The sequence below is a fragment of the Amycolatopsis balhimycina FH 1894 genome (assembly GCF_000384295.1).
GTDB lineage: Bacteria > Actinomycetota > Actinomycetes > Mycobacteriales > Pseudonocardiaceae > Amycolatopsis > Amycolatopsis balhimycina.
This window is the reverse complement of record NZ_KB913037.1, coordinates 3,163-60,833: the sequence shown is the minus strand read 5'-3', so window position 1 is coordinate 60,833 and position 57,671 is coordinate 3,163. Positions and strand designations below refer to the sequence as shown.

Genomic DNA, 57,671 nt, shown 5'->3' with positions numbered 1-57,671 from the left:
CTCGGACATGCCGGGGCCGTCCCACCAGGCCACCGTGAGGTCGGTGCGGCCGTCGCCCTCGGTCGCCACGACGGACACCGGCGTGGCCGGCTCCATCGGCGACACCATGTACGCGCCGGCGGCCTCGAACGTGCCGGTGTGGAACCACTCCGCCGGAACCCGGCCGAGGTTGTTCACGTTGGCCGTGGCGCTGAACCGGTCCTCCCGGCGGGCCGAGCGCTCGGCGCGCCGGATGAAGTACCGCAGCAGCGGGACGGGCGCCTTGAGGATGCTGGGGTCGGGGGCCGAGACCCGGCCGTCCTGGTCGCTCAGCGCGGCCAGCAGCCGCTGGTAGATCTCTTCCCACGAGTCGACGGCCGCCACGTCCAGGGACAGGACGAGCGACAGGTTGCCGGTGGACCGGATCTCGGGGTGGAACGGGCGCAGGTCCAGCGGAAACCGGATCGGCGCGGTGGGCCGGCCGGAGAACGCGGTCACGGCGGCGGCCAGCTTGGCGCTCAACGCCGGGAAGTTCCCGTCGACCGTCCGCCGCCGCCACAGCTGCCGGCGGATGTCCGCGCGCGGCGGGATCCCGAGCAAGGACGGCACCTTGGTGGCCGCCTCGGCTTGGCCGGCCTGGCTGTAGAACGGGTTGTCGAGGTCCAGCACGGTCCCGGTCGACCGCGCGCCGGCCGGTTCCTCCCCGCGCAGGGCGCGGAACACGTCTCGCGCCCAGAGGATCAGCCCGCGCCCGTCCATCACCACGTGGCTCGCCCGCAGCACCACGGTCGGCTCGGGACCGTCGAGCAGCAGCACCTCGCAGTTCGCGCCGGAGCGGTTGGGCAGCGGCGAGCGCAGTTCGGGCGCGGCGCAGGGGTCCGCGACGCCGGAGACCACCTTGACGGCCGGGTCGGCACCCCCGTCGACCCAGCGGCGACCACGGCGGACGAGCCGGGCGCCCGGGCACGCCTCGGAAGCGACGGCCACCGCGCGGCGCAGGCTCTCGGTGTCCAGCCGGCCGGCGCCTTCGACACAGAAGTTCGTGACCGGTGACATCTTCGCCGGGAAGCCGAGGAACCACTGCTCGATCGGGCACACCAGCCGCGTGAAGGCGGCGTCTTCCGGTAGACGATCGGTCATCGCCGTGCTCCGTCCCGCTTCAGTCGACAACTCCGGGTCGAAGTCTGCATCCCGGAATCAGCCGGTCACAACAAATCGGCGCACTTCTAGGAGAAGTCCCGGAAGCAGCCACGCGCGGGGCCGGACCGCCGCTGTCTAGGGATTTCTCGCCCGAGCCGCGACCTACCCTTCCGAAGTGGACATCTCAGAAACCGAAGCCGCACTCTGGATCCGCCGCTTCGCCGGCACGCCGGACGCGACGGCCCGGCTGGTCTGCTTCCCGCACGCGGGTGGCGCGGCGAGCTTCTTCCAGCCGGTGGCGCGCGCCCTGGCGCCCGCTGCGGACGTGATCTCGCTGCAGTACCCGGGACGGCAGGACCGGCGCCGGGAACCGGTCATCCGGTCCGTCGACGAGTACGCCGCGCGGCTGACCGCCGTGCTGGGCGGCCTGCCGCCGATGCCGACCGTCTACTTCGGACACAGCATGGGCGCGATCCTCGCCTTCGAGGTGGCGCACCGCCTGGCGGCAGCGGGTGGCGGCGCACCGGCGTCGCTGGTCGCGTCCGGCCGCCGCGGCCCGGCGACCGTCCGCGAGGAGTTCGTGCACCTGCTCGGCGACGACGGCATCATCGCCGAGGTCCAGGAGCTCGGCGGCACCGACACGGCGTTGCTGGACGACGAGGAGATCCGCCGGATGGCGCTGCCCGCCATCCGGGGCGACTTCACCGCCATCGAAACCTACAGCTGCCCGCCGGACCGGCTGGTGCCCTGCCCGGTCACCGTCTTCATCGGCGACACCGATCCCAAGGTGACGGCCGAAGAGGCCCGGATGTGGGGGCAGCACACCACCGGCGCCTTCGCCATGCACGTCTACCGCGGCGGCCACTTCTTCCTGGTGGAGCACTCGGCGGACGTGCTGGCGCGCTTGCGGGCCGAGCTGGCCCGGGTCGCCGCCACCCACGCCGTCCGGGCCTGACCCACGCCGGGCCCGGCGACCGCCCATCACCGCAACGAGGAGGTATCCGCTGTGTCGGCCAGGAAAGCGACGTTGATCGGCGGGCCCGCCGGCCTGCCCGCGAACGATCGGACCCGCGAGGTGACCACCGGGCTCGAGGAGAAGCTGAAGATCCCGCACGGAGCGGGCTACGAGCACTTCAGCCACGACGGCGAGTTTTCGGTGGTGGACGGGGCCGAGGCCGCCGTCTTCCGCTGGTGCGGCAGCACCCGCGTCGCCGAGTGAAACCCGGGGCGAGCCGGTCCTCCCTTCACCGGCTCGCCCGGATCGCCACCGGAGAGCACGCGCTTACGCACCCCAACGGAAAAGCCGTGGCGGTGCCCCTTCGCCAGGGGCACCGCCACGGCTTTTCCGTTGGGGATGTCCGTCAGGTCACCACGCCGGGCACGACCCGGGGCGGCCAGCAGTCGGCGGCGAGCAGACCCATCGAGTAGGCCCGGGAAACCAGGGCCGGCCGGTTCGACACCCGGAGCTTCCGCAGCATCGAGCCGACGTGGTACTCCACGCCCTGGCGGCTCAGGTACAGGCGGCTGGCCAGCTGCACGGTGGACGCACCGGCCGCCACCCCTTCCAGGATCCGCCCGTCGAGCTCGGTCAGCAGCGCCTTCCGGGCGCGTGACCGGCGGCGGCCCTGCTCGGGGACCTCGGCTTCCTCGGCGATGACGCCGTCCGGGGAGACCAGCACGACGATCGACGACAGCTCGTCGGTCTCGCCGCGCACCGCCACCGCGGTCAGCTCACCGGAGAACAGGTTGTCGGGCCCGTACATGCCGAGCACGCGCTCGGCGAAGCGATTGTGGCCGCGTTTCACCAGCCCGGCGAAGTGCCGGTCCAGCACGGCCTGGGTACCCGGGTGCAGCAGCTCGTAGAGCCCGCGCCCGCACACGTCGGCGGAGCTCCGGCCGAACTGCTCGAAGAACTCGTCGTTGGCCGCCACCACGGTCAGGTCCGGCAGCAGGCTGGCCATGCAGGTCTTGGTGTCGGCACCATCGGACGGGTTCGGCATCGCGGCGAGACCGGAACCTGGTACCGCAGTCGCACTTTCCATCATCACCATCACCGACTTTCCGGCAGTACCAGAGTGGGACCGCCCTCAACCTGACTCGCGGCAGCGGTTTCCCGGCCTCCGCGCCCGGCTCGATCTCAGCCGGATTGTCTTCCTGCGGGCAGCGCCGCAGAAGGTCCTGTTTCGAGTCAATCGATGTCCGCCGCGCGGCGGCACCACCCGGGGCACCCGTCAGCGCGCGCACCCGTTCGACCCGGCGGTCTTGGCGCCGTCGTCACGGCCGATCGGCGGACTGGAGCCGTACGCGCCGACGACGGTGGTTTCCCGGGGGAACCGGATCGCGTCCACGGTCGGCATGGTCATGGTCTCGGCAGGCAAGATCGGCTCCTTCCTCGATCACGTTCCCGGCTCGTGTGGCGATCGCGCCCGGAGGGCGTCCAGAACGCCAGGGCTTGCCGGCACGACACCAGGTCGGCGTCACCGGGGTCGCTACCGATCGGCGAGCCTCCACCGGTACCGGGCACCTCGCCACCGTGGCGGCCGGCCCAAAACTGATAGCGGGGCCGGCGTCGCACGTGACGGCGATCTTCTCGGCTTTCGCCTTGTTGATCGCGTGATTTGGACGTTACTTGGGTTCGTATGGCTTTGGCAAGACTTCGTGTGACTAAGGGCGCGATTTACTGACCATATCAACGTTTTCCCCAGTAAACTGGCCACAGACCCGCACGCCCGGGGTCGAACCCACGAAAACCGACATCAAAACAACACAGCGCGTTGGCCTTGTTCCCGTGAACCGTTACGCTGGGCAACAGGCCAATCCGGCACCACTGCACCGACCACCGCGGGCTCCGCACCACCAAAGGCGATGACGATGTACGCAGAAGAACGGCAGCGTGTGTTCCTGGACCGGGCACGTGCCAACGGTCGCGTCGACGTGGCCGAACTGGCCGCCGAGTTCTCGGTCACCACCGAAACCGTCCGCCGCGACCTCACCGTACTCGAACGACACGGCCTGCTCCGCCGCGTCCACGGCGGCGCCATCCCCGTCGAGCGCCTCGGGTTCGAACCCGCCCTCGCCACCCGCAACACCCTCATGGCCACCGAAAAAGACCGCATCGCCAAAGCCGCCATCACCGAAATCCCCGAAGAAGGCGCCATCCTCCTCGACGCCGGCAGCACCACCGCCCGCCTCGCCGAACACCTCCCCGCCGACCGCGAACTCACCGTCGTCACCAACTCCATCACCATCGCCACGACCCTCTCCACCCGCCCCAACATCACCCTCATGCTCGTCGGCGGACGACTCCGCGGCCGCACCCTCGCCCTCGTCGACTCCTGGGCCCTCCAAGCCCTCCGAGACACCTTCGTCGAAGTCGCCTTCATCGCCACCAACGGACTATCCCTCGAACGCGGCCTCACCACCCCCGACACCGCCGAAGCCATGGTCAAACAAGCCTCCATCAACTGCGCCCGCCGCACCGTCCTCCTCGCCGACCACACCAAAGTCGGCAACGACCACTTCGCCCGCTTCGCCGAACTATCCGACATCGACACCTTCATCACCGACGACGGCATCGACAAACACGTAGCCCGAGACCTCGCCGGAGCCGGACCGCGCATGGTCATCGCCTGAGCGCGCCGCCGGGAACAGCCTGTCTCCTCGCAGCGGGCGCCGGGTCGCGCCCGGGCGGCGTCATGCCCGCCCGCGCACAAGCCGGCGCCCTTACGCATGGGCACGTTCGTCCGGCGCCGGTGCCCGAAAGCACCCACGACGAAGCCGCGGTCCCGCCCGGGGGTGGGCGAAACCGCGGCGACGTACCGCGTGGGAGTCCGGTGAGCCGTCCGGACAGTGACCAGAACGGCTCACCGGAAATCCGAGGGCCGGCAGGGCGCGCACCCGGGGTCCTCAGTGGACACCGCAGGCGCGCGGCGGCCCGGCCGGCCAGGGGGTCACCTGCCGGGCCACCGGCGTCAGCCGGCCGACTGCTCGGCCGAGTCGAGATCGCGCGCCAGCAGCTCGGCGATCTCCGCCACCGCGCTCTCCGCGCCTTCGCCCTCGGCCGTGATCAGCACTTCTTCGCCGCCGCGGACGCCGAGGGCCATCACCCCGAGGATGCTGGCGGCGTCCACCAGCTTGTCCTCGCTGCGGCCGATCTTCACCGGCACCGGCTGCCTGGCCGCCGCTTCGACGAGCAGCTTGGCCGGCCGCGCATGCAGCCCGACAGGCGACCCGATTACCACTGTTTTACTGGACATTCCGGTATTCCCATCTGGTTTGAAAGCGCGTTGCCCGGGCGGCGGCCGCTCAACCGCCGGACTTGGCGGCGAACTCCGCCGCGACCCGGCGGGCCTTCGGCGCGTCGGGCGCGGACAGCACCTCGCGGGCCAGGACTTCGCACTGCTCGAGCGTGTAGTCGGTCAAGGCGGCGCGGACCGCGGGGACCGCGGACACCGACATCGACAGGCTGGTGATGCCGAGGCCGGCGAACACCGGGGCCAGCCCCGGGTCGCTGGCCGCCTCGCCGCAGATGCCGGCGGCCTTGCCCGCCTCCTTGGCCGCCGCCGCGACGTTTGCCACGAGCGCCAGCAACGCCGGCTGCCAGGGGTCCAGCAGCTCCCCCAGTTCACCCAGCATCCGGTCCGCGGCGTAGGTGTACTGCGACAGGTCGTTGGTGCCGATGCTGACGAAGTCGACCTCCGCCAGGATGTCCGCCGCCCGGATCGCCGCGGCCGGCACCTCGATCATGACGCCGGCCCGGCCGATGCCGTGCTCGCGGGTCAGGTCGCGGAACGCCGCGGCCTCCGCCGGCGTGGCGATCATCGGAGCCATCACCCGCACGTCCGCGTCGTGGTCGGCGGCCGCCAGGCTGATCGCCCGCAGCTGCGCAGTGAGCAGCTCCGGGTGGCGGACGCCGACGCGGTAGCCGCGCACGCCGAGGGCCGGGTTGGGCTCGTCTTCGGTGTTGGCGAACGGGATGTACTTGTCGGCTCCGGCGTCCAGCGTCCGGATGACCACCGGACGGCCGGCGAACCCGCGCAGCACCTCGCCGTAGGCCGCCCGCTGTTCCTCGACCGACGGGGCCTCCGTGCGGTCCAGGAACAGGAACTCGGTGCGGAAGAGCCCGACCCCTTCGGCGTCGGCGGCGGCTTCGGCCGAGGCGCCGCCGACGCTGCCGACGTTGAGCAGGAGCTTGACCGGGTGGCCGTCGGCGGTGGCGCCGGGACCGCTGTGCCGGGCGAGCTTTTCCTTCAGCGCGTCGGACTCGGCCCGGACCTGGCGAACGTGGTCGTCGGTCGGGTCCACGACCACCGTGCCGCGCCCGCCGTCGACCGCGACCCGCTGCCCGGCCTCGAGGCCCGCGGCGCCGGCGCAGCCGACCACCGCGGGGATCCCGAGCGCCCGGGCGACGATCGCCGTGTGACTCGTCGGGCCCCCCTTCTCGGTGACGATGCCGAGCACCTTCGCCGGGTCGAGCAGGACCGTGTCGGCCGGCGCGATGTCCTGGCCCACCAGGACGAACACCCCGTCGACGTCGGGAATGCCGGGTGGCTCCAGCCCCAGCGCGGCGGCGATCGCCCGGTCCCGGATGTCGATCAGGTCGGCCGCCCGCTCCCCGACGTAGCCGCCGATGCTCTCCAGCGCGGCGACGTGCTTGCCGAAGGCGTCGGAAATCGCCCACGCCGCCGGCCGCCCGTTGTCCACCGAGGCGCGGATGCCCGCCGTCAGTGAGGCGTCCTTGGCCATCATGATCTGGGTGTCCATGATGGACTTCGCCTCGCCGCTGACCGAGGCCGCGCGCTTCTCCAGGTCCGCCACCGCCGCGTCGAGCGCTTCGGTGGCGGCCGCCAGTTCGGCTTCCGGCTCTGCCGGGGCGTCCCAGTGCTCCGGCAGCACCGGGGGCGGGGTCAGCCGCACCACCGGGCCGGCGGCCGCACCGGGGCTCGCCGGGTTGCCGCGCAGTTCCTCAACCAACTCTGGTCGCCTCCTTCTCGCCCGCCCCGCTCACGCGGCGTCGGACGTGCCCGGCTCGATGGTCACCTTGATGGCCTCGCCACTGCTGACGATGTCGATCGCGCGGCGCACCTCCGACAGCGGCAGGTGGTGGGTGATCAGGTCGTCGACCGGGACCCGGCCCGAGGAGATCAGCTCGAGCGCCTGGCGGTTGTGGTCGGGGCTCGACCCGTTGGCGCCGTAGATGGTCAGCTCGCGGTAATGCACGAGGTTGGAATCGCACGCGATGATCGGGTTGTCCTTCGGCAGGCCGCCGAAGAAGCTGATCCGGCCGCGGCGCGCGGTCATCTTGAGCGCGTCCTCCTGGGCCTTGCCCGCGGCCGCCGCCGTGATGACCACGTCGGCGCCGTCGCCACCGGTGAGCTCGAGGACCTTCTCCACCGGGTCGACTTCGGCGCCGCAGATCGCGGCGTCCGGCTTGACCAGCTCCGCCGCCATGTCCAGCCGGCCGCGGTTCAGTTCGACCAGGTACACCGCGGCCGCGCCCTTGGCGCGGGCGAGCCGCACGTGCAGGCAGCCGATCGGACCGGCGCCGACGACCACGACGACGTCGCCTCGGCCGACCTGCGCGAAGCTCTGCCCGTTGAGGACGCACGCCAGCGGTTCGGCGACCGAGGCCTCGGCATAGCTGACGCCGTCGGGAATCCGGTTGACACCGTCGACCTTGAGCACCTGCTTCGGCACGATCATGTACTCCGCGAACCCGCCGTCGAAGTGGTAGCCCATCGACAGCTGGTTGGGACAGACCTGCTGCAGGCCCTTGCGGCACTGCTTGCACTCGCCGCACGGGATCGCCGCGATCACCTGGACGCGGTCGCCGGAGTTCCAGCCGGAGACGTTCGCGCCGGTCTCGACGACCTCGCCGGCGATCTCGTGGCCGATCACCCGCGGCGGGTCGATGTGGTGGTGCCCGTGCTTGAAGATCTTCAGATCCGTGCCGCACGTGGAGGTGTTGTGCACCCGGATCTTGATCTCGTCCGGGCCTGGGTTCGGCTCGTCGGCCTCTTCGACCCGCAGATCGCCTGGCGCGTAGAAACGTGCCACCTTCATTCGGAGAACTCCTCGTCCATCTGATTCAACAGTCGCAAGATCGTCTCGACGTCCGGCGCCTCCCGCAGCTGCCGTGCCTGCTCGCCGTCCATCAGGATCCGGGCCAGCGAGGACAAGATGCCGACCTGCTCCGACCCCTGGGCGGCGATGCCGACGCACAGCCGCACGTCGTTGCCGTCCCAGTCGACCCCGCCGGGGAACTGGAGGATCGCCAGCTTGGTCCGCTTCACGAACCGGCGGGACTCGTCGGTGCCGTGCGGGATGGCGACGTTTTCGCCGAGGTAGGTCGACACCGAGCGTTCGCGCTCGTGCATCGCGTCGAGGTAGTCCGGCTCCACCGCCCCCAGCTCCAGGAGCTTGCGGCCGACCTGCGTGATCGCGTCGGCCTGGCCGGTGGCGGTGCAGCCGATGAGGACGGACTCGGCGCCGAGGATGGCAGCGTCAGTCGGCAAGGGAACCGCCGTCCCGGATCGCCGTCTCGACCTGGTCGAACACCGGGTCGCCCAGGAAGCTCTGGAACCCGAGGATCACGGCCGAGGCGTTGGCCTTGCGGGCCCGTTTGACCAGGGTGCTCTGGCACAGCACGACCTGCGCGTCACCCGGGATGTCGTTGACCGGCGTGTGCTCGACCTTGACCGAGTAGGGCTTCAGCCGCTTGGCGAGCTGGGACGCGACCATCACGCTACTGCCCATGCCGGCGTCACAGGCGATGATGACCTTTTTGACTTCTTTGCCTTCGATGCTGCTCACAACCGCACTTCCTTCCTTCGATCGACGATGATCGCCAAGCCTGACCGTCAAGTGACGGCTCCACCATTCGCCACGGCCAGTTCACGTTCCTCCTTGCGGGCGTCCCGGCCGAACTTCAGCAGGGCCGCGGCGACGACGAACGACACGATCGCGGCGACGAGCACGCCGGCGATGACCCCGACGTAACCGCCCTTCGGCGTCACCGCGAGGACCGCGATGATGCTGCCCGGCGACGGCGTCGCCGTCAGGCCCGCGCCGAAGATGCTGAACGTCGCGACACCGGCGGCGCCACCGGCGACCGCGGCCAGGATCAGGCGCGGAGTGGCCAGGACGTACGGGAAGTAGATCTCGTGGATCCCACCGAAGAACTGGATGATGATCGCGCCGGGCGCGGTGGCCCGTGCGCTGCGTGCGCCGAAGAACGTCAGCGCCAGCAGGATGCCGAAACCGGGGCCGGGGTTCGGCTCGATGAGGAACTCGATGGCCTTGCCGTCGCGCAGAGCGTCGGCGACGCCCAGGGGGCTGAGTACACCGTGGTTGATGGCGTTGTTGAGGAACAGCACCTTCGCGGGCTCGACGATGATCGAGACCAGCGGGAGCAGGTGCGCGTCGATCAGGACCTGTACGCCGTGGCCGAGGCCCTTGGTGATGCCCTGCACGACCGGGCCGATGCCCAGCAGGCCGAGCACCGCCATGGCGCCACCGATGATGCCGGCGCTGAAGTTGTCGACGAGCATCTTGAAGCCCGGGGCGGTTTTGCTGCCGACCTTGTCGTCCCACAGCTTGATCAGGAAGCCACCAAGCGGGCCGACGATCATCGCGCCGAGGAACATCGGGATTGAGGCGCCGACCGCGATCCCGACCGTCGCGACCGCACCGACGACCGCGCCGCGCTGGCCGTGGACCAAGCGGCCGCCGGTGTAGCCGATCAGGACCGGCAGCAGGAAGTTGATCATCGGATCGACGAGCTCGGCGATGTGCGCGTTGGGCGCCCACCCGCTCGGGATGAACAGGGCGGTGATCAGGCCCCAGGCGATGAACGCGCCGATGTTCGGCATGACCATGCTGGCGAGCTGACCGCCGAAGCGCTGGACCGAGACCCGCGCGCGCTCCGCCCTCGACGGAGTTTCTTCGTCGATCTCCGTAGTGGTAGTCATCGTTGGCTTCCTCTTCCGAAAAGGTGATTTGAGGGTTCGCCATCAACCGATGGCGGATACCGGAGCGAACTGGCTCTCGCTGCGCCGCAACGCTATTCGCGAACCTTCTCGTCCCAGCCGGGATGCGGTTCCACCCGCACTCGACGCGCCTCCACGTCTTGAGGCCCCGGCATCGTGCTGCCCGGGAGCGACACCGCGGCCGCACCCCAGGCGACGGCTGTGGCCAGCGCCTGCGGGCCACTCCCCCCTGCCGCCAGGAAACCGGCGAGCATCGCGTCGCCGGCACCGACCGAACTCCGCGGTTCGGCCGATGCGTTGGCGCACCAGATCCCCGCGTCTTCGACCAGCACGGCGCCTTTGCTGCCGAGACTGGCCAAAACCTTTCCCGCGCCGAGAAAACGCAGCTCCTGCGCGGCGTCCACGATGTCCCGCACCGTGTCGAGCCGCCGGTCGACAGCTTCCTCGAGCTCGTCGAGGTTCGGCTTGACCAGCGCCGGCCCGGCCTTCACCGACGTCCGGAACGCCGGGCCGCTGGTGTCGACGACGACCCGGACCCCGGTGGGGGCGAGCCGTTCGATCAGCGCCGCGTAGAAGTCCTCACCGACGCCGGGCGGCAGGCTTCCCGCCACCACCACCCAGCGCGCGTCGGCCACGTTGGCCAGCAGGACGTCGCACACCGTCTCGATCTCCTGTGCCGACAGGCGCGGGCCGATCTCGTTCAGCTTCGTCACCGTGGCGTCCGGTTCCACGATGCTGATGTTGCTGCGCACCGGCTTTTCGGTGCGGACCCTGACCACGTCGATGTCGCAGTCCTCAAGGAGACTGATCAGCTGATCGCCTTCGGCACCGCCGGCGGGAACCACCGCACGAGCCTTGTGTCCGTTGCGGACCAGCGCCCGGGCGACGTTGATGCCTTTGCCGCCGGGCTGGAGGGTGGCGCCGGTGGCCCGGTGCAGATCGCCCCGGGTGAGCCGAGCCACCTCGACCGTGCGGTCGACGCTCGGGTTCGCCGTCAGGGTCACGAACACTTCAGTACACCTCCACCGAGAACCACTTTGGTTTGAGTGATGTTGCCTGTGTTCGTCTGCGTTTGCAACCCCCAATCGTGACGGAGGTCGCAACCGTTGCCGAGCACCTACCCTTGCCCGCGGACCCGCAGTGCTGGACCCGTCGCACGGCCGATCGGTCAGCCGCCGGACGGAGGCGAGAAAACCAACATAAATCAACATGGACGACAGCGAACCGAGTCACGCAACGTGCTCGATCGGCACACTCGCCGCGCCCTCGCCGGCGTACGCCCACCTGGTCCCGACCCGGTGGCGGCCCAGCCAAGGGGCATCGAACTGGCAGTGGGCTGGATTCCGGAGCTTCCGCAGCGAGTTCACGCCACGGTGCCCGACCGGCGCAGCGCCCGGGACCGCCACCCAAAGACCGGGAAATCCCTCGACTTCCGGCCTGGTCCCTTGCCGGGCAGGGCCCCGCGGAGACGGGGGCGAATCGGGTAGCACTGCCGAAACGGGGCGGCAAGATCGAGGGCCGCGCCGTGACTTCCGGCGGGCCGCCCGGCGGCGAACTGTGGCCGGCGTATGGGTTCACATCCAAACCCAAGCCGGAATCGGCCTCGGCCGCCCCGGAACCGGGCACGAACAGGGCGATTCCCCAGCGACGACCGTCGCCCACCGCCTGGGCCAGGCGGCCGCACTTCTAGACATTTCCACGTGGCCGCGCCCCTACGCTCACGCCATGGCGAGCCAACTACTGGCGTCCTCCGACCTGCTCACGCACGTGGGCGAACATACCCGTCCCGAGGACGCAATCCTGCGCAAGTTGCGTGAAGAAACGGCGTCGCTGCCGACAGCTGCGGCGATGAGGGTGTCCGCCGAGGAGGGCCGGTTGCTCGCGCTGCTGGTCAAGCTCACGCGGGCGCGGACGGTGGTGGAGGTCGGTACCTTCACCGGATACAGCTCGTTGTGCATGGCCCGGGCCCTTCCCCGCCACGGCCTGCTGATCACGTGCGACATCACCGCCCGGTGGCCGGCGCTCGGCAGGCCGCACTGGCGGCGTGCCGGGGTGGCGGACCGGATCGACCTGCGGATCGCGCCGGCGACCGCGGTACTCGACGCGCTGTTCGCCGAGTACGGCCCAGGTACGATCGACCTGATCTTCATCGACGCCGACAAGGCGGGCGCCGCCGCCTATTACGAGGCCGCACTGACGCTGCTGTCGCCCGACGGCCTCATCGTCGTCGCCGGCACCCTGTCCCCCGACGACGGCCCGGACGACCAGGACCCGGACACGGTGGGCCTCCGCGAGTTCAACCGCCTCGTCCGGGACGACCCGCGGGTGGAGATGTCGCTGCTGCCGATCGCCGACGGCATCACCTTGATCCGCAAGGCGGACTGAAGGACCAGGAGGGCCGCCGCGGGAAACCCGCGGCGGCCTTCCGCATCCCGGGCTTCAAAGGACCCGGATAGCGTGGTACGTTCTGGGCTCTTTTCGATGTCAACGGATAGTGACTGTCCAGCCTGTCGGGGCTCCTTGTCGGAGCCGTAGGTCACTGCGCGTAGCAGCTGGATCTGCTGTCATCTCGGTCGTCGATCACGGCGGCGCGCGGAGGTATGGCTGCGGCTTTACCCGCAGGATATGACGAATCTGGTCCCTTCAGGGGCAGACAATGCGCTGTGGTGGACGCTGCGCCGGCCGTTTCGAACGTTCACCGACCGAACGCGGGGCGCACCCGAGACAAGACACGGCCTGGGCAAGCTGCTGGACTGGCTCCAGAGCCAGCCCGGTGAATCGTGGCAGGACCGGTGGCCGGCCAGTGGCGCCGACGCAGCGGGCTCGACTGGACCAATCTGCCCCGGCGAGAACGAGCTGATCTGACTGGCCGCCGGCACCGCGAAGAGCTCTGTAGTCCACGGCCGACGCCGTGAAGATCTCCTCGACGGGACTCATGATGCGACTCCAGGGCTGGTGTCCGCCATGCGCGGGGCCGCCCACGTGTTGTCCAAACGAAGGTCGGGGAGCGGTTGGACGCCCCTTGCGCCGGGAGATTCAGTGCGCCGGACCGCCGGTGTTGATGGTCAGCGGATCGCCGGAGCATAGTGAGCACGGCCGGGCCGCCCCCGGACTCGATTCCTTCGCCGCGAGAGGGGTAATGTCATGCCGAATCCTTTCGAGGACCCAGACGCCGGTTACCTCGTTTTGGTCAATGCCGAGGGGCAACATTCGCTCTGGCCCGTTTTCGCCGATGTCCCCGACGGATGGGAAAGCGTTTTCGGGGAGGCCGGCAGGCAGGAATGCCTCGACTACATCGAGAAGAACTGGACCGACATGCGTCCGAAAAGCCTCATCGAGGCGATGGAAAAAACAGCGCCGACGTCATGAGCGATGACCTTGCCGGATACCGGAGCCTGGGTGAGGCGTTCGCCGCGCGCGCCGCCGCGTATCCCGGACGCACCGCGCTGACCTGCTTCCGGGGCTCCACCGCGCCGGAACACGAGACCATCGGATATCGGGAGCTGGCCCGGCGGAGCCAGGCGCGCGCGGCGGAGCTGGCCCGGCGGCTGCCGCCCGGCGAGCGGGTGCTCATCGCCCTGCCGACGAGTCCGGAGTTCGTCGAGATCTACCTCGCCTGCCTGTTCGCGGGGCTGATCGCCGTGCCCTCACCGCTGCCGGGCAGCTCGGCGAGTGCCGGTGAACGCCTCGCCGCGATCGCCGCCGATTGCTCGCCGGGTCTGATCGTCACCACCGGTTCCGCGCTGGCGGAGGTCACCGCGCACCTGCGCACGCACGGCCTGGCACGGCCGGCTGTCGATGCGGTGGGCCCCGCGAGCACCGAGCCGTCCTCTTGGCCGGCCACGCCCGTGCGGCCGGTCGACCGTCAGACGGACGCGGTGCTGCAGTACAGCTCCGGCTCCACCGGATCACCGAACGGGGTGATCCTCACCCATGGCGCCGTACTGGCCAACCTCGGGGCCCTGTGCACGCACCTGCGCCTCGGCCCGGAAGACCGGTTCGGCGGCTGGCTGCCGCTGCACCACGACATGGGCCTGTTCACCCAGCTCACCGCGGGGCTGCTGTGCGGCGCGCCCGTAGTCCTGATGCAGCCGACGACGTTCGTCCGGCGGCCGGTCGAGTGGTTCCGCATGCTGGACCGGTTCCGCATCACCTACACGGGTGGCCCCAATTTCGCGTACGACCTCTGCACGCGCGCCATCACCGACGAGATGATGGCCGGCCTCGACCTTTCGCCGGTGCGCTACTTCGTCAACGGCGCCGAGCCGATCCATGCCGCCACGGTCGAGGCGTTCATGGATCGGTTCGCCCCGATCGGGGTCGGCCCGCACACCCACAGCCCCGGCTATGGCCTGGCCGAGAGCACGGCGTACGTCGCCTGCGTACCCGGCGGCGTCCGGCCGACCGTGCTCACGGTCGACGCGCGGAGCCTGGAATCGGCGGAGCGTCCCGAACTGCGCCCGGCCGACGGCGACGGCATCGGCAGGCAGGTGATGGGAGTGGGCCGGCCGCTTGCCTTCGACGCGCGGATCGTCGATCAGCGGACCCACGAACCGCTTCCCGACGGCCGGGTGGGCGAAATCTGGTTGCGCGGTGACAGCATCGGCCGCGGCTACTGGGGCAAGCCGGAGCTGAGCGCGCGTGTCTTCGACGCCGGGCTGGCCGACGCCGAAGGCGGGGGCGGCTGGCTGCGCACCGGCGATCTGGGTGCCTTCGCCGACCGCGAGCTGTTCGTCACCGGCCGCCTCAAGGAGCTGCTGATCGTCCACGGCCGCAACCTGTCCCCCCATGACGTCGAGCGCGAAGCCCGTGCCGCGCACCACGCCCTCGTCGGCCAGGTCGGCGCCGCCTTCGGGATCGGGGCGCCGGACGAGCGGGTCGTGCTGGTGCACGAGGTCCGTCCGGAGACCCCGAAAACCGAGCTGCCCGCGGTGATCACGGCCGTCACCCGCAGGCTCAACCGGTCGTTCGGCGTCCCGCTGCGCAACATCGTGCTCGTCCGGCGCGGCACCGTGCGCCGCACCACCAGCGGGAAGATCAGGCGCACCGCCATGCGGGACCGGTTCCTCGCCGGCGACATGCACGTACTCCACGCCGAGCTCGAGCCAGGCCTGCGCACCGCGCCGACGGGACAGCACACGTGACGTCCACCCGTGCCGGCACGGAGATCGAGGCCGCCCTGGACGCTGCCTTGGCCGACGTCGCCGCTCACGGCCCCGGCGGGACGGAGGACAGCCGGATCGCCGAACTGGACGCCACCGAGGAGTTCCCGGCTCCCTTCACCGACCGGCTGGATGCCTTCGGCCTGCCTGCGTACTACGTCCCCGCCGAATGGGGTGGCGAGGCCGAGGACCACGAGGTGCTGCTGCGCCTGTGGCGCACGGTGGCCAGGCGCGACCTGAGCACCGTGGTCGCGCACGGCAAGACCTACCTCGGAGCCGCCTCCGTCTGGATCGCGGGCGACGCCGAGCAGGCCGCCACCACCGCGACCGGGATCCTGACGGGCGCCCAGGTCGCCTGGGCGCTCTCCGAGCCGGACCACGGCAGCGATCTGCTCAACGGGACGGTGACCGCGACCGCGCGGGACCGCGGCTACCGGCTCGACGGGGTGAAGTGGCCCATCAACAACGCCACCAGGGCCCGGTACCTGACCGTACTGGCCCGTACCGGCGAGGCGGGCACCGGACGCGGGCAGAGCCTTTTCCTCGTGGACAAATCCGCGCTCGCTCCCGGCACGTGGCGAACATTGCCCAAGGAACCCACGCACGGCATCCGCGGCGTCGACATCTCCGGGATCGCCTTCCTCGACGCGACGCTGCCCTCCGGTGCGTTGCTGGGCGCGGAGGGCACCGGGATCGAAACCGTGCTGCGTGCGCTCCAGCTCACCCGGACCCTGTGCGCGGCCCTGTCGCTCGGCGCGGGCGAGCACGCACTGCGGCTCGCCGCGATCTTCGCCGCGGAGCGGATCATCCAGCGCCGCCCGCTGCTGGATCGCGCCCGCCCGCGGGCCACCCTCGGCCGGTGTTCCGCGCTGCTGGCCGCCGCGGAGGCGGCGGCCATGGTCGGCAGCCGCGCCATTCACGCCATGACCGGCGAGATGAGCGTGGTCTCCGCCGTGGTCAAGGCCGTGGCGCCCGCCCTGGTCGACTCGGTGATCGGCGAGCTGGCCGAGCTGCTGGGCGCGCGGTCCTTCCTCACCGGCGTATACGCGCACGGCGCGTTCCAGAAGGTCGGGCGGGATCACCAGATCGTCTCGGTGTTCGACGGCAGCACGCCGGTGAACCGCGCCGCGCTGGTGCAGCAGTTCCCGCGCCTGGCGAGGGAGTTCGCCGCCGGCACCGTGGACGCGGATGGGCTGGCGAAGGCGGCGGCGGTCGGGTGTCCCCCTGGCCCGCTCGACCGCGGCGCGCTCACGCTGCTGTCCCGGCAGGGATGCTCGGTGGTGCAGTCCCTTCCCGCCCTGGCCCGCTCGATCGCCGCCGGGACCGCTCCGGACGGGCTCGCGGCACACGCCACCGCCTTCGCCGCCACCACCGGGGACGTCCACGAACTGATGGCCGCGGTGACTCCGGCCGCCCGTCCGCCGATGGCCGCGTACGAGCTCGCCGGCGCGTACGAACTCTGCTACGCGGGCGCCGCGTGCCTGCACACGTGGTCGGCCGAGCGGCACCGGCACGGTGGGGAACCGCTGTGGGAGGACGGTCTTTGGGTCCGAGCCGCGCTCCGCGCACTGCGGGCCAGGCTCGCCGTCACGCTGCGGATCCCGGTGCCCGCCCCGGAAAGGGGAGACGATCGGATCGACGACGCGATCGCGGTACACGTGGCCGAGGCCGCCCGTACCGGTGCCCCGGTCACCCCGTTCGGCGCACCGGCACTCCGGGCCCCGGCGGGCCGGACATGAGCGCGGCCGAGCTGGACGCGCTGTTGGGGGACGCCTGGGACGACCGGAACCCGGTGGGGCACGCGGCGGTCCTCGCCGCCGACGAGCGCCAGGAGATGCTCGCCGAGGGCGAGCGGGTGCTGGACCGGTATGGCCTGAACGCCGAGTTCGTTCCGGTGGCCTACGGAGGCCGGTGGGAACGCGCCGACCGGCTCGCCGAAATCCTGCGCACGGTGTGGCGGCGAGACCCGTGCCTCGGCCTCGGCTACGGCTTCAGCTCCCTCATCGCGTCCGTCAACATCTGGACCGCCGGCAACGAGGACCAGCGGCGCCGCACGGCCGGCCTGTTGCTGGCGAACGGCCGGGTCGCCGCCGCCTTCCACGAACTGGCACACGGCAACGACTTCGCGCACGCCGAATGCGTCGCCCGGCCCGGCGGCGGGGGCTGGCTGCTTTCCGGCCGCAAGGAGATCGTGACGAACCTGCGGCGAGCTGAGGCGATGGTGCTGTTCGCCCGTACCGGATCGGCACCGGGGAGCCGTAGTCACAGCCAGTTCCTCGTCCTGCGGGGCGACCGGCCGATCACGGGGCTGCGGGACCTGCCGCGCTTCCCCAGCTCCGGCATGCGGGGCGTGCAGCTCGGCGGCGTGGCGTTCGACCGCAGCCCCATTCCGGGCGATGCCCTGATCGGCTCCCCCGGCCAGGGCATCGAGGTGGCGTTGCGCTCCTACCAGGTCACCCGATCGGTGGCAGGCGCGATGTTCGCCGGGCCGTTGGAAACCGCGCTGCGGCTGGCCATCCGGTGCGCCCTCGAGCGCCACCTCTACGGCGGCACGGCCGCCGACCTGCCGTACGTGCGTGCAGTGATCGCCCGTGCCTACGCCGACCTGCTCGCCGTGGACGCGTTCTCGGCCGTGATCCTGCGCTCGCTGCACCTGGAGCCGGAGACCATGGCCGTCTACGCCCCGGCCGCGAAGTACCTGACCGCGCGGATCGCGCTGGACGCGTTCGAGGACCTGCGCGCGGTGCTGGGCGCCCGGTCCTACCTCCGGCGGGGCCCGTACGCGATGTTCCAGAAGCTGGCCAGGGACGTCACGCCTGCCACTTTCGCCCACGTGTCGCTCGCGGCCGCGCTGGTGACGTTGCTTCCACAACTCCCCCGGCTGGCCAGGAAATCGTGGCTGGCCGACCCGTCCACCGCGCCGTCGCTGTTCGACGTCGGCGGCGACCTGCCCGCGCTCTCCCTCGACCGGCTGAGCGCAGGCATGCCCAAGCACGACGGCATCATCGGCGCGCTCACCGAGATGGCGGCTGCCGGGTCACGGCCCGGCTCGGATCCCGTGCGGCGCTTCACGGTGCGCTGTGAGCAGGAGCTGCGAAAGCTGCGGGACGGGTGCGCCGCGCTCGGGCCCGCGGACATCACGATCGACGCGTCGCCCGCCGCGTTCGCCCTGGCCGACCGGTACACCGCGGTCCTCGCCGCCGCCTCCGTCCTCGCGGTGTGGTGGCACGGCGGCGAACGCCACGGCGATGCCGCGGTGCTGGGCGTGCTGGACCGGCTGACCGAGCGGATGGGCGGCCCGGCGGTGCTCACCCCGGCCGAACGCGACGACGTGGAGCAGCGTCTGTTCGACTGCGCCGTCGCGCACAGCCTCGACGGCCGTCCGCTGGGACTGTCCGCGCTTGGCGTCCCGGACCGGGCCCGGAGCCGGGGATAGGCGACGAGGGCCGGAGCGGCGTCGAATACCGGCCGAAAGCACGGCTGTCAGGCGCTCTCCTGTACTTTCGGCCGGTTCGCCCCCGCGCCCGCGCTTCCTACTCTGAGCCGCATGACTTCAGCGGATCGACCAGCGGGAATGATGGTCAACGTCGGGCTCGGCGCCGTGTTCACCGCGGGGATCGTCTTCACGGCGTACATGCTCATGGACAGCTGGGGCGGCGCGTCCTGGGTGTTCGGTTCGGTCGTCTCGGTGGTGGTGTGCGCGCTGGCCCTCCTGCGCGAACGGCAGAAGACGCTGATCGCCGGAGCGGGCGTGGCCGTCACCGCCGTCGCCGTCGTGGTGTCCATCGTCACCGGCCACTCCATGCCCCAGGAACCCGCGCCCATCACGGCGCTGGCCATGGCGGTGCTCGTCGGCTCCGCACTCCGGACGCTCCCCCTCGGGCCGGCCACCGGCATTGCCCTCGGCGGCGTCCTGGTGACCATCGGCGCCTGGGTCGACGGGCGGACCGCGGTGACGTACCTGGCCACGATGGGCATGGCCGGCGCCCTTGTGCTGGGACTGTCGCTGCGGGCCGTCGACCGCGCCTCACGGGCCAACGGCCCGGCGCGGCGCTCCTCCTGGTCGTCCGGTTCGCCCCAGCGGTAACCGTGCGCGAAGACCCGCACAGCACCGAATCCGCCCGGCCCGCCGACCCGCGAGCCGCCCCCGTCGTGCCGTCCGGCGGTCCGCTGAGCGGCACGGCCGCCGGACGGCGATTTGGTAATCTGACCGACGTGACCATTCCGGACCGCTGGGTCAAGGTCGCTTCCGACGCCGGGCTCGGCATCCTCTTCCTCGGCGCGATCGTCCTCCAAGCCTTCGCCCTCGCGAGGAGCTGGGGTGGCGCGTCCTGGGTTCCGGGCGCCATCGCCGCCGCGGTGGTGTGCGGGCTCGCGGTCGCGCGCCGCCGGGAGCGGACCTGGACCGCGGTCGCGGGCCTGGCGGTCGCGGCACTCGCGGTTCTGCTCGGAATGCTGTTCGCCGGCCGTCTTCCCGCCGAACCGGGGCCTGCCACGGCGCTCGGCCTCGCGGTGCTCATCGGCTCGGCGGTCAGGACGCTGGCGCCGGTCCGGGCCGGTCTCATCGTGGGCGCCGGGCTGGTGGTGATCGCCGCTCAGCTCGCCGCCGGGCCGACGTCGGCCGTACCCGCCATCGCCGCCGCGACCTGGCTGGCGGGGCTCGCGGCCGGGCTTGCGCTGCGGCTGCTCGACGCCAAAGCACGGGCGGCCGCCGACCGGGTGCGCCGGGCCGAACGGCTGGAGCTCGCCAGGGAACTGCACGACATCGTGGCCCACCACATCACCGGGATGCTGATCCAGTCGCAGGCCGCCCAGGTCGTCGCGCGGCGAAACCCGGAAAAGGTTTCGGAGTCGCTGACCGAGATCGAGGCCGCGGGCTCCGACGCCATGATCGCGATGCGCCGCGTCGTCGAACTGTTGCGTGACACCGAGGACGTGGCCCCCGCATCGCCGGGACCGGAGGGGCTGAGTGCGCTGGTCGAGCGGTTCGGCAAACAGTGTGCGCAGGTCCGGCTGAGCGTTCCCGACGACGAGCCGGACTGGCCGCCCGAGGTGACCAGCACCGTGTACCGGATTGTCCAGGAGGCGCTGACGAACGTGCTGCGGCACGCCCCCCACGCCCGTTCGGTCGACGTGACCGTCGGCCGCGACACCGAGGGCGTCACCGTCGAGGTCGTCGACGACGCCCCGCCGGGCTCCGCCCGCCCCCATCACCGCGGGGGGTACGGTCTGATCGGGATGCGCGAACGGGTGGAGACGCTCGGCGGCTCGCTGTCCGCCGGTCCCCGGCCGTCGGGGGCCGGCTGGTCCGTGCGGACCACGCTGCCCATCCCCACCAGGGAGCCCCGATGACCATCAAGGTCCTGCTCGCCGACGACCAGGCGATGATCCGCGCCGGCCTGCGGCTGCTCCTGGAGGACCAGCCCGACATCGAAGTCGTCGGGGAAGCCGAGGACGGTGCCGAGGCGATCGCCATGGCCAGGCGGCTGCGGCCGGACGTGTGCCTGGTGGACATCAGGATGCCCAAGCTCGACGGCATCCAGGTCGCCCGCGCCTTGGCGGGTCCCGGGACGGCCGATCCGATGCGGGTTGTCGTGGTCACCACGTTCGATCTCGACGAGTACGTCTACGGGGCTCTGCGCGGTGGCGCGGTCGGATTCGTCCTCAAGGATGCCGGGCCCACCCTGCTCATCGAGGCGGTGCGCGCCGCCCATGACGGCGAGGCGCTGGTCTCCCCTTCGGTCACGCTCCGGCTGTTGAAGCACCTGAACAGCACCGGCGACGTGTCGCACGCCGTACCGGCGCAGGAGATGTCGCTGTCCGAACGGGAGATCGAGGTCGTGCGGACCGTCGCGCGGGGTCTCACCAACCGGGAGATCGCCGCCGAGCTGTTCATCTCCCTCAGCACGGTCAAGAGCCACATCTCCGGCATCCAGACCAAGCTCGGGGTGCGCAACCGGGTCGGGATCGCCGCGTGGGCCTGGGAAAACCGCATCGTCCACAGTGCCACGTGACGACGCGCCTCAAGCCATGGTTGCAGACCTCAGGTAGCCGGCCGGAATAGCCACCGAACTTTCCCCCGCGGTGGCCGCCGCCGGTTTTGACGAGCGTTTCCGGTATCGCGACGATTCCATTCCGTCCACGCGACACGCACGGAATCGATCCTGACTTCCGTGTGATCAATTACTTCTCCGAAAAGAAGCGTGCGCATCGCCGCGGGCGCCATACCGCACCGGCCGAGAAAAGTGCCCAAACAGGCTCTCAGGACCGCAGCGCGGCCGCCAGCGCGCGCACCGTGGGGTTGAGGTAGAGCGCACGCGGATGCAGTGGCGGCAGCCCGCGCTCGCGCATGGCCGCCGCGATCCGCATGGCGAGCAGTGAATTCCCGCCCAGTTCCCAAAAACTGTCGGTCGCGCCGACGGCGGAGCCGAGCACCTGCCGCCACACCGCCAGCAGCTCACCGGTGAGGTCGTCCCCGGCCGGAGGTTCGTCCTCGGCCCCGGGTTCCGGCGCGGCGGGCCCGGGGAGCGCGGCGAGGTCCACTTTCCCGTTGGCGGTCATCGGAAGCGCGGGCAGCGCGGTGACGGTCGCCGGCACCATGTGGTCCGGCAGGATACGGCCGATCCGTTCCCGCACCGCCGCCGTGGTCCCCTCCGAGAGCACGACATACGCGTCGAGCCGGTCGGTGGCGGCGGCCGCCGCGTCGGCCCGGTGCAGCGTGACCGCGGCCGCCACCACCCCGGCGCATTCCACCAGCACGGACCGGATCTCGTCCAGCTCGATGCGGAACCCGCGCAGCTTGACCTGGTTGTCGAGGCGGCCGAGGTGCTCCAGCACGCCGTCCGGCCGCAGCCGTCCGCGGTCACCGGTGCGATACATCCGCCCGGCGCCGAAGGGATCGCGCGGGAACCGTTCCCCGGTCAGCCGGGGCCGGTGCAGATAACCGAGCGCGACGCCGCTGCCGGCGACGTGGATCTCGCCCGCCACGCCCGGCGGGACGAGCCGCCCGCGTTCGTCCAGCACGGACACCCGCCAGCCGGGGATCGGCCTGCCGACCGACCTCGACCCGGTGAGAGCGTGCCACCGCGTGATGGTCTCCGCGGTGACGTGCACCGTGGTCTCGGTGATGCCGAACATGTTCACCAGGCGGCAGCGGGTCTCGGGGTACCGGTCCAGCCACGGCAGCAGGCTCCTGGTGTCCAGCGGCTCACCCCCGAAGACCACCAGCCGGACCGGCAGCCGCTCGTGGCGCGTGCGGTCCACCTCCGCGAGCGGCGCGAACGCCGACGGCGTCTGGCTCAGCACGGTGACCCCGCGCTCGGCCAGCAGCTCGTGAACCTGTTCCGGCGACCGCGACACCCAGTACGGGACGACGACGAGATGGCCGCCCGTGAGCAGGCAGCCCCAGATCTCCCAGACCGAGAAGTCGAACGCGATGGAGTGAAAGAACGTCCACACGTCGGCGGCGCCGAGTGCGAAGTCGTCCCGGGTGGCGTCCACCAGCGCGACGACGTTGACGTGCGAGACGAGCACCCCCTTGGGCCTGCCGGTGGAGCCCGAGGTGTAGATGACGTACGCCGCTTCCTCCGGACCGGTGCCGACGGCGGGCGGGCGGCCGGTGTCGCCCGGCTCGGCGACCGACCCGGGTGTCAGCACCCGTACTCCCCGGCAGCCGGGAAACCCGGTGTGCGTGGTGATCACGACGGCGAGTCGTGCGTCCTCGACCGTGTAGGCGAGGCGCTCGGCCGGATAGGCCGGATCGAGCGGCACGTAGGCGGCACCCGCCTTGAGCACGGCGAGCAGGACCGCCACCAGCTCCGCCGACCGGTCGAGACAGACACCGACGAGGGCGCCGGTGCCCACCCCGGCCGCGCGCAGGCCGTTGGCGAGCCGGTCGGACCACCGGTCGAGCTCGGCGTAGGTGACCTGACCGTCCTCATCGGACAATGCGATCGCGTCGGGCCGTTCGGCAGCACGCTCGGCGAACACCTCCGGAATGCGGCGCGGCGTGCTCGTCAGGACGCGCGACGGGCGTCCCAGCGCCAGCACGCGTTCTCGCTCTGCCGCGTCGAAGATGCCGGCCCCCGCACTCCGGTGGGCCTCGATCAGATGCCGGACGAACTGGGCGGCGACCGGCGGGCTCACGCGGCCGGGCCGGTACTGGCACCGCAGCTCGGCCGTGCCGCCCGTGCCACGGCCGACCGTGACGGTCAGCGGGAACGGGGGTGCCAGACAAGGCACGTACTCTCCTTCGCCGTCGAGATCGAAGAGCACGCCCGCGCCGGCGGGCCGCCCGGGCGGTTCCCCCGGTTCGTACCGGGTGAGGACCGCGGCGAGCGCCGCCTCCCAGCGCTCGGGGTCCCGGTCGGTGCCGGACGGCAACGTGACCCGGAATTCGGCCGGCTCGTCGTGGCCGAGCCTTCGGTCACCCAGTCCCCAAGCGGGTACGTGGTCGGCTTCGGACGGCCGTGCGCGGCCCTCGGCCCGCGCGGGCGCCGGTCCGCCGTCGAGCGTCGCGGCGGCGAGCAGCCGCAACGCCAGGCCGTCGAACGCGGCCCGGTGCGCGACGACCACCAGGTCGGCCCGGCCGTCGGAGTATTCGATCAGGGCGGCTCGTGCACCGCGACGGGCATCGACGGGCCGGGCCAGCTCGCGGGCACGGCGGCGGCAGCCGGCCGGATCATCGCCGGCGAAGGGGACACGCTCGGCCCAGAGCGCACCGGGCTCGGCGAAGCTCGCGAAGCGCTTGGCGAGTGTCCCGGCGTCGGGCGGGGTCTCGAGCCGGAGACGCAGCGCGTGGCAGTGCCTGGCGTTCCCGGACGACTGCGAAGGGACGACCACATCCATCTCCCTATGTCGGGACCGAGGCCCGTTCAGCGGGCCGTGAACCCACCGTCGACGGTGACGACCGACCCGGTGACCTGCCGCGAGCCGTCGGAGGCGAGCCAGACGGCCGCCTCGGCGACGTCTCCTGGCTCGATCAGGGCGTTCATGGGCTGCGACTGGACGAACGCCGCTTCGTGCTCGCCGGCCGGTACCCGCAGCGACCTGGCGATCTCGGCCAGCATCCGGCCCTCCACCGCGGGATCGTCCCGGACCGACCCCGGGCAGAGCGCGTTGACCCGGACCTTCACCGGCGCGAAGTCGAGCGCCGCGGCCTTGGTGAGCCCGATGACGCCGTGCTTGGCCGCGACGTATCCGGCGAAGTGGCGGTACCCGACCAGCCCGGCCGTCGAAGCCACGTTGATGATGCTGCCGCCGCGCTGGGCGGTCATGATCTTGCCGACCGCGGCCGTCGCGCGCCAGGCGCCGGAGAGGTCCACGTCGATCATGAGCTGCCATTCGTCCTCGGTGATCTCGTCGGTGGGCGTGCCCGACGGCGTGGCGATCCCGGCGTTGTTGACCAGCACGTCGATCCGCCCGCTCCAGCCGTGGGCGTCGTCGACGACCTGCCGCAGCGCGACGAGATCACGAACGTCCGCGTGCCGGGTCAGCACGGCGGCACCCCGCTCGCGGCACAGGTCGGCGGTGTGCGCGAGCTGGCTCGCGCTGCCGAGCGGATACGACACGCCGGGCAGGTCCGCACAGACGTCGAGGAGGACGAGATCGGCGCCCTCGCGGGCGAAGGCGACCGCGCAGGCCCGGCCGAGGCCGCGGGCGGCCCCGGTGACGATCGCGGTCTTGCCGGCGAGTCGCATGGCCCCTCCTCAGTACTCTCGGTGGGCGAGTTCGTCGTTCACCAGGCGCAGCAGGGCACCGGGATCCTCCGCGATGTACATGTGCCCGCCCTCGATCTCCGCCTGGGCGAACCCGGCGCTGGTCGCCCGCAGCCATTCGCCGGTCTGCCCGGCCGTCACCAGGTCGTCCTCGGTCCCGCGCACGGCGGTGATCGGCCGCGGCAACGGCCGGTCCGTCGTGGGCACGTAGTTCTCGTGCATCTCGACGTCCGCGCGCAGGGTCGGCAGGATCAGCTCCCGCATGTCCGGCTCGGCGAGCGCCTCGTGGTCGTACTTCGCGAACTCCTTGACCCGCACCAGGAACTCCTCGTCGGGGAGGCCGGTCGCGCGCCGCGTCCGCCGCGTCCACGGACCGGGCGAACCACTCACGAACAACCGCACCACGTCGGCGTCGCTCTTCGCCACCAGCAGGTGGGCGAGTTCGTACGCGAGCACCGCACCGAGGCTGTGGCCGAAGACCGCGATCCGCTCCCCCGGCCCGAGTTCGCCGGTGACGGCGGGCAGCAGCCCGGCCGCGGCCTCCGCGACGTCCCGGTACGGGTCCTCGGAAAGCCGCCATTCCCGCCCGGGCAGCTGGAGCGCGAGGATCCGCGGGTCCCCGTCCGTCAGCGCCGCCCACGAGTGGAAGAACGAGGCGCCCGCCCCCGCGAAGGGCACACACACCAGGGATGTCCGTCCCATGTCCGCTCTCTCCCTTCCTTCCGTCATCGCGATTCCAGCCAAGCCGCGATCGCCTGCCAGACCAGGCCCATCATGCCGGGGCGGACCATGTCCGCGTGCTCACAGGGAATGGGCACCTCCGTCAGCTCGCCGCTGACGTAGGGCGCCCACCGCGCGGCGGAGGGGCCGTCCTCCGGCCTGCTGCCGGCCGAGACGAGGATCAGCGCGTCGCCGTCGAACCGCCCGGTGGCGTGCGCGCCCCTGATCCGGGTGTTGTTCTCGAAGATCCGCGCGAAGACCGCGATCTCCTCATCGGAGAATCCGCCGAGGAGATGGCCGAACTCGGCCCGGATCGTTTCCTCCCACGGCACATCCTCGTCGACCGGCTGCCCCTTCTCGCGGGCCTCCGCCAGGATCTCATCGAGCGGGAGGGAATCCATGACGACCAGGGCGACCTCCTCGCCCCGCGCCCGCAGCTGGACGGCCATCTCGTGTGCGGGAGCGGCACCGAAGGAGTAGCCGACGACGTGGTACGGGCCGTGCGGCCGCACCTCGCGCAGCTGCTCGATGTAGTCGGCCGCCATCTCCGCCAGCGAGCCGGCGACCGGCGTCCTGCCGTCGACACCGCGGGCCTGCAGGCCGTAGACGGGCAGGTCCGGCGGCACGTGCTGGGCGAACGGCGTGTAGCACCAGCTCAGCCCGCCCGCCGGGTGGACGCAGAACAGCGGCAGGCGGTCACCGCCGCCACGGATGGTCAGCAGCACGCCGAGCGAGTCCCGCACCGACGAAAGGCTGAGCGTGTTCATCAGCTCGGTCACGGTCGGGGCGGCCATCACGTCCTGGACGGAGGTGGTGATGCCCTTGCGCTTCAGCCGCTGCACCAGGGCGATCGCCAGCAGCGAGTGCCCGCCGAGCGTGAAGAAGTCGTCGTTCACCCCGACTTCGGGGAGCCCGAGCACCTCGGCGAACGCCTCGCACATGGACTGCTCGAGCGCCGCCAGCGGCCCGGCCGCCTCGCCGCCCGCACCATGCGCGAACTCGGGGCTGGGCAACGCTTTCCGGTCCAGCTTGCCGTTCGCCGTCAACGGCAGTGCGCCCAGCTCCACGAACGCCGAGGGCACCAGGTAGGCGGGCAGCCGGTCGGCCGCGTACTCACGGACCGCCTCGGCGAGCCCGCCGCCGTTCCCGGCAGGCACGAGATAGGCGACCAGCCGCTTGTCCCCGGGGACGTCCTCACGCACGACCACCGCGGCCTGGCCGACCGCCGGATGTCCCGCCAGGACGGCCTCGGCTTCGCCGGGCTCGACCCGGAAACCGCGGATCTTCACCTGCGCGTCCAGGCGCCCGGCGAACACCAGCCCGCCATCGCGTGTCCACCGGACCAGGTCCCCGGTGCGGTACATCCGGTCGCCGGCGCCACCGAACGGCGACGCCACGAACCGTTCAGCGGTCCACAATGGACGGTCCAGGTAGCCGCGCGCCACACCCGCGCCGGCGACGTACAGTTCACCGGCGACACCGACCGGAACCGGCCGAAGCGTGTCGTCGAGGACGTACACCCTGGTGTTGTCCAGCGGGCGCCCGATCGGCAGCACTCCGTCGATCTCCTCGGGATCTCCGACCTCGTGCTGCGTCGCGCACAACGTCACCTCGGTCGGCCCGTAGAGGTGCCGCACCACCACCCCGGGGTTCTCCGCCAGCACCCGCCGCACCGACCCGGCGGAAACCACGTCCCCGCCCGTGAGCACCTCACGCACTCCGGAGAAGCACCCCGGATCCTGCTCGGCCAGCACCCCCAGCAACCCCGCCGTCACGTGTACGTGGGACACGTCGTGACCCGCGATCAGGCGACGCAGCACCGTCGCGTCCATCGCCTCGACCGGCGCCACCACCACCGTGCCGCCGGACAACAACGGCACCCACAGCTCGTACGAAGACGCGTCGAAGGCATGCGGAGCATGGAACAACACCCGTGGCACCGCACCCCAGCACCGATCCCGGGTCAGCGCGACGACGTCCCGGTGGGTGGTCACCACTCCCTTGGGCACACCGGTCGACCCCGAGGTGTACATCAGGTACGCCGCCGCGTCCGGAACCACCGGCGGCAGCTCCGGTCCGGCATCGGCCTTCGCGCCGACCGGAACCACGGCGAGACCGGCCGTGAGGGCGAGGTCGTGCCCGGCCGTCGGGTCGTGCACGATCATCGACCGCGCGCCCGCGTCCTCGGCCACGGCCCGCACCCTCGCCACCGGCCAGCCGACGTCGAGCGGGAGATAGGCGCCACCGGCCTTCAGGACCGCGAGCAGCGCCACCACCAGCTCGGCCGACCGCTCCATCAGCACGGCGACAACCGACTCCGGCCCCACACCCGACGCGGTCAGCACCCGTGCCAGCTCATCGGACCGCGCGTCCAGCTCGCCGTAACTCAGCCGGACATCACCCGCCACCAGCGCCACCGCGTCCCGGTCGGCCGCCACCCGCGCCGCGAACGCCGCCGGCACCGAGACGTCCGCGACCGCGGCCACGGTGTCGTTGCGGCCCTCGACGAGTTCGGACAGCTCGGCCTCGCCCAGCACGTCCACCGCCAGGAGCGTGGTGCCGGGTGCCATCGCCAGTGCCGTGATCAGGTTGTCCAGGCCGGTGTGCAGGAGCGCGCAGATCTGGTCGGGGTCGGCGGGCGCGACCGCGTCCACGGTGATCGTGAAGCCGTCGCGGTCGACATCGACGACCACACCGAGCGGATAGTCGGTGAGGTCGCGTACGGCCAGCAGGCCCATGCCGTCCAGGGCGTCGGCCGCCTCCTGCGTTCCCTCCTGGTTGTGCCGGTAGTTGAAGAGCGAGGTGAACAGCGGGCCGCCGGGCAGTCCGCTGGCCGCCTGCGCGGTGGCCAGCGGCGCGTGCTCGTGGACCATCAGTTCGGCCAGCTGGCCCCGCAGTTCGGTCACCGCTTCGGCCACGCTCTTCCCGGCGAGACGCACCCGCACCGGCAACGTGTTGAGGAACAGGCCCACCGCCCGGTCCGCACCGGCACCCGCGTTCATCCGCCCGAACAGCAGCGTGCCGAACACCACGTCGTCGCGGCCCGAAACCACGCCGAGCACGCGGGCCCAGGCGAGGTGGAACAGGGACGCCGGGCTCACCGCGAGCGTCCGGGCCACCTCACGCATCCGTTCGGTCAACGCGCCCTCGACCCGAAGCCGGGCTTGCGCGGCCCGCACGCCGTCGCCGTGGACTTCCGCCAGGCCGTAGGGAGCCGTGATCTCGGTGACGTCGCCGAGCAGTGCGGTGAAGTACCGCTCATGCTCCGCCCGGGACACCCCGAGCCGTGCCCGCGCGACGAACTCGCGGAAGGGCACCGGCGCGGACAGCCGGCCGGCCTCCCCCGTCAGGAACACCCGCAGATCGTCGAGCAGCACCTGCATGGCGGTGTGGTCCTGGACCAGGTGGTGAATGCGGAGCAGGCACAGCCACCGCTCTTCCCGGGGGTCGGCGGCGATGTGCGTGCTCAGCAGCGGTGCCCGGTCCAGTTCCATCCAGCCACGGACGGCGGTCATCAGCTGTTCGGTGACATCCGGGCCGTCGGGGTCCAGAACGACCTCCTCGACCGGGAGGCCGACGTGCCGCACCACCACCTGGACCGGTTCCCGGACCCCTTCGGAGACAACCGCGGTGCGGTAGATGTCGTGCCGGTCCATCACCCACTGCATCCCCTCGAGGAACTGGTCGAGGCGATGCCGCGAGTCGAAGTCGATCACCGTGGCCGTCACGTACACGTCCGTGCCGTCCCGGTCGACCATCAGGTGGTGGAAGAAAATGCCTTCCTGCAACGGCGCGAGCGGATACACGTCCTGCACGTTGGCCGCGCCGCCCGGCACGGCCGCCACCACCGACGCCAGCTCGTCCTCCGTCAGCTCGACCAGCGTCAGCATCTCCGGCGTCAACTCGGTGGCGTCGTCCGGGATCAGGTTCGGTGGCACCACCACCGGCTCCGGAGCAGCCACGGCGGCCAGCCCGGCCGGGGTCGGGGTCGTGAACAACGCCCGCACCGACACCGACACGCCGCGCCGCCGCAGCCACTCCACGAGCGACACGGCCAGGAGCGAATGCCCGCCCAATGCGAAGAAGTCGTCTTCGACACCGACCCGGTCGAGACCGAGGACTTCGGCGAACCCCTGACAGAGCAGCTCCTCCTCGGTGGTGGCCGGGACACGTCCGCCACCGGCGGTGTAGGAAGGCGCGGGCAAGGCCGTCCGGTCCAGTTTTCCGTTACGCGTCAACGGCAGTGCCTCCAGGACGACCACCGCCGACGGCACCATGGACGACGGCAACCGCCCCGTGACGAACCCCCGCACCGCCTCCGGCAGCCCATCGGCCCCGGCACGGGGACCGGGAACGACGTAACCCACGAGGCCACGCCCGCCGGGCAGGTCCTCCCGGACGATCACCGCGGCCTGCGCCACGTCCGGATGTGCCGCGAGCGCGGCCTCGACCTCGCCCGGCTCGACGCGGAAGCCGCGGATCTTCACCTGCTCGTCCGCCCGCCCGGCGAACACCAACCGCCCATCAGCGGTCCAGCGAGCGCGATCCCCGGTGCGGTACATCCGGTCGCCGGTGCCACCGAACGGAGACGCCACGAACCGCTCAGCCGTCCACAATGGACGCCCCAGGTAGCCGCGCGCCACACCCGCGCCGGCGACGTACAACTCACCGGCCACGCCGACCGGAACCGGCCGAAGCATGTCGTCCAGCACGTACACCCTGGTGTTGTCCAACGGCCGGCCGATCGGCAGCACTCCGTCGATCTCCTCGGGATCTCCGACCACGTGCTGCGTCGCGCACAACGTCACCTCGGTCGGCCCGTAGAGGTGCCGCACCACCACCCCGGGGTTCTCCGCCAGCACCCGCCGCACCGACTCGGCGGGAACCACGTCCCCGCCCGTCAACACCTCACGCACCCCGGAGAAACACCCCGGATCCTGCTCGGCCAGCACCCGCAACAACCCCGCCGTCACATGCACATGAGACACCTCATGACTCACGATCAGGCGACGCAACAACCCCGCGTCCATCGCCTCGACCGGCGCCACCACCACGGTGCCGCCGGACAACAACGGCACCCACAACTCATACGAAGACGCGTCGAAAGCATGCGGAGCATGGAACAACACCCGCGGCACCGCACCCCAGCACCCGTCCCCGGCCAGCGCGACGACGTCCCGATGAGTGGTCACCACCCCCTTGGGCACACCGGTCGACCCCGACGTGTACATCAAATACGCCGCCGCGTCCGCAACCGCCGGCGGCAGCTCCGCTCCGGCGTCCGCCTTCGCACCGACCGGAACCACGGCAAGACCGGCCGTCGGAACGAAGTCATGCGCAGCCGTCGCGTCATGCACGATCACCCACCGCGCACCCGCGTCCTCGGCCACCGCCCGCACCCTCGCCACCGGCCAGCCGACGTCGAGCGGGAGATAGGCGCCACCAGCCTTCAGGACCCCAAGCAGCGCCACCACCAATTCGGCCGACCGCTCCATCAGCACCGCGACAACCGACTCCGGCCCCACACCCGACGCGACCAGCACCCGCGCCAGCTCATCGGACCGCGCGTCCAGCTCGCCGTAACTCAGCCGGACATCACCCGCCACCAACGCCACCGCGTCCGGCGTCCGCGCCGCCTGCTCGGCGAACAGGTCCGGCACCGAGCGATCGGACTCCGGAACCGCCGGAGGGTTCCATTCCTCGACGATCCGCCGGTATTCGGCCGGGTCGAGCACCTGCACCGCGCTGACGGGCAGCTCCGCGTCAGCCGATACCGCCGTGAGAACCCGCCCCAGGTACCGGACGATCCGCTCGGTCGTGTCCTCGTCGAACAGGTCGAAAGCCGCGATGAGCGAACCCTGTATCCCGGCCGGAGCACCGGATTCGCCGAAGGTCTCCGCCATGCTCAGGTCGAGGTCGAACTTGGCCGACGCCGCGGCGCCCGTCGCCAGTGGGCTGGTCCGCACGCCAGCCAGTGCGGTGGCGGCCCCGCCGCCCGCCTGTGCGGTGTTCTGGAGGGTGAGCATGACCTGGAAGAGCGGATGCCGGGCCAGCGACCGCGCCGGCGCCAGCTCCTCGACCAGCCGCTCGAACGGCACGTCCTGGTTCTCGTACGCCGCCAGGCTGGTGGCCCGCACCCGCGCCAGCAGGGCACGGAATGTCGGGTCGCCGGACAGGTCGCTGCGGATCACCAGGGTGTTCACGAAGAAGCCGACCAGTTCGTCCAGCGCCTGGTCCGTCCGCCCGGCCACGGCCGCCCCGATCGGGATGTCGGTACCCGCGCCGAGGCGGTGCAGCACCGTCGCGAGCGCCGCTTGGAGCACCATGAAGACCGTCACGCCCTCGGCCTTCGCCAGCTCCAGCAGCCGCGCGTGAACGTCGGCGGGCACCACAACTTGCCGCGCGTGCCCTCGGTGCGACGCCTCGGCGGGCCGCGGCCGGTCGACCGGCAGCTCCAGTTCGTCCGGGGCCCCGGCGAGCGCGTCCCGCCAGTAGGCCACCTGATCGGCCACCAGCGTGCCGGGAGCGTGCTCGTCACCGAGCAGGTCCCGCTGCCAGAGCGCGTAGTCGACGTACTGCACCGGCAGCGGCGTCCATCCGGGCTCCCGTCCCCCGGCGCGGGCCGCGTAGGCCACCGCGAGGTCGCGGGCCAGCGGCTCCATCGACCAGCCGTCACCCGCGATGTGGTGGACCACCAGCACGAGCGCGTGGTGCCCCGCACCGGTCGCGAACAGCCAGGCCCGCAGCGGCATCTCGGTGGCGAGGTCGAACTCGTACCCGGCCGCCGCCGTCACCACCTCGTCGAGGTCTTCCGGGGACACCTCCGCGACCTGGAGCTCGAACCCGGCGCCGGAGACCGGCAGAACCTGCTGGCACGGCTCCCCGTCCAGCATCGGGAACACCGTCCGCAAGACCTCGTGACGCCCGATCACGTCGCGGAACGCGGCTTCCAGCGCCGCCCGATCCAGGTCTCCGGACAGCCGGAGGCCCAGCGGGATGTTGTACGCGGCGCTCGGGCCGTCCAGCTGCCACAAGAACCACAACCGCCGCTGCGCGTACGACAACGGCACCCGGTCCGGCCGCTCCCGGGCGGCCAGCGCGGCGCGGCCCGGCCCGGCCCCGGCGAGCCTGCGAACGACGGCCGCCGGGGTCGGCGCCTCGAACAGCGCCCGGACCGGCAGTTCGACGTCCAGCACCACGCGGACCCGGCTCACCAGCCGCATCGCCAGCAGCGAATGCCCGCCCAGCGCGAAGAAGTCGTCGTCCATCCCGACCGACGGCAGCCCCAGGACCTCGGCGAACGCGCCGCACAGCAGTTCTTCGCGGGCGTCGGCCGGAGCCCGGCCGGCGCCCGCGGCGTAACCGGGGGCGGGCAGCGCGGCGCGGTCGAGCTTCCCGCTGACCGTCAGCGGCAGCGAGTCCAGCCGGACCACCGCCGACGGGACCAGGTGCGACGGCAGGCGCTCGGCCGCGAACGCCCGCACCGCCTCCGCCGGCTCGCCGATGTCCTCGCCGAGCACCACGTACGCCACGAGACGCCGGTCTCCCCGGACGTCCTCGCGGACGACGACGGCCGCCGTGGCTACGGCCGGGTGCGCGGTGACCACGGCTTCGACCTCACCGGGCTCGACCCGGACCCCGTTGATCTTCGCCTGATCGTCCACGCGTCCGAGGAACACCAGCTGCCCGTCCGCACCCCAGCGGGCACGGTCGCCGGTCCGGTACATCCGGCCGCCCCACGGGCAGGCCACGAACCGCTCGGCGGTCAGCCCCGCGCGGCCCACGTAGCCGCGTGCCACGCCGGGGCCCGCCACGTACAGCTCACCGGGCACGCCGGCCGGCACCGGGGCCAGCCCGTCGTCAAGCAGGTACACCCGGACGCCGCCGATCGGACGGCCGATGGGCGGGACCCCGCCGGGGTCCAGCGCGTCGCTCAGCGTGCACAGCACGGTGATCTCGGTCGGGCCGTAAGCGTTCACCATCCGCCGTCCCGGCGTCCAGCGTCCGACCAGCTCAGGCGGGCAGGCCTCCGCACCGACCACCAAGGTGACCAGTGCGTCGCCGACGTCCTCGGGCACGGTGGCCAGCACGCTCGGCGGGATCAGCGTGTGGGTGATCCGTTCCGTCCGCAGCACCTCGGCGAGCTCGTCCCCCACCAGCGGCCCGGGCGCCGCGGGGACGACCAGCGTCGCGCCGCACGAGAACGCCATGACCATTTCCATCACCGACGCGTCGAAGCTGAGCGAGGCCAGTTGCAGCACCCGGCTCGCGCCGTCCAGCGCGAACGACTCGATCTGGGCCAGCGCCAGCGAGGGGAGGCCGCGGTGCGTGACCGCCACGCCCTTCGGCCGTCCGGTCGAGCCGGACGTGTAGATCACGTACGCCGGGTGGTCCGGCAGCACCGGAGTGACCCGTTCGGCGTCGGTGACGGCACCGTCGTCCAGATTCGCCAGTTCCGCGTCGGCCGCCGGCGAACCCAGCACGGTCACCGGCACACCGCCGGGCACCAGTGACCGGCAGCCCGCGCTCGTCAGCACCAGCGCCGGGACGGCGTCGGAGAACATGAGCCCGACGCGCTCGGCCGGAAGCGCCGGGTCGACCGGCAGCCAGGCCGCCCCGGCCCGCACGATCGCCAGGAACGCGATCATCGGCTCGAGCGACCGTTCCAGCACCACCGCGACCACCGACTCCGGCCCGACGTCCCGCGCGATCAGCAGCCTCGCCAGTCGGTTCGCGGCCGCGTCCAGCTCCCGGTACGACAATGCGACGTCTCCGCGTGACAGCGCCACGGCCTCCGGCGCCTCGGCCGCCCGCGCCGCGAACAGGTCCCCGAACGGCACTTGCGGCACCGGCCGGACCGGCCCGGTCCCCGCCTCCAGTACCCGCCGTCGCTCGGCCGCGTCCACCACCTCGACCGCCGAGAGCGGCGTGCCGGGGGCTTCCTCGAGCACCGAAGCCAGATTGCCGAGACAGGCGTGCAGCAGCCCGCAGACCTGCTCGGGATCGGCCGGCGCGAGCGCGTCCACGGTCAGCAGGAACCGCTCCCCCACATCGTCGACGGACACCGTCAGCGGGTAGTTGCTCTGCTCCCGGTACGCCAGCAGCTCGATGCCGTCGACGGGCTCGTCCCGGCCCGTCTCCCCGGCATCACCGCGCGCCGCGGTGAAGCGGTAGTTGAACAGCGACGTGAACAGCGGGAGGCCGCCCGGTACACCACTGGCCGACTGCGCCAGCGTGAGCGGCGCGTGCTCGTGCACCATCAGCCCGGCGAGCTGGCCCCGCATCGCCGACAGCGCCGAGCCCGCGCCGGTGCCGTCGAGGCGGACGCGCACCGGCAGCGTGTTGATGAACGGCCCGGCCGCCCGCCGCACGTCGGCCACGGCGTTCATCCGTCCGAACAGGACAGTGCCGAACACGACGTCGTCGCGTCCCGCCAGCGTGCCGAGGACCCGGGCCCAGGCCAGGTGGAAGACGGTCGCGGGGCTGACCCCGCGTGAGCGGGCCAGTCCGCGCAGCCGGTGGGCCACCGCGTCGTCGACCCACCGGTCTGCGCGCGTCACCGCCTCGCCGCTTCCGTGCACGTCCAGCAGCCCGTACGGCGCGGTCGGCTCGATCAGGTCGCCGAGCAGCCCGGCGAAGTAGGCCTCGTGCTCCTCCCGCGCGACTCCGAGCCGCGCCCGCGCCACGTACTCGCGGAACGGCACCGGCTCCGGCAGTTCCGCGGCCCGCCCGGTGAGCATCGCGCGCACCTCGTCCATGAGCACGTCCAGCGCGGTGTGGTCCTGCACCAGGTGATGGACGAGCACCAACGCGACCCAGCGTCCGGTGCCCGGTTCGGCGGCGACCCGGACCCGCATCAGCGGCGCCCTGTCCACTGCCACCCGGGCCCCCGCGCCGGCCATCAGCTGCTCGGCGGCGTCGCCCGCGCCGTCGAGGACGATTTCGTCCACCGGCAACTCGGCGGTGCGGCACACGACCTGCACCGGTTCACGCAGCCCTTCCCAGACGACCGCCGTCCGGTACGTGTCGGTCCGGTCGACGATCCGCTGCAGGGCAGCGAGGAAACGGTCGAGGAGAGCCCGTGAGCCGAAGCCGAGCACGGTCGGCAGCACGTAGACGTCCGCGTCGTCGCGCCCCGCCATCAGGTGGTGGAAGAACATGCCCTCCTGCAGCGGGGCCAGCGGGTAGACATCGGCGATGTTGGCCGCGCCACCCGGCACGGCCTCGACCACCGTGGCGATCTCCGCCTCGGTCAGCTCGGCCAGGGTGAGCATCTCCGGGGTGATCTCGGCCGCGCCGGGCGGGATCAGGTTCGGCGGCACCACCACCTCTTCCGGTCCGGCCGCCGCGGCCAGCCCCGCCGGGGTGGCGTTCTGGAACAACGCCCGCACCGACACCGCCGTCCCGCGGGCGCGGAGATACTCCACCAGGGACACCGCCAGCAGGGAATGCCCGCCCAGCGCGAAGAAGTCGTCATCGGCCCCGACCACGTCGAGCCCCAGCACATCGGCGAACGCCGCGCAGAACAGCTCCTCCCGCGGGCCGGCGGGGAGCCTGCCCGCGCCCGCGCCCGGCGCGAAGGCGGGCGTGGGCAGCGCCTTGCGGTCCAGCTTCCCGTTCGGCGTCAGCGGCAGCGCGTCGAGCGTGACGACCGCGGACGGCACCATGTACGACGGCAACCGTTCGGACGCGTACGCGCGTACCGCGTCGGCGGGCTCACCAGGCTCGTCGCCGGTGGCCACGACATAGGCAATGAGCCGCTTGTCCCCCGGCGCGTCCTCACGCACGACCACCGCGACCCGGTCCACGTCCGGGCAGGTGCCCAGCACGGCCTCGACCTCACCGAGCTCGATCCGGAACCCGCGGATCTTCACCTGGTCGTCCGTGCGTCCCAGGAACTCCAGCTCGCCGTCCGCCCGCCACCGCACCACGTCACCGGTCCGGTAGAGCCGCTCGCCGCCGTCGCCGAACGGACAGGCCACGAACCGTTCCGCCGTCGCCCCCGGGCGCCCCAGGTAACCGCGCGCGAGCTGGACACCGGCGAGGTACAGCTCACCCGCGACACCTGGCGGAACCGGCCGCAACGTGCCGTCGAGCACGTAGGCCCTCGTGTTGGCGACCGGCCTGCCGATCGACACCCCGCCGTTCCCCGCGACGTCGGCCGCGGTCGCCCACACCGTCACCTCGGTCGGGCCGTACAGGTTGGTGACCGTGCTCCCCGACGCCTGGACCATGCGGGCGGCCAGTGCCCCCGGCAGCGCCTCGCCGCCGACCAGCGGCCGCAGCCCGCGTGCGGCTTCCGCGTGCCCGGTCAGCAGTGCCTGCCACATCGCCGGGGTCGCCTGCATCGTCGTGACGCCGAAGCGGCCGATCAGCCCGGCCACCGCCGCTGGATCCCGGACGGCCGCGTCCTCCGCGAGCACGACCCCGGCACCCGCGAGCAGCGGCACGTACAGCTCGAGGACGTGGATGTCGAAGGACACGGTCGTTACGGCCAGCAGGCGGTCCGCGGCGTCCATCGGGAACCGTTCGCCCATCGCCGCCACGAAGTTCGCCATCGCGCCGTGCGGGACGACGACCCCCTTGGGCCGCCCGGTGGAACCCGACGTGTAGATCACGTAAGCCGGGTGGCCGGGCAGGAGGGGGCCGTGACGCTCGGCGGTGGCCAGGTCGCCCGCGTCCAGCGCCGCCAGTTCGGCCTCGACACGCGGATCGTCCAGCACGATCCGGTCCGGTCCGTGGTCGGCGATCCCGGTGTCCAGGGTGGTGAGGACGAGCCCCGGACGGGCGTCGTCGAACAGGTACCCGACGCGCTCGGCCGGATGACCGGGGTCGACCGGGAGATAGGCGCCCCCCGCCTTGAGCACCGCCAGCAGCGCCACCACCAGGTCGGCGGAGCGGCCCATACCCACCGCGACGGGGGACTCCGGGCCGACGCCGTGCCGGACGAGCAGCCGGGCGAGCCTGTTGGCCCGGGCGTTCAGCTCGGCGTAGGTCAGCCGGGTGCCGTCACCGTGCAGCAGCGCGAGCGCGTCCGGCGTTCTCGCGACCTGCGCCTCGAACGCCCCTGGCACGAGCAGGACGGGCGGCGGAGCACCGGTGTCGTTCCACTCCTCGACCACCAGCCGCCGGTCGGCGGGCCCGAGCACGTCCACCGCGCTCAGCCGCACACCGGTGTCCTCGGCGATCAGGCTCAGGACACGCGTCAGCCCGCTCGCGATCCGGTCGGCCGTGTCCTGGTCGAACAGATCGGCGGCCGCGATGAGCATGCCTTCCATCCCGGCGGGTTCGCCGGCCGCGTCGAAGGACTCGCCCATCGAGAGGTCCAGGTCGAACTTGGCCGCCGCCTCACCGGTGGGCAGCGAGCCGGTCCGCAGACCCGGCAGGACCGCGGACGGTCCACCGCCGGGCCCGCCCGCGTTCTGCAGGGTCAGCATGACCTGGAACAACGGGTGCCGGGCCAGCGACCGGGCAGGCGCCAGCTCTTCGACGAGCTTCTCGAACGGGACGTCCTGGTGTGTGAAGGCCGCCAGCGACGCGTCCCGGACCCGGCGGAGGATCTCGGCGACCGTCGGGTCTCCGGACAGATCGGTCCGCAAAACGAGCGTGTTGACGAAGAAGCCGATCATGTCGTCCAGTGCCTGGTCGGTGCGTCCCGCGACCGCGATGCCGACCGGGATGTCCGTGCCGGCGCCCAGCCGCGACAGCACCACGGTCAGCGCGGCCTGCACCGTCATGAACAGGGTCGTTCCGCGCTCCCGTGCCACCGTCTTGAGGCGCCGGTGCACGTCGGCGGGGATCCCGACCGGGGCGAAACGACCACGGTAGGACGCGGTGGCCGGGCGCGGCCGGTCGACGGGGAGGTCCAGTTCCTCCGGCACGCCTTCGAGGGCTTCGCGCCAGTAGGCGACTTGGCCGGAGAGCACACTGCCCGGGTCGTCCTCGTCGCCGAGCAGCTCACGCTGCCAGAGCGCGTAGTCGGCGTACTGCACGGGCAACGGTGTCCACACGGGCTCTTCACCCCGGTGTCGCGCCGCGTACGCCTCGGCGACGTCGCGCACCAGCGGCGTCATCGACCAGGCGTCTGCCGCGATGTGGTGCAGGACCAGGACCAGGACGTGCTCGTCCGGCGCCACCGCGAGCAGCCACGCCCCGATCGGGATCTCGGCGGCGAGGTCGAATTCGTGGCCGGTCACCGCGGCGATCGCCTCGGTCACTTTCTCCGCGCCGGCAGAAGCCATGTCGATGACCCGCATCGCGAAGCCGGCTTCGTCGGCGGACAGGATCCGCTGGCAGGGCTCGCCGCCGATCACCTCGAAGACGGTGCGCAGGACCTCGTGCCGTTCGACGACGTCGCGCAGCGCGGCGTCGAGCGCCGTCCGGTCCAGCGGGCCGGTCATCCGCGTCACCAACGGGATGTTGTAGGTGGCGCTCGGTCCCTCCAACTGACCCAGGAACCACAAACGACGCTGCGCGAACGACAGTGGAACCCGATCCGGCCGCTGCCGCACGGCCAGCCCGGTCCGGCCCGGCTCTGCCTGGACCAGCCGACGCGACAACCCCGCCGGAGTCGGCGCGTCGAACAACGTCATGAACGACAGTTCCACCCCCAGCACCGCCCGCAACCTGCCCACCAGCCGCATCGCCAGCAGCGAATGACCACCCAACGCAAAGAAGTCGTCACCCGCCCCGACCGACGGCAGATCCAGAATCTCCGCGAACACCTGGCACAACAGCTCCTCACGGGCATCAGCCGGTGCCCGCCCGGCACCCACCGCGTAACCGGCGGCAGGAAGCGCGGCGCGATCCAGCTTCCCGTTGACCGTCAACGGAAGCCGGTCCAGCTCGACCACCGCCGACGGCACCAGGTACTCCGGCAGCCGTTCCGCGGCATCCGCACGCACCGTGCCGGCGACGGCCGTGCCCGGCACCGCGGGCACCACGTAGGCGATCAGCCGTTTATCGCCCGGAACATCCTCCCGGGCGACCACCGCGGCCTGCGCGACCGCCGGATGCGCCGCGAGCACAGCCTCCACCTCGCCCGGCTCCACCCGGAAACCACGGATCTTCACCTGCTCGTCCGCGCGGCCGGCGAACACCAGCCGGCCATCCGGCGACCACCGGGCCAAGTCCCCCGTGCGATACATCCGCTCACCCGCGACACCGAACGGGCACGCCACGAACCGTTCGGCACTCCACTGTGGACGATTCAGGTAACCCCGGGCGACACCCGCACCCGCCACGTACAACTCACCGGCCACACCCACCGGAACCGGATTCAGCGCACCGTCGAGGACATGCACCCGCGTGTTGTCCAGCGGACGCCCGATCGGCAGAACCCCGCCGACCGCATCGGCGCCGCCGACCTCGGACTGCGTCGCACACAACGTCACCTCGGTCGGCCCGTACAGATGCCGCACCGTGACCCCGGGGTTCTCTTCCAGCACCCGCCGCACCGACTCGGCGGGAACCACATCCCCACCTGTCAGCACCTCACGGACACCCGCAAGGCACCCCGGGTCCTCGTCCGCCAGCACCCGCAGCAATCCCGCCGTCACATGCACATGAGACACATCGTGTACGGCGACGAGCCGCCGGATCACCGCCGCGTCCACCCGCTCCCCGGGGGCGACGACCACCGTCCCACCCGCCAGCAACGGCACCCACAACTCGAACGTCGAGGCATCGAACGCATGCGGCGCGTGGAACAACACTCGCGACGGCGACCCCCAGCACCGATCCCCGGCCAACGCGACGACGTCCCGATGAGCCGTCACCACACCCTTCGGCACACCTGTCGAACCCGACGTGTACATCACATACGCGGCTTGCCCGGGCGACCATTGCGAAGGCAGCGCGGCATCGGCATCGGCATCGGCATCGGCCGGGATCGTCCGGATCCCGATGCCGCTCAAGGACTCGTGGCCGGCGGTCGGCTCGTGCACCACCGCCCACCGGGCGCCCGCATCCTCGAGCACCGCCCGCATCCGCGCGACCGGCCAGCCCAGATCCAACGGCACGTACGCCCCACCGGCCTTCAGAACCGCCAGCAACGCCACCACCAGCTCGGCCGACCGCTCCATCACCACCGCGACGGGCGACTCCGCGCCGATCCCCGAGGCCACCAGCGCCCGCGCCAGCCGGTCCGAGCGGGCGTCCAGCTCGGCATAGCTGAGCCGGACGTCGCCGGACACCAGCGCCGTGGCCTCCGGCGCGCGGGCCACCTGCGCCGAGAAGGCGGCGGGCACGGTCACGTCCGGCACCGCCACGGCCGTGCCGTTCCCGTCCGCTTCCAGCCGGCGCCGGGTCCGCGGGTCCAGGACGTCCACGCCGGTGAACGGCGTCTCCGGGGCGACCGCCAGCGCGGTGACCAGGTTGCTGAGACAGGTGTGAAGGAGCGCGCAGACCTGGCCGGGGTCGGCGGGTGCCATGGCGTTGACGGTGATCGCGAAACTCGGTCCGTCATTGTCGATTGACACGTGGAGCGGATAGTTCGTGTGCTCCCGGGTGAAGACCGTCCGGATGCCTTCGATGTCCTCGCCTGGTTCGGGCTCCTCCTGGTTGTGCCGGTAGTTGAAGAGCGAGGTGAACAGCGGGCTGCCGCCGGGAAGGTCGGCGGCAGCCTGGGCCAGCGCCAGAGGCGCGTGCTCGTGGACCATCAGCTCGGCCAGCCGGCCCCGCAGTTCGGTCACCGCTTCGGCCACGCTCTTCCCGGCGACGCGCACCCGCACCGGCAGCGTGTTCAGGAACAGGCCGGGCGCGCGGTCGGCGCCGGCACCGGCGTTCATCCGCCCGAACAGCAGCGTGCCGAACACCACGTCGTCACGGCCCGAAATCGCTGCCAGTACGCGTGCCCATGCCAGATGGAACACCGTCGCCGGGCTCACGCCGAGCGCCCGCGCCACCTCGCGCATCCGTGTCGTCAGGGCCTCGTCGACCAGCAGCCGGGCGTGCGCGGCCGCTTCGCCGTCGCCGTAGGTGTCCGTGAGGCCGTAGGGTGCGGTGGTTTCGGTGATGCCGTCGAGCAGCTCGGTGAAATAGCGTTCGTGCTCGGCCTGGGAAATCCCGCGCCGTGCTTGTGCGACGAAGTCACGAAACCGCACCGGCGACGGCAGCCGATCGGCCCGTCCGGCGAGGAACGAGCGGAGATCATCGAGGATCACGTCGAAGGTGGTGTGATCCTGGATCAGGTGGTGAATACGCAGCAGCACCAGCCAACCGCCATCGGGGCCGGCAGCGACGTGGACGCTCATGAGTGGTGCGCGGTCCAGCTCCATCCGGCCACCGGCGGCTGCGCGAAGCTGGTCGATCGGTTCGGGGCCCTGCGGATCGAGCGTGATCTCCTCGACCGGCAACGGAACATGACGGGCCACCACCTGGACCGGCTCCCGAAGTCCCACCGACACCACCGAGGTCCGGTAGATGTCATGCCGATCGATCAACCACCGCAACCCCGCCAGCAGCTCGTCCACCCGCTCCCGGCTCTCCACCGCCAGCACCGTCGGAGTCACATACACATCCGTGCCACTGCGATCCGCCATCAAATGGTGGAAGAAAATCCCTTCCTGCAACGGCGCCAGCGGATACACATCCTGAATGTTGGCCGCTCCGCCCGGAATCGCCGCTGTCACCAGCTCGACCTGGTCCTCGGTCAGCTCGACCAGTGTCAGCATCTCCGGCGTCAGCTCGGTGGCACCGCCCGGGATCAGGTTCGGCGGTACGTCGACCTGGCCGGGCCCGGCGATCGCGGCCAATCCGGCCGGGGTCGGGGTCGTGAACAACGCCCGCACGGACACCGACACACCGCGTCGCCGCAGCCACTCCACCAGCGACACCGCCAGCAGCGAATGCCCACCGAGGGCGAAGAAGTCGTCATCGACTCCGGCGCTCGGCAGCCCGAGCACCTCGGCGAACGCCTGACAGAGCAACTCCTCCTCGGTGGTGGCCGGAACACGCCCGCCACCCGCCGCAAAAGCAGGCGCTGGCAGCGCCGCACGGTCCAGTTTTCCGTTGCCCGTCAACGGCAGCGCCTCCAGCACGACCACCGCCGACGGCACCATGTACGACGGCAACCGGCCGACGGCGAACCCGCGCACCGCCTCCGGCAGTCCCTCCGCTTCCCCCGCGGGAAGGACGTAGGCGACCAACCGGACATCACCGGGGACGTCCTCCCGCGCAATCACCACGGCCCGCGCCACCCCCGGATGCGCCGCGAGCACCGCCTCCACCTCACCCGGCTCAACCCGGAACCCCCGGACCTGCACCTGATCATCGACACGACCGGCGAACACCAACCGCCCATCGGGATTCCAGCGAGCCCGATCCCCCGTCCGATACATCCGCCGCCCCGGCACGAACGGGCACGCCACAAAACGCTCACCCGTCAACCCCGCACGATTCACATACCCCCGCGCCACCTGCGGCCCGGCCACATACAACTCACCCACCACATCCACCGGAACCGGCTGAAGCCACTCATCCAACACATAAACCGACAGACCAGGAAGACCACGCCCGATCACACTGCCCCGGACACCCGGAACAAGATCGTGATGAGTGACATGCACCGTCGTCTCGGTGATCCCATACATGTTCACCAACCGCGGCCCAGCTTCGCCGTACCGTTCCCACCAATCGGTCAGCCGTGCCGGCTCCAACGCCTCACCACCAAAAACCACGGCCCGCACATCGCCCAACACACGATCGGACTGGACCGCCATCAGCTGATAAAACGCCGACGGCGTCTGACTCAACACCGTAACCCGCTCCCGCTCCAGCAAACCCCAGAACTCCCGCGGAGAACGCGACACCTCAAACGGCACCACCACAACCCGGCCGCCGTGCAGCAACGCCCCCCACAACTCCCACACCGAAAAATCAAACGCAAACGAATGAAACCACGACCACACATCACCCGCACCAAACCCGAACAACCCATGCGTCGCCGCGAACAACGCCACCACATTACGATGCGGTACCAGGACACCCTTCGGCCTCCCGGTCGAACCCGACGTATAAATCACATACGCCGGATGCTCAGGGCGCGCCACACCCAGCCGGTCCGACACCATGTCGGGCCCGGCATCGTCCGCCACCACCACCGGCACGCCCTCGGGCACAACCGAAGCGCACTCCGAGGTCGTCACCACGCACACCGCGCCCGCATCCACCAAGACGAACCCGATCCGCTCCCCCGGAGCATCCGGATCCACCGGCAGATACGCCCCACCCGCCTTCACCACCGCCAGCAACGACACAACCACATCAACCGACCGCCGTACGACCACACCGACGACCGACTCCGGCCCCACACCCCGACCCGCCAGCCGGCCCGCCAAACCACTCGCGCGAGCATCCAGCTCCGCGTACGACAGCTCGGCGTCTCCCGCCGTGACGGCGATCGCGTCCGGTGTTCTCGCCACTTGTGCCTCGAACAGCTCCGGCAGCGTTGCCTCGGCGAACGACGGCCCGGGCTCGTTCCAGCTCGCCAACGCGGACAGTTCGGCCGCGTCCAGCAGGCCGACCGCGCCGAGCCGCCGGTCCGGCCGGAGGGTCACCTCGTCGAGCACGCGCGCGAACCAGGTCACGATCCGGTCGGCGGTGCGCTGGTCGAACAGGTCGGCGGCCACGACGAGCGTCCCGCGCAGTCCGGCGGGCGCGCCCGCCGCGTCGAAGCTCTCGGCGAAGGCCAGGTCCAGATCGAACTTGGCGGGCACCGCACCCGTCGGCACCACCGAGGTCTCCAGGCCCGGCAGCTCGACGTCGGCCCCGGCGGTGTTCTGCACGGTCAGCATCACCTGGAACAGGGGATGCCGGGTCAGCGACCGGGCAGGGGCGAGTTCCTCGACCAGCCGCTCGAACGGTACGTCCTGGTGAGCCAGTGCGGCGAGCAAGCTTTCTCGGGCGTTCCGCAGCACCTCGGCGAACGTCGGATCCCCGGACAGGTCCGTGCGCAGGACAAGGGTGTTGACGAAGAACCCGGCCAGTTCGTCCAGTGCCTGGTCGGTGCGCCCCGCGACGGCCGTGCCGATCGGGATGTCCCGGCCGCCGCCCAGCCGTGCCAGCGTCACCGCCAACGCGGCCTGCAGAACCATGAACACCGTCACGCCCTCGGCGCGCGCGATCTCGAGGAGCCGCCGGTGCGGCTCGGCCGGAACCTCGACCTCGGCGACGTGACCCCGATGGGAGAGCTCCGCCGGGCGTGGCCGGTCGACCGGCAGCTCCAGTTCCTCCGGTGCGCCGGCGAGCGCGTCCCGCCAGTAGTTCACCTGCCGCGAGATCACACTGTCCGGATCGCTTTCGCCGCCGAGCAGTTCCCGCTGCCAGATCGCGTAGTCGGCGTACTGCACCGGCAGCGGTGCCCATGCGGGAGCCGATCCGCGCAACCGCGCTTCGTACGCCTCCGAAACGTCGCGTGCCAAGGGCGCCATCGACCAGGCGTCCCCCGCGATGTGGTGCACGACCAGGACCAGCACGTGCTCGTCCGGCGCCAGTGCGAACAGCGAGGCGCGCACCGGGATCTCCGCCGCCAGGTCGAAGGCGTACGCCGCGGCCCGCGCCACGGCGGCCATCAGGTCCTCGGACGGCACCTCCACGACGTCCGGCGAAAACGCCGTAGCCGGAAGCACCTGCTGACACGGCTCCCCGTCGTCCAGCGCGAAAACGGTACGCAGCACCTCGTGCCGCTCGACCACATCACGCAACGCCGCCACGAACGCCTCCCGGTCCAACGACCCGGTCAGGCGCAGCCCCAGCGGAATGTTGTACGCCGGGCTCGGCCCCTCCAGCTGTGCCAGGAACCACAACCGGCGTTGTGCGAACGACAACGGCACCCGGTCCGGTCGCGCACGCCGCGTCAGCGCCACCCGCCCCGGCGCGGCGACCTCGGCGATCCGAGCCGCCAGAAGCCCCGGGGTCGGTGCCTCGAACACGGTGCGGATCGGCAGCTCGACGTCCAGGACCGCACGCACCCGGCTCACCAGCCGCATCACCAGGAGCGAATGCCCGCCCAGCGCGAAGAAGTCGTCGTCCACCCCGGCCGACGGCCGCGCGAGGACGTCGGCGAAGGCCTGGCACAGCAGCTCCTCCCGCACGTTCGCCGGAGCCCGGCCCGCACCGGCCGCGTAGTCGGGCGCGGGCAGCGCCGCCCGGTCCACCTTGCCGTTGACCGTCAGCGGGAGCGCGGCCAATTCCAGGAACGACGCCGGGACCATGTACTCGGGCAGGCGTCCGGCCGCGTGCTCACGCACCGCGCCGGCGATCGGCCGGCCCCGGTCCACGGGCACCAGATAGGCGATCAGCCGTTTGTCACCCGGGACGTCCTCCCGCACGACGACGGTGGCCTGCGCGACCGCCGGGTGTGCGGCGAGCACGGCCTCGACCTCGCCGGGCTCGACACGGAAGCCGCGGATCTTCACCTGGTCGTCCGCGCGCCCGGCGAACACCAGCCGCCCGTCCGGCGTCCACCGGGCCAGGTCGCCGGTGCGGTACATCCGCTCGCCCGGGCCGAACGGGCAGGCGACGAACCGTTCCGCGGTCGTCTGCGCGCGGTTGACGTAGCCTCGTGCGATACCGGCTCCGGCCACGTACAGCTCGCCGGCCACGCCCACCGGCACCACGTCGAGCCCGTCGTCCAGGACGTAGACGCGGGTGTTGTCCAGCGGCCGCCCGATGGGCAGCACGCCGTCGACCTCGGCGGCATCGGCGATCTCGTGCTGGGTGGCGCACAGCGTGACCTCGGTCGGCCCGTACATGTGCCGCACGACGACCTGCGAATCCGCCGCCATGACCCGCCGCACGGCGTCGGCCGTCACCACGTCCCCGCCCGTCAGCACCTCGCGCACGCCGGTGAAGCAACCGGGGTCGTCCTCGGCCAGTGCCCGCAGCAGACCGGCGGTCACGTGGACGTGGGTCAACGCGTGTTCGGCGATCAGCCGGCGCATCAGCGCGGCGTCCACGCGCTCGCCGGGCGCGATCACCACCGTGCCGCCCGACAGCAGCGGCACCCACAGCTCGTAGGACGACGCGTCGAACGCGTGGGGAGCGTGGAACAGCACCCGTGCCGCCGGGCCCCAGCACCGGTCCATCGCCAGGCGCACCACGTCCCGGTGGGTGGCCACCACACCCTTCGGCACTCCGGTCGACCCCGACGTGTACATCACGTAGGCGGCACCACCCGGCATCACCGATTCCGGCAGGTCCACCACGGCGTCCGCCTCGGCTCCGGCCGTCAGCGCCGCGACGCCGAGTTCGAGTCCGGCAGTCGCCTCGTGCACCAGGACCAGGCAGGCGCCCGCGTCCGCGGCCACCGCACGCATCCGCGCTTCCGGCCATCCGGTGTCCAGCGGCACGAACACGCCGCCGGCCTTCAGCACCGCCAGCAAGGCCACCACGAGGTCGATCGACCGTTCCATCACGACCGCCACGGCCGACTCCGGCCGCACGCCCGCGACGACCAGCGCCCGCGCCAGCCGGTCCGCCCGTGCGTCCAGCTCGCCGTAGGACATCTCCGTCCCGCCGGACACGAGTGCGACGGCGCCGGGATCGGCCGCGGTCCTGACCGCGAACGCGTCCGGCACCGACAGGTCCGGCACCGGCACCACGGTGTCGTTCCAGCCGTGCACCAGGGCGGACAGCTCTGCCTCGTCCAGCACGTCCACCGTGCGCAGGGGCGTGGCCGGCTCCTCGGCCAGAGCGGTGGTGAGCGCGTCGAGGCAGGTGATCAGCAGCGCGCCCACCCGCGCCGGATCGGCGGGCGCCACCGCGTCCAGCGTGATCGCGAAGCCGGACTCGTGGGCGTCGACCGCGACCGCGAGCGGGTAGTTCGTGAGGTCGCGGGCCGACAGGACCTTCATCCCGTCCAGCGCGGGACGCGCCTCCTCCGGAGTGGCCGGGCTGTGCCGGTAGTTGAAGATCGAGCTGAACAGCGGGCTGCCGCCCGGGAGACCACTGGCCCCCTGGGCGAGCGCCAGGGGCGCGTGCTCGTGGGCCAGCAGGCCCGCGAGCTGGTGGCGCAGGCCGGTCAGCGCCTCGCCGACGCCCTGCCGATCGAGGCGGACCCGGACCGGCAGCGTGTTGATGAACAGCCCCGGCACGCGATCCGCGCCGGCACCGGCGTTCATCCGTCCGAAAAGGACAGTGCCGAACACCACGTCGTCGCGGCCCGACACCGCACCCAGGACGCGCGCCCACGCCAGGTGGAACACCGTCGCCGGGCTCACCCCCCATGACCGCGCCACCTCACGGACGCGCCTGGCCAGTGCGTCGTCCACCCGCAGGTGAGCCTGCTCCGCCGCGGTGCCGTCGCCGTCCACGTCCGCGAGGCCGTACGGAGCGGTCGTCTCGGTCACGTCGCCGAGGAGGCCGCTGAAGTACCGTTCGTATTCCTCCCGCGGTACCCCGAGCCGTGCCTGCGCCACGAATTCGCGGAACGGAACCGGCGCCGGCAGTTCCCCGGCCCGCCCGGACAGGAACGCCCGCAGATCGTCGAGCAGCACGTCCAGGGTGGTGTGGTCCTGCAGCAGGTGGTGGACGCGCAGCAGACCGAGCCATCGGCCACCTCGCGGATCGGCGGCGAGGTGCAGGTCCATCAGCGGCGCCAGGCCCAGCTCCAGCCGCCCGCCCGCCACGTTCAGGAGCTGCTCGACGGGGTCCGGGCCGCCGGGATCGAGGACGGCTTCCCCGACCGGCACCTCGGCGTGGCGCACCACGACCTGGACGGGTTCCCGCAGTCCCGCCGACACGACCGCGGTGCGGTAGATGTCGTGCCGATTCACCATCCACCGCAACGCGGCGACGAAGGCGTCGAGGCGTTCCCGGGAGTCGAACTCGATGACGGTGGGCGTCACGTAGACGTCGGTTCCGTCGTGGTGGGTCATCAGGTGGTGGAAGAAGATGCCTTCCTGCAACGGCGCGAGCGGGTAGATGTCCTGGATGTTCGCCACCCCACCCGGCACGGCGGCCACCACCCGCGCGATCTCGGCCTCGGTCAGGTCCGCCAGTGGCACCATCTCCGGCGTCAGCTCGGTGGCGTCGCCGGGGATCAGGTTGGGCGGAACCACCACCGGCTCCGGACCCGCCACCGCGGCCAGCCCGGCCGGGGTCGGGGTGGTGAACAACGCCCGCACCGACACCGACACGCCACGCTGACGCAACCACTCCACCAGCGACACGACGAGCAGCGAATGCCCACCCAGCGCGAAGAAGTCGTCCTCGACACCGACATGGGGCACGCCGAGCGTCTCGGCGAACGCCTGGCACAACAGTTCCTCTCGCGCGGTTTCCGGTGCGCGACCGGCCCCCGCGAGTCCCGCGAAGTCCGGTGCGGGAAGTGCCTTGCGGTCGAGCTTCGCATGGGACGTCAGGGGAAAAGCGTCAAGAATCATGATCGCCGCAGGCACCATGTGCGAGGGCAGCCGCTCAGCCAGGTAAGCCCGCAGTTCCGCACCGGACACCGGGGCGCCGAGAACCACATAACCGACCAGCCGGTGCTCACCCGGAGTATCCTCCCGGGCGACGACCACCGCCTGGCCGACCCCGGGGTGAGTCAGCAGCACGCTCTCGATTTCCCCCGGCTCCACCCGGAAACCGCGGATCTTCACCTGATCGTCAAAACGGCCCAGAAAAACCAATTCCCCGTCACCGTTCCAGCGCACCCGATCCCCGGTGCGATACATCCGCTCACCCGGCTCAAACGGACACGCCACAAACCGCTCACCCGTCAACCCCGGACGACGCACATAACCCCGCGCCACACCCACACCGGAAACATAAAGCTCACCACCCACCCCCACCGGAACCGGCTGCAACCCCCCATCCAGCACATACACCCGCACATTGGCAATCGGCCGCCCGATCGGCACCACACCACCCGACCCCACATCCGCCCGGCACCGCCACACCGCAGCATTCACCGTCGCCTCAGCAGGACCATAACTATTGAACATCACCCCATCCCCAGCCCACCGAGACACCAACTCCCCCGGCAACGCCTCACCACCCACATCCAACACAAAACCCTCAGGCAAACCACCCAACGGCAACGTCGACACCGCCGCCGGCGGCAACGTCGCATGCGTCACCCCAAACTCCGCAACAAACCCCGCCAGCTCGGTGCCCAGCCGCCGCTCCGCCGGAACAACCACCAACGCCGCACCCGACACCAACGCCAGCAACCACTCCTCACAAAACATGTCAAAACCCGGCGACGCGAACTGCGCCACCCGAGCACCCCGCCCCACCCCGAACCGACCATGACTCACCGACAAATTCACAAAACCCCGATGCGAAACCACCACACCCTTCGGCACACCCGTCGAACCCGACGTATACACCACATACACCGGATGATCCGGAAACAACGGCCCAACCCGATCCACATCAGACACCGGCCCCGCGCCAAACCCACCCACATCCGCCACAAACCCCAGCGAATCCACCACCAGCACCGCAGCCGCATCCTCAACCATAAAACGAACACGCTCCGCCGGCGACCCCGGATCAATCGCCAGATAAGCGCCACCCGCCTTCAACACCGCAAGAATCGCGACCAACAACTCCGGTGAACGCTCCAAAACCAAAGCCACCACCGACTCCGGCCCCACCCCCACACCGATAAACTTCCGCGCCAGCCGGTTCGCCCACGCATCCACTTCCGCATAACTCAGCTCGACACCCGAACCCGCCAACGCCACCGCGTCCGGAGACCGCACCACCTGCCCGGCAAACAAATCCGGCACCAGACCACCCGGCCCAGGAACCGCCGTGTCATTCCAGTCCCGGAGTATCCGGCGCAGCTCGTCCTGGCCGAGAACCCGCAGGGACCGGACGGTGACAGCGGGGTCGGCCGCGACGGTTTCCAGGACGTGGGCCAGCTGCGCCGCGATCCGCTCGACCGTCCCGGCATCGAACAGGTCCGCCGAGCCGAGGAGGGCACCCTGCAAACCCGCCGGCCGCCCGTCGGCGTCGAGGGTCTCCCGCACCACGAGATCGAGGTCGAGGTCCCCGGCCTGCCGGTCGCCGGAGATCAGCTCGACCCGCAGGCCGGGCAGTTCCAGTGCGGATCCGCCGTCGCGCCCGGTGGACATCAGGTCCGCGCTTTCCACGGCTGCCATCACCTGGAACAGGGGGTGGCGGGACAGCGACCGGGCCGGCGCCAGTTCCTCGACCAGTTTCTCGAACGGCACGTCCTGGTGCTCGTAGGCGTCCAGCGCGGTTTCCCGCACGCGCCCGAGCACATCGGTGAAGGCCGGATCGCCGGACAGGTCGGCGCGGATCACCAGGTTGTTGACGAAACAGCCGACCAGGTCGTCGAGTCCCTCGTCGGTCCGGCCCGCGACCAGGGTCCCGATCGGGAGGTCCGCGCCGGCGCCCGACCGGGACAACAGCACCGCCAGTGCGGAGTGCACCACCATGGACAGGGTGGCCCCGTGGTCCCGCGCCAGCTCCAGCAACCGCCGATGCGTGCCGGCGCCGAGTTCCAGCTCGGCGGTGTGGCCCTGGGAACCCGGCTGCGCCGGGCGCGGCCGGTCACCCGGCAGGTCCAGTTCCTCCGGCGCCCCGTCGAGCGTCCGGCGCCAGAACGCCACCTGCTCGGTCAGGGTGCTCTCCGGGTCGTCCTCCGCACCGAGAAGCTCGCGCTGCCACAGCGTGTAATCGGCGTACTGCACGGGCAACGGCTCCCAGCCCGGCGCACCTCCGGCCAGCCGGGCCGCGTACGCGGTGGAGAGGTCGCGCAGCAACGGGCCCATCGACCAGCCGTCGGCAGCGATGTGGTGCAGGACCAGGACCAGCACGTGTTCGCGCCGGTTCACCGCGAACAGCCAGGCCCGCATGGGGATCTCGCCCGCCAGGTCGAAGGCGTACGCGCTCGCGCGCGCCACCTGCTCCCCCAGCACCGCCGCCTCGGCCACCTCGAGTTCGAAACCCGTTTCGTCCACGGGGAGCACCCGCTGGTACGGTTCGCCGCCCTGGGCGGGGAAGACGGTCCGCAGCACCTCGTGGCGGCCGAGCACGTCCCGCAGGGCGGCGGCGAGCGCGTCGCGATCCAGCTCACCGGTCAGCCGCAGGGCCAGCGGGATGGTGAAGGCGTCGGTGGGTCCGTCCAGCTGCCAGAGGAACCACAGCCGGCGCTGCGCGAACGACAACGGAATCATCAGAACTCCTTCTCGTGCTCACGCATCGGCCGGAGCGCCGGCCTGGCTTTCTTCCGGGTACCGGCGTTCGCCGCGATCCACGTGGCGACCCCGGCCGCGGTCGGGTGCTCGAACAGCACCCGCAGCGGCACCTCGGCACCCAGCGCGACCCTGACCCTGCTGAGCAGCCGCGTCGCCAGCAGGGAATGCCCGCCCAGTGCGAAGAAGTGGTCGTCGGGGCCGACCTCGGGCAGCTCGAGGATTTCGGCGAACGCTCCGCACACGAGCTCTTCCTCCCGGGTGGCCGGTGCGCGGCCTGCCCCGGCGGTGCCGTGGTCGGGTTCGGGAAGCGCGGTGCGGTCGAGCTTTCCGTTGACGGTCAACGGCAGCGCGTCGAGTTCGACGATCGCGGCGGGCAGCATGTACGTGGGCAGCTTGCGCAGGGCGTACTCCCGGAGCGTCTCGCCGAGCCCGTCGATGCCGGGCTCGGCGGGAACCAGGTAGGCGACCAGGCGCCGATCCCCTGCCCGGTACTCCCTGGCCACGACAGCCGCGTGCGCGACGGCCGGGTGCGCGGCCAGTACCTCCGCGATCTCGCCCGGCTCGATCCGGAACCCGCGGATCTTGAGCTGGTCGTCGACCCGGCCCTCGAAGATCAGCCGCCCGTCGGTGGTCCATCGGGCGCGGTCGCCGGTGCGGTACATCCGCTCGCCCGGCGCCGTCACCATACCGTCCACAGTGGACGTGAACGGACAGGCGACGAACCGTTCGGCGGTCAGCCCCGGCCGCCCGAGGTAGCCACGAGCCAGGCCGGCACCGGCCACGTACAACTCGCCCCGCACTCCGGGCGGCGCCGGGGCCAGGGTGTCGTCCAGGACGTAGACCCGGGTGTCGAGAACCGCGATCCCGATGTCGGGCGGATCGCCGGGCGAAAGCGGCGCGGACATCGTCGCGCAGACGGTGGTCTCGGTCGGCCCGTAGGCGTCGACGAACCGGCGTCCGGGCGCCCAGCGCGTCACGAGGTCGCCGGTGAGCGCTTCGCCCGCCGACACCAGCGTGGTGACCGAGGCCAGGTCCTCCGGCGCGGACGCGGCGAGGACGGCGGGCGGCAGGGTCGCGTGCGTCACCCCGTGCCTGGCCACGACTCCGGCCAGACCGGCCCCCGGGAGCAGGTCGCCGGCCTCGGTCACGATCAGGCGGGCGCCGGTGCACAGCGCCATCACCAGTTCCCAGACGGACGCGTCGAATCCCGGGGAAGCGAACTGCAGCACCCGGCTCTCGTCGGTGACGGCGAGCCGTTCGGCCTGCGAGGCCACGAGGGCGGCGATGCCGCGGTGCGGGACCGCCACGCCCTTCGGCCGTCCCGTCGAGCCCGACGTGTAGATGAGGTACGCCGGATGCTCCGGCAGCGGCGGGACGACGGGCGCGGTCGTCTCCGCCCCGGCCGCGCCGAGGACGACGACGGGGATCTCCGTGCCCGCCGGGACCGACGCCCGGCGGCCGGCGGCCGTCAGCACACACACCGGCCGCGCGTCGCCGAACACGTACTCGATCCGCTCGGCCGGCAGCATCGGGTCGATCGGGAGGTAGACGGCGCCCGCCTTGAGGACCGCGAGAAACGCGACCACCAGATCGGCCGAGCGATCCAGCACCACGGCCACCGCCGACTCGGGCCCCGCGCCGTGCCCGGCGAGGACGCGGGCCAGCCGGTCGGACCGCGCGGCCAGTTCCGCGTACCCGACGACGACGTCTCCGGCCTCCACCGCGGCCGCTTCGGGTCGCCGCGCGACCTGTGCGGCGAACAGTTCGGCCACCGTCGCTTCCGGCACTCCGCGACCGGGCGGGTTCCAGTCGTCGAGTACCCGGCGCCGTTCGGCCTCGTCCAGCAGGTCGATCCGGCTCAGCGGCCGGGCGGGCTCGCCGACGAGGGAGTCCAGCAGCCGCACCAGCCGCGTGGCGAGCACCTCGGCCGTCGGCCGGTCGAACATGTCGGTGCCGAACTCCAGCACCCCCGCCATCCCGTCCGGGGCCCCCTGTTCGTCGCGTCGCTCGGCGAGGCTGAGCATGAGGTCGTACCTGGCGACGCCGTGCGCGAGTGGTTCGCCGCTCACCTCCAGCCCGGGGAGCCGCAGTTCCGACTCCGGCGCGTTCCGGACGTCCAGCGCCACCTGGAACAGCGGTTGCCGCGACAGGGAAGGCTCGGGGACGAACTCCTCCACCACCCGGTCGAACGGCACGTCCTGGTGCTCGTACGCCGCCAGGTCGGTGTCCCGCACTCGCCACAGCAACTCCGTGAAGCTCGGGTCACCCGAGACGTCGGTGCGCAGGACCAGCATGTTGACGAAGAACCCGATCAGCTCGTCCAGCGCGTCGTCGGTGCGGCCGGCCGGCGCGGTGCCGATCGGGATGTCGTCCCCCGCGCCCAGCCTGCTCAGCAACGCGGCGAAAGCCGCTTGGAGCACCATGAAAACGGTGACCTGCTCCGTCGCGGCGAGCGCCGTGACACGCCGGTGCAGATCCGCGGACAGCGCCACCGGGACCTCGCCTCCCCGGTGCGTCGCCACCGCGGGACGTGGCCGGTCCGCCGGCAGCGGTATCTCGCCGGGGATACCGGCGAGGGTGTCGCGCCAGAACGCCAGCTGCCGGGCCGGGACGCTCTCCGGGTCGTCCGCGTCGCCGAGCAGGTCACGTTGCCAGAGCGCATAATCCGCGTACTGCACGGGCAACGGCGCCCAGTCCGGCGCACGCCCGGCCAGGCGTGCCGCGTACGCAACCGACAGATCCCTTGCCAGCGACGCGGTCGACCAGCCATCGGTCGCGATGTGGTGCACCGCCAGCACGAGGACGTGTTCGTCCGGCGTCACCCGGAGCAGCCACGCCCGGATGGGGAGCTCCCCGGCGAGGTCGAACGCGTAGCCGGCCGCCCGGTCGATCTCGTCCGCGATCTCCGCTGCCGTCACTGCGATCACCGGCAGCGCGAAGCCGGTTTCCCCGACCGGCAGGATGCGCTGGTACGGCTCGCCGTTCTCGGCCGGGAGCACTGTCCGCAGGACCTCGTGGCGGCCGATCACGTCCCGCAGCGCCGCGGCCAGCGCCGCCGGGTTCAGCGCGCCACGCAGGCGGAGCGCGGTCGTGTTGCTGTAGCTGGCGCTCGAGCCTTCGAGCTGCGCGACGAACCAGAGCCGTCGCTGCGCGAACGAAACCGGGGGCCGTGCCGGACGGTCCCTTGCCGTCAGCGCCGGCCGGCCACGGCCCGCCTGCCCCAGCCGTGCGGCGAGGCGGCCCGCGGTCAGCGTCTCGAACAGAAGCCGGATGGACACCTCGACGCCGAGCACGGACCGCACCCGGCTGACCAGCCGGGTCGCCAGCAGGGAGTTGCCGCCGAGCGCGAAGAAATCGTCGTCGAGCCCGACCCGGTCCCGGCCCAGCACCTGGGCGAACGCCTGGCACAACAGCTCCTCGTGCGCCGTGGCGGGCGCCCGGCCGGTGCCGGTCGTGGCCGGGTCTTCGGCTCCCGGGACGAACACCGCCCGCCCGGCGGCCGCGGGTCCGGCCTCGTCCAGCAGCAGCCGGCGCGGCCAGTCCGGCAGGCTCGCCGCCGCGTCCGTGGTGGTGACCAGCACCAGTGCCCCGGCGCCGGTGAGCGCGGCGGCGACGTCCCCGGCCGGGTCCGCCGGATCGACCAGCACGTACCTGCCACCCACCTGGGCGATGGCGGCCCGGGCCTGTGCCAGCTCGCCCGGCTCCCGCACGCCGATCGCGACCACCGACTCACGGCGCACGCCGGCGGCGGTCAGCCGCCGCGCGAGCCGATCGGATCCGGCGTCCGCGTCCGGCGTGGGACCGGCCTCCTGGCCGCTCACGTCGAGCGCGTCCACCGCCATCAGCGGAAGGGCCGGGCTCTCCGCCAAGGCGGTGGTCAGTTTCGCGAGCGTGGCGTGCAGCAGCGCGGCGAACCGCTCCGCGGCCACCGGCCGCAGGACATCCACGGAGACACCGAACTCCACGCCGTCGTCGTCGATCGACACGCTCAGCGGGTAGTTGTTGTGCTCCTGGGTGAACACGGTCTCGACATCCCCGAGCACGTCGTCGGGCCCGGGTTCGGCACGCTCGGCGTGCCGGTAGTTGAACAGCGCGGCGAACAGCGGGCTGCCGGCGGGCAGGGCACCGGCCTCCTGCGCCACCGTCAACGGCGCGTGCTCGTGCACCAGCAGCTCGGCGAGCTGGTCGCGCAGATCCGTCAGCGCCGCTCCCACCGGCTGCCCGGCCAGCTTGACCCGCACCGGGAGGGTGTTCATGAACAGCCCGGGCGCGCGGTCCGAGCCGATGCTCGACCGGCCGAGCAGTACCGTGCCGAAGACGATGTCGTCGCGTCCCGCGACCGCCGCGAGCAGCCGTGCCCACGCCAGGTGGAAGATCGTCGCCGGGCTCATCCCGAGCGATCGCGCCAGCGCCCGCACCCGCCTCGCCAGGCCGTCGTCCACCATCAGCCTGGCCTGCGCGACCTCCGTTCCGTCGCCGTGCACGTCCAGCAGCCCGTACGGGGCGCCGGTCTCGGTGACGTCGCCGACGAGCCTGGTGAAGTACGCCCGGTGCACTTCCTCGGGCACACCCAGCCGGGCGTGCGCCACGAAGTCCCGGAACGGCGCCGGAGCGGGCAGCGTCCCGGCCCGGCCGGCCAGTATCGTCCTGATCTCGCCGAGCACGATGTCGAGCGCCGTGTGGTCCTGGACCAGGTGGTGCATCCGCACCAGTGCCAGCCATCCGGCAGCGCCGCCCGGCTCGGCCGCGACGTGCACGGTCAGCAGCGGTGCCCGGCGCAGGTCCATCCACCCGCCGGCGGCCGCCAGGAGCTGTCCGGCCACGTCCCCGCCGTCCGCGTCGAGGGTGACCTCGGTGACCGGCAGCTCGGCGTGCCGCCACACCACCTGAACCGGCTCGGTCAGGCCCTCCGACACGAGCGCGGTGCGGTAAACGTCGTGACGGTCGACGACCTGTCGCAGCGCGCCCAGGAAGGCGTCCAGCCGGTGCCGCGCCGCGAACCGCAGGACGAACGGCATGGTGTAGACGTCGTCGACGCCCTCCTCGGCCATCAGGTGGTGGAAGAAGATGCCTTCCTGCAACGGCGCCAGCGGGTACACGTCCTGCACATTGGCCGTGCCACCCGGCACCGCCTCGACCACCCGGGCGATTTCCGCCTCGGACAGCTCCACCAGCGGCAGCATCGCGGGCGTGATCTCGGTGGTGTACCGCGGGATCAGGTTGGGCGGCACCACCACCGGTTCCGGGCCGGCCACAGCCGCCAGCGCCGCCGGTGTCGGCGTCACGAACAGCGCTCGGACCGAAACCGACACGCCACGCTGCCGCAGCCATTCGACCAGCGACACCGCCGACAGCGAATGGCCGCCGAGCGCGAAGAAATCGTCGTCGACGCCGACCGCGGGCAGGCCGAGCACTTCGGCGAACGCCGTGCACACCAGCTCTTCCTGGCCGGTGCTGGGAGCGCGTCCGGCGCCCGTTTCGCGCCGCGGGGCGGGGAGCGCCGCCCGGTCCACCTTCCCGTTGACCGTCAGGGGCAGGACGTCCAGCTCTACGAACGCCGAGGGCACCAGGTAGCCCGGCAGGTGCTCGGCGGTGTGCTCACGCACCACGTCGGTGATCGAAGTCGCGGTGCCCGCGGGCACCAGGTAGGCGATGAGCCTCTTGTCGCCGGGGACGTCCTCACGGACCAGCACGGCGGCCTGCGCGACCGCCGGGTGCCCGGCGAGCACGGTCTCGACCTCACCCGGCTCCACCCGGAACCCCCGGATCTTGACCTGATCGTCGGCCCGGCCG

The 57,671-nt window shown here is 71.7% G+C and carries 26 protein-coding genes (1 of these 26 running past the window's edge); 11 read left to right on the top strand and 15 right to left on the bottom strand.

What is annotated here, in order from left to right:
• A protein-coding gene (locus A3CE_RS0100135; RefSeq protein ID WP_020638024.1) for an amino acid adenylation domain-containing protein crosses the window boundary here: on the bottom strand, window positions 1-1,119 show its beginning. Its footprint begins 1,857 nt before the window's first position; 1,119 of the gene's 2,976 nt are visible here — the first part of the coding sequence; its start codon is at window positions 1,117-1,119; its stop codon lies beyond the left edge, outside the window.
• 175 nt (window positions 1,120-1,294) lie between these two features.
• On the opposite strand from A3CE_RS0100135, the gene A3CE_RS0100130 reads away from it, so the two are divergent.
• Both A3CE_RS0100130 and A3CE_RS0100125 read left to right on the top strand, forming a co-directional pair.
• A complete protein-coding gene (locus tag A3CE_RS0100130) occupies window positions 1,295-2,074 on the top strand; it encodes a thioesterase II family protein (RefSeq protein ID WP_020638023.1) in 780 nt (259 codons plus the stop codon).
• 51 nt (window positions 2,075-2,125) lie between these two features.
• Entirely contained in the window at window positions 2,126-2,338 is a 213-nt protein-coding gene (locus A3CE_RS0100125) for a DUF5988 family protein (protein ID WP_026468007.1), read from the top strand.
• Window positions 2,339-2,480: 142 nt separating this feature from the next.
• On the opposite strand, the gene A3CE_RS0100120 is transcribed toward A3CE_RS0100125, so the two are convergent.
• Both A3CE_RS0100120 and A3CE_RS55840 read right to left on the bottom strand, forming a co-directional pair.
• Window positions 2,481-3,119 carry a helix-turn-helix transcriptional regulator gene (locus A3CE_RS0100120; RefSeq protein WP_020638021.1) on the bottom strand — a complete coding sequence of 213 codons (639 nt, stop codon included), beginning with the start codon at window positions 3,117-3,119 and terminating at the stop codon, window positions 2,481-2,483.
• 231 nt (window positions 3,120-3,350) lie between these two features.
• Entirely contained in the window at window positions 3,351-3,497 is a 147-nt protein-coding gene (locus A3CE_RS55840) for a hypothetical protein (protein ID WP_157376757.1), read from the bottom strand.
• 493 nt (window positions 3,498-3,990) lie between these two features.
• Between A3CE_RS55840 and A3CE_RS0100110 the strand changes: the two genes are divergently transcribed.
• Window positions 3,991-4,752: a DeoR/GlpR family DNA-binding transcription regulator gene (locus A3CE_RS0100110; protein ID WP_026468005.1), complete on the top strand. Its 762-nt coding sequence runs from the start codon at window positions 3,991-3,993 to the stop codon at window positions 4,750-4,752.
• A gap of 338 nt (window positions 4,753-5,090) precedes the next feature.
• Here A3CE_RS0100110 and A3CE_RS0100105 read toward each other — a convergent pair whose 3' ends face one another.
• The 7 genes from A3CE_RS0100105 to pfkB form a co-directional block, all read right to left on the bottom strand.
• On the bottom strand, window positions 5,091-5,375 hold the full coding sequence (locus A3CE_RS0100105) for an HPr family phosphocarrier protein (RefSeq protein WP_026468004.1): 285 nt from the start codon (window positions 5,373-5,375) through the stop codon (window positions 5,091-5,093).
• 49 nt (window positions 5,376-5,424) lie between these two features.
• Window positions 5,425-7,092, bottom strand: coding sequence for a phosphoenolpyruvate--protein phosphotransferase (gene ptsP, locus A3CE_RS0100100; RefSeq protein ID WP_020638017.1), 1,668 nt, complete (start codon window positions 7,090-7,092; stop codon window positions 5,425-5,427).
• A gap of 30 nt (window positions 7,093-7,122) precedes the next feature.
• The gene (locus A3CE_RS0100095) at window positions 7,123-8,181 is read right to left on the bottom strand and encodes a zinc-dependent dehydrogenase (protein WP_020638016.1); all 1,059 of its coding nucleotides are present in this window, start codon (window positions 8,179-8,181) and stop codon (window positions 7,123-7,125) included.
• On the bottom strand, window positions 8,178-8,633 hold the full coding sequence (locus tag A3CE_RS0100090) for a PTS mannitol transporter subunit IIA (RefSeq protein ID WP_020638015.1): 456 nt from the start codon (window positions 8,631-8,633) through the stop codon (window positions 8,178-8,180). The genes A3CE_RS0100095 and A3CE_RS0100090 overlap by 4 nt, the downstream gene beginning before the upstream one ends.
• Entirely contained in the window at window positions 8,623-8,931 is a 309-nt protein-coding gene (locus A3CE_RS0100085) for a hypothetical protein (protein WP_020638014.1), read from the bottom strand. The genes A3CE_RS0100090 and A3CE_RS0100085 overlap by 11 nt, the downstream gene beginning before the upstream one ends.
• Before the next feature lie 47 nt (window positions 8,932-8,978).
• Window positions 8,979-10,088, bottom strand: coding sequence for a mannitol-specific PTS transporter subunit IIC (gene mtlA / locus A3CE_RS0100080; protein WP_020638013.1), 1,110 nt, complete (start codon window positions 10,086-10,088; stop codon window positions 8,979-8,981).
• A 92-nt stretch (window positions 10,089-10,180) separates the two neighbouring features.
• Window positions 10,181-11,116, bottom strand: coding sequence for a 1-phosphofructokinase (gene pfkB, locus A3CE_RS0100075; RefSeq protein WP_020638012.1), 936 nt, complete (start codon window positions 11,114-11,116; stop codon window positions 10,181-10,183).
• 715 nt (window positions 11,117-11,831) lie between these two features.
• Between pfkB and A3CE_RS0100070 the strand changes: the two genes are divergently transcribed.
• The 8 genes from A3CE_RS0100070 (at window position 11,832) to A3CE_RS0100035 (ending at window position 21,282) form a co-directional block, all read left to right on the top strand.
• A complete protein-coding gene (locus A3CE_RS0100070) occupies window positions 11,832-12,491 on the top strand; it encodes an O-methyltransferase (RefSeq protein WP_026468003.1) in 660 nt (219 codons plus the stop codon).
• A gap of 759 nt (window positions 12,492-13,250) precedes the next feature.
• Window positions 13,251-13,475 carry an MbtH family protein gene (locus A3CE_RS0100065; protein ID WP_020638010.1) on the top strand — a complete coding sequence of 75 codons (225 nt, stop codon included), beginning with the start codon at window positions 13,251-13,253 and terminating at the stop codon, window positions 13,473-13,475.
• Window positions 13,472-15,250 (top strand): fatty acyl-AMP ligase, encoded by a 1,779-nt coding sequence (locus tag A3CE_RS0100060; RefSeq protein ID WP_020638009.1) that lies wholly within the window; start codon window positions 13,472-13,474, stop codon window positions 15,248-15,250. The genes A3CE_RS0100065 and A3CE_RS0100060 overlap by 4 nt, the downstream gene beginning before the upstream one ends.
• Complete coding sequence (locus tag A3CE_RS49595; RefSeq protein WP_020638008.1) at window positions 15,247-17,007, top strand: acyl-CoA dehydrogenase family protein; 1,761 nt, start codon at window positions 15,247-15,249, stop codon at window positions 17,005-17,007. Before A3CE_RS0100060 ends, A3CE_RS49595 begins: the two co-directional genes overlap by 4 nt.
• Window positions 17,004-18,704 (top strand): acyl-CoA dehydrogenase family protein, encoded by a 1,701-nt coding sequence (locus A3CE_RS49590; protein WP_020638007.1) that lies wholly within the window; start codon window positions 17,004-17,006, stop codon window positions 18,702-18,704. The genes A3CE_RS49595 and A3CE_RS49590 overlap by 4 nt, the downstream gene beginning before the upstream one ends.
• 111 nt (window positions 18,705-18,815) lie before the next feature.
• The gene (locus A3CE_RS0100045) at window positions 18,816-19,355 is read left to right on the top strand and encodes a metal transporter (protein WP_245589403.1); all 540 of its coding nucleotides are present in this window, start codon (window positions 18,816-18,818) and stop codon (window positions 19,353-19,355) included.
• A gap of 128 nt (window positions 19,356-19,483) precedes the next feature.
• Window positions 19,484-20,620 (top strand): sensor histidine kinase, encoded by a 1,137-nt coding sequence (locus A3CE_RS0100040; RefSeq protein ID WP_043791538.1) that lies wholly within the window; start codon window positions 19,484-19,486, stop codon window positions 20,618-20,620.
• On the top strand, window positions 20,617-21,282 hold the full coding sequence (locus A3CE_RS0100035) for a response regulator (protein WP_020638004.1): 666 nt from the start codon (window positions 20,617-20,619) through the stop codon (window positions 21,280-21,282). Before A3CE_RS0100040 ends, A3CE_RS0100035 begins: the two co-directional genes overlap by 4 nt.
• 247 nt (window positions 21,283-21,529) lie before the next feature.
• Here the strand turns inward: A3CE_RS0100035 and A3CE_RS0100030 are convergent, their stop codons facing one another.
• Genes A3CE_RS0100030 through A3CE_RS53145 form a run of 5 tightly spaced genes read right to left on the bottom strand, consistent with a single transcriptional unit; the run spans window position 21,530 to window position 57,631 of the window.
• Complete coding sequence (locus A3CE_RS0100030) at window positions 21,530-24,115, bottom strand: amino acid adenylation domain-containing protein (RefSeq protein WP_051183728.1); 2,586 nt, start codon at window positions 24,113-24,115, stop codon at window positions 21,530-21,532.
• A 26-nt stretch (window positions 24,116-24,141) separates the two neighbouring features.
• Complete coding sequence (locus A3CE_RS0100025) at window positions 24,142-24,966, bottom strand: SDR family oxidoreductase (RefSeq protein WP_020638002.1); 825 nt, start codon at window positions 24,964-24,966, stop codon at window positions 24,142-24,144.
• Between the two features lie 9 nt (window positions 24,967-24,975).
• Window positions 24,976-25,686: a thioesterase II family protein gene (locus A3CE_RS0100020; protein WP_026468001.1), complete on the bottom strand. Its 711-nt coding sequence runs from the start codon at window positions 25,684-25,686 to the stop codon at window positions 24,976-24,978.
• A 23-nt stretch (window positions 25,687-25,709) separates the two neighbouring features.
• A complete protein-coding gene (locus A3CE_RS49585; RefSeq protein ID WP_020638000.1) occupies window positions 25,710-51,857 on the bottom strand; it encodes a non-ribosomal peptide synthetase in 26,148 nt (8,715 codons plus the stop codon).
• The gene (locus tag A3CE_RS53145; RefSeq protein WP_020637999.1) at window positions 51,857-57,631 is read right to left on the bottom strand and encodes a non-ribosomal peptide synthetase; all 5,775 of its coding nucleotides are present in this window, start codon (window positions 57,629-57,631) and stop codon (window positions 51,857-51,859) included. The genes A3CE_RS49585 and A3CE_RS53145 overlap by 1 nt, the downstream gene beginning before the upstream one ends.
• Between the last annotated feature and the right edge of the window lie 40 nt (window positions 57,632-57,671).

What these genes read in the sequence shown, in the direction of transcription:
- A3CE_RS0100045 (WP_245589403.1), top strand. Translation starts at nt 18,816, where the DNA reads ATGACTTCAGCGGATCGACCAGCGGGAATGATGGTCAACGTCGGGCTC.
- A3CE_RS0100065 (WP_020638010.1), top strand. Translation starts at nt 13,251, where the DNA reads ATGCCGAATCCTTTCGAGGACCCAGACGCCGGTTACCTCGTTTTGGTC.
- A3CE_RS0100070 (WP_026468003.1), top strand. Translation starts at nt 11,832, where the DNA reads ATGGCGAGCCAACTACTGGCGTCCTCCGACCTGCTCACGCACGTGGGC.
- A3CE_RS0100060 (WP_020638009.1), top strand. Translation starts at nt 13,472, where the DNA reads ATGAGCGATGACCTTGCCGGATACCGGAGCCTGGGTGAGGCGTTCGCC.
- A3CE_RS49585 (WP_020638000.1), bottom strand. Translation starts at nt 51,857, where the DNA reads ATGATTCCGTTGTCGTTCGCGCAGCGCCGGCTGTGGTTCCTCTGGCAG.
- A3CE_RS0100030 (WP_051183728.1), bottom strand. Translation starts at nt 24,115, where the DNA reads ATGGATGTGGTCGTCCCTTCGCAGTCGTCCGGGAACGCCAGGCACTGC.
- A3CE_RS0100105 (WP_026468004.1), bottom strand. Translation starts at nt 5,375, where the DNA reads ATGTCCAGTAAAACAGTGGTAATCGGGTCGCCTGTCGGGCTGCATGCG.
- A3CE_RS0100120 (WP_020638021.1), bottom strand. Translation starts at nt 3,119, where the DNA reads ATGCCGAACCCGTCCGATGGTGCCGACACCAAGACCTGCATGGCCAGC.
- A3CE_RS49590 (WP_020638007.1), top strand. Translation starts at nt 17,004, where the DNA reads ATGAGCGCGGCCGAGCTGGACGCGCTGTTGGGGGACGCCTGGGACGAC.
- A3CE_RS0100035 (WP_020638004.1), top strand. Translation starts at nt 20,617, where the DNA reads ATGACCATCAAGGTCCTGCTCGCCGACGACCAGGCGATGATCCGCGCC.
- A3CE_RS0100095 (WP_020638016.1), bottom strand. Translation starts at nt 8,181, where the DNA reads ATGAAGGTGGCACGTTTCTACGCGCCAGGCGATCTGCGGGTCGAAGAG.
- mtlA (WP_020638013.1), bottom strand. Translation starts at nt 10,088, where the DNA reads ATGACTACCACTACGGAGATCGACGAAGAAACTCCGTCGAGGGCGGAG.
- A3CE_RS0100110 (WP_026468005.1), top strand. Translation starts at nt 3,991, where the DNA reads ATGTACGCAGAAGAACGGCAGCGTGTGTTCCTGGACCGGGCACGTGCC.
- A3CE_RS0100025 (WP_020638002.1), bottom strand. Translation starts at nt 24,966, where the DNA reads ATGCGACTCGCCGGCAAGACCGCGATCGTCACCGGGGCCGCCCGCGGC.
- A3CE_RS0100020 (WP_026468001.1), bottom strand. Translation starts at nt 25,686, where the DNA reads ATGGGACGGACATCCCTGGTGTGTGTGCCCTTCGCGGGGGCGGGCGCC.